Raw genomic sequence first — 57,671 nt, forward strand, 5'->3', positions numbered from 1 at the left:
CGACATCTTAAAAAAGGCTACGGCCTTCTTTGCCCGCGAGCTGAAGTAAGGTATCGACTGGTTCGGCAGCTGCAACAGAAGGCTTACTCAGTGGCACATGTCTGTCGGTTACTGAACATCAGTCGCTCGGGCTTCTATGAGTCGAAAAAGCGTGCTGATGCGCCCGTCCGGCAGAGTTGTCCTGTCGTTGTGCAACTCAAGGCGTCTTTTGCCGAGAGTGGTGGTTGCTACGGCAGCCGCCCCTTGCGCGACGCTTTGCGCGGCAAAGGCCTGTCTGTCGGGTTGTATAAAATCCGCCGTTTGATGCGTGCCAATGGGCTACGTTCGGCCTGGAAGCGCAAGTTTGTACACACGACCGATAGCAATCATGACCTGCCGATTGCAGAGAATGTGCTGAGCCGAGAATTTGATCCAGCGGCGCCAAACAAGGCTTGGGTAGCCGACATCACCTACATCCGCACCCGCAGTGGCTGGCTGTATCTGGCCGTGGTGTTGGACTTGTTTTCACGCAAGATCGTGGGCTGGTCGATGGCTCCGAACATGCCGGCAGAGCTGGTGTGCACTGCGATGCAACTGGCCATCGCGCAGCGTCAACCGCCACCAGGCTTGATTGCCCACTCGGATCGGGGTAGCCAATACGCGAGTGCAACTTACAGAGAGTTACTGGCCAGAAACGACATGCAGCAGAGCATGAGCCGTAAAGGTAATTGCTGGGACAATGCGGTGATGGAGCGCTTCTTCCTGAGTTTGAAAATGGAGCGGGTATGGCGACGTGACTACGCGAACCATGCTGAAGCCATCCGCGACATCACTGAGTACATCGTTGGGTTTTACAACAACGAACGGCTGCACTCGAAACTGGGATATCTGCCACCGACCGTTTATGAGCGGGCGATGGCGTCAAAACCACCTATCGAGGTGCCCGGAATTAGTTGACCACTGCACTCAAGTTTCAAAAGCACGAAGATCGGCTCCCTTTCCCCCTCGCCCCCCTGGGGGAGAGGGCTGGGGTGAGGGGGTTAGATGTTCGCCATGCCACAAAACAGGAGCCGAATAAAAAACCCTCTACTTCTTCAGATCGAACCGATCCAGGTTCATCACCTTCGCCCAGGCCTTCACAAAGTCCTGCACGAACTGCTCTTTGGCATCTGCACTCGCATACACCTCAGCCACCGCACGCAATATCGCGTTCGATCCAAACACCAGGTCCACTCGGGTTGCGGTCCATTTCACATTGCCGTTCTTGCGGTCACGTCCCTCAAACTCGTCCGCGCTCTGTGAAGTCGGTTTCCACTCCACACTCATGTCCAACAGATTTTTGAAAAAGTCATTGGTCAACGTGCCGGGACGATCAGTGAATACACCGTGTTTCGTTTGGCCGACGTTGGTGTCCAAGACCCGTAGACCGCCAATCAACACTGTCAACTCCGGTGCCGACAGCGTCAGCAGTTGCGCTTTGTCGATCAATAACGCTTCGGCCGGCACGCGGAATTTGCTGCGGGCGAAGTTGCGGAAACCGTCTGTGTGCGGCTCGAGGAAGCCGAATGACTCAACGTCGGTTTGCTCCTGAGTCGCATCTGCGCGTCCTGGCGAGAAGGGCACCGTCAGCGTATGCCCGGCATTCTTCGCGGCCTGCTCAACCCCGGCGTTACCCGCCAGTACGATCAGATCCGCCAGCGAGATTTGCTTGCCGGACTGCCCACCATTGAATTCGCTCTGAATGCCTTCAAGCGTGCCCAGCACTTTGGCCAGTTGCTCCGGCTGATTGGCTTGCCAGAACTTCTGTGGCGCCAGACGCAGGCGTCCGCCATTGGCGCCGCCGCGTTTGTCCGAACCGCGGAAAGTCGAGGCTGCGGCCCAGGCAGTGGAAACGAGCTCTGAAACGGACAACCCCGATGCCAGCACTTTGCTTTTCAGATCGGCGACTTCAGCGTCGCTCACCAGCGCATGAGTAACTTCAGGAATCGGGTCCTGCCACAGCAGTTCTTCGTTCGGCAGTTCCGGGCCGAGATAGCGTGCAAGCGGCCCCATGTCACGGTGGATCAGTTTGTACCAGGCGCGGGCGAAGGCGTCCGCCAATTGATCGGGATTGGCCAGAAAACGTCGTGAAATCTGCTCGTAAGCCGGGTCGAAACGCAGCGCCAGATCAGACGTGAGCATCGTCGGATTGAGGCGTTTGTTCGGGTCGTGAGCATGCGGAATGGTGCCGGCGCCGGCGCCGTTCTTGGGTGTCCACTGATGGGCACCGGCTGGGCTTTTGGTCAGTTCCCACTCGAAGCCGAACAGGTTTTCCAGGTAGTTGTTGCTCCACTGGGTGGGGGTGGTGGTCCAGGTGACTTCCAGGCCACTGGTGATGGTGTCAGCACCCTTGCCGGTGCCGAAACTGTTTTTCCAGCCCAAACCTTGTTGTTCGAGGTCTGCCGCTTCCGGTTCCGGGCCGACGTTATCCGCAGGGCCGGCGCCGTGGGTTTTGCCGAAGGCGTGACCGCCAGCGATCAGCGCCACGGTTTCCTCGTCGTTCATCGCCATGCGGCCGAAGGTTTCGCGAATGTCCTTGGCCGAGGCGACTGGATCGGGATTGCCCTCCGGACCTTCAGGGTTCACGTAGATCAGGCCCATTTGCACAGCCGCGAGCGGGTTTTCCAGATTGCGTTCGCCCTGATTGGTGCGGCTTTGTTCATTGCCGTGCAGATCCGGTTCGGCAACCAACGTGCCGTCACCGGGTTCCTGCATCAGCTGTTGTTCTTTGCCGTAGCGGGTATCGCCGCCAAGCCATTTGTTTTCCGAACCCCAATACACATCTTCATCCGGCTCCCAGACGTCAGCACGCCCCCCGGAGAATCCAAAGGTCTTGAAGCCCATGGATTCCAGCGCGACGTTGCCGGTGAGCACGATCAGGTCAGCCCAGGAAATGTTGCGCCCGTACTTTTGCTTGATTGGCCACAGCAGGCGCCGGGCCTTGTCGAGGCTGACGTTGTCCGGCCAGCTGTTGAGCGGGGCGAAACGTTGCTGGCCGGAACCGGCACCGCCGCGACCGTCAGCGGTGCGGTAGGTCCCGGCGCTGTGCCAGGCCATGCGAACGAACAGTGGGCCGTAGTGGCCGAAGTCGGCGGGCCACCAGTCCTGTGAGTCAGTCATCAGCGCCGTCAGATCGCGTTTCAACGCTTGGAAATCCAGACTCTGAAACGCCTTGGCGTAGTCGAAGTCCTTGCCCAGCGGGTCGGACTGCGGCGCGTGCTGACTGAGGATTTTCAGATTCAGTTGATTCGGCCACCAATCACGATTGGTCGTGCCACCGCCGGCAGCGTGATTGAACGGGCACTTCGATTCGTTTGCCATGTTCGGGTCCTTATCAGGTCTTTGCGGCCGGCTCGTGCCGACTTCGGACTTGTAAGGCTAGACCCGACTTGGCCAGTCAGCTAATAGGCCGACTATTGGTGGCTGATAGGCAAAGTCTTTTATCCAATCAGAGTCAACTCGATTGCGCGGCATCATCCGCCGGTACGTCATCGAGCATATCTTCCTGCCCCGGCAACTCGGTGATCACGCTGAAATCGGTCACCTCGACCGCGCCCAACCCATAACCCAGCAAGTGGAACGAGAACGCCTTGCGCGGCAGGGGATTGTCGAAGCTGAAGTCCATTTGCAGCGGTTGATCGGCCGTGGCGACCATTTCTGTTGGCAATCCGAGTTGCACGTCCTGCTCGAATTCCTTGGCCTTGAGCTGGATATAGGCTGCCTGCTGCGGATCCATCGAGCGCACGGTCAGGCGCACGCGGGTGTGCGAGCCTTTGGGCATTTCCAGATATTGCGCGCCGATCAGGTTATCGGCCCAGTCATCCTTGATCTGCGCTTGCAGCGGGATGACGTTGTCGCTGCCGAACTGATAACGATGGTTGAGCGAGGTGCGCAGCAGCGACAGATCCAGGACGTTGGCACGGGCGGCGATTTGCCGGGCGCTGTGACTGCTGGCGTTGCCTTTGAATTTGGCACTCTCGGCGATAAATCCGCTGCTGGCGTAAGAACGGCAGCGGCGCGGCATGTCGCACTCGGTGAGGATACCGTTGCCATCGTGGTAGCGCAGTTTGCCGTTGGTGAACGACATGATTTCGCGGCCGGTGTCGTAATCCCGAAACAGCGAGCGACCGCTGAGAGCGGACGGCACCGGGAAATCAAAGTAATCGAGGATCGACGCACTAAGGTCGACGTGGCCATACACGCCGGAATTCAAGCGCGGCAACTGCGCCTGCTCAGGCGCGAGGGTCAGGTTGAAACCCCACGAGGAAGCGAGACGCACGCCGTCGATGCCGTGGGATTCATCCGAGGTAATCACCACCAGCGTGTCTTTCAGCACGCCCTTACGCTCCAGCCCTTGCAGAAACTGCTCCAGCGCATCGTCCAGATAACCGACGGCGGCTTGCTTGGGCGTGTCGTAGCGTTGCAGATACTCATCCGGCGCGGAGTAGGGCTGATGGGTGCCGACGGTCAGCAGGGTGAGCATCCACGGCTGCCTGGTTTTCTTCAACTGGCCGACGTACTTCAACGCGCCTTCGAAAAACGCCTTGTCATCCTTGCCCCACGGGAACTCCAGATAATTGGCGTTGGTGAACCATTCCAGACCATGGGTCGCATCGAAACCGATGTGCGGCATGATCTTGTCCTTGGCCATGAAACGCAGACCCGCGCCTTGCAGGTAGTGAGTGGCGAAACCGTGCTGGCGCAATTGCGCGGGCAGGCAGGCCTGATTGCGTTCCTGCTGGGTGAGCATTTCCACGCCTTTGGGCGTGCCATTGTCGAGTTTGTCGTAATCGCCGCAAAGCATGGCGTACAGACCGCGAATCGTCTGATGGGTGTGCAGCACGTAATCCGGGGTGTTCATGCCACGCTCGGCCCAGCGGCTGAGATTGGGCATCAGGTCTTCCTGATAATGACTGCCGATGGCTTCGCGGTTGGCACCAATGTAGGCACCGGGAATGCCTTCCAGGGCGATGATCAACACGTTGCGCGCCTGACCTCGCCCCGCCAGCAGGCTCTGGCCGTTGAGGTCGACATCGGTCAGCCCGGCCATCGGCGGTGTAACTACGACGGCGTCGCCGTCCAGCCATTCCTCGGCCTGCATCTGCACATCGGCCACTTGAGTGGCGAGTAGTTGGTGCGGGAGGTTGTACAAACGCCACGGGTCGGCATCGCTCGGGGAGATGTTTTGTGCGCCCCAGTGCGCGGTGAACAGCAGCAACGGGGCTGCCCACAGCGAGCGCGGCAGGGCTCGGGCCGGTGTGGCGCGACTGGTCCACTGAGTCACCAGCCATGCGATCAGCGCCAACAGCAACGCCACGGCCAGCGCAGGATGGGCAAAACCACCACCGGTGGAGTTCTCCACGAACTGCGGGTCGATCAGATAATGCAGATCCGTCGGGTTGGGCAGGCGTCCCACCGCGCTGACCAGTTCCGCAGTTGCCACTGCCAGCAGCCCCCAGAACACCAATACCGGCAGTGCCAGCCACCACGGACGGCGATGTAGCAGCACGACCAGCAGGCTACCAATCGCAAGGTCCGACAGATAGCCGAACGGCGTCGACCAGCCGAGTGCCGCGCGCAGGCACACGGGCACGATCAGCACCAAAGTGATCAGGGAGACAAGGCGTGCATCCAGCTGCCGCAACCGGTGAAAAAGAGCGCTCACAAAAAAGACCTTCCAGTCATCAAGCCGTCATAAAAAGTGGGCGCGATGATAACAAGGGTAGGAGCGCTGATCGTGTTTTTAAACGCCAAATTGATCTGGCCGCGGAGCACCGCGCGGCCACTGCGCATCGCGTGAGACCTTGACCGGCGCTCACGTCAGCCTTGGTGGCTGTTGATTCAGAGGAGGGGGAATTATTGTTTCAGGCTATATCGGTGCTGTACGCCTTCAATCTGTTTATCAATCACCTGAACCCTCGCCATCTTCAAAAATAGCCTCGATCGGCATCTCGAACGCGCGGGCAATCTGAAAGGCCAGCGGCAAGCTCGGGTCGTACCGCTGGTTTTCGATCGCATTGACGGTCTGGCGCGAGACGTTGAGGCGTTCGGCCAGATCGACCTGCGACCATTTGCGTTCGGCGCGCAGTTCCTTGAGACGGTTTTTCATTGGTAGCGGCGCCGGGCGATGCGCAGGCCGATCATCCACATCGCGCCCATCACTGGCCATACCCACAACCACGGGATGTGCGGAGCGCCGACGGTTTCCAGAAAACCGTAGGTGAAGGTGAGCAGCGCCGAAGCGGCGAAGGCGAAGCCGAGAGCTTCGAACTGGATACGCAGGTACATTTCGTCGAGACGGCGTATGTCACGCACCACGGTCCAGCAGAACAGCCCGATCGGGATCATGGGGATCAGGACGATGACGGCACGCAGATAGAGGTTGGCATCGCCCAGGTAAACCAGTGCGGACTGCGACGTCAGCAGTACCACCACGTAAAGCACCATGGCGGCAGTCATTTCGAGGCTGATTCGGTTCATTGCTCACTCCCTGTGTAAAAGACCCTTTACATGCTCGCTGAATATTTCAGCGATGTAAAGCGCGCTTTCCATCGAATCCTTTTTACGTATCGCGATGGTCGATAATCTCGTGCGCCAAAAGCAAAACGGGGCGACATGATCAAGATCATATCGCCCCGTTTTTACTGCTTGGAACGCGCGATCAATGCATCTTGCTGTGATCGTGAGCGTCCATGGTCAGCGCCTTGACCTGCGCTTCAACCTTGACCGTTTCCTTCTCGCCTTTGGCGTTCTCGACGGTCAGGGTCAGCGGCACTGTCTCGCCTTCTTTCAACTGAGCGGTCAGGCCCATCAGCATCACGTGGTAGCCGTTCGGATCGAAGTTGACGGTTTTGCCGGCCGGCAGCTCCACCGACTTCACCGGGCCCATGCTCATCACGTCGTTTTTCATGCTCATTTCGTGAATCTGCACATCTTTGGCCGCAGGCGAGGCGACGCTGAGCAGTTTGCTGTCGCTGTCGGCGGTGACGGTCATGAACGCGCCGCTGGCCGACTGGTTCGGCACGGTCGCACGCACCCAGGCGTTGTCGACGCGGGTCTGCGCCGCAGCGCTGAATGCCAGGCCCAACAGGGACAAGCCCAGTACGGCACGTTTGATATTGGTGAAAACAGGGTTCATCAGCAGACCTCCATGACGGTAAGCAAATCTTCGGTGCACTCTTGTGCAGTCAGCGATTGGGACAGGCCCACACGCAGTCCGCCACGGGTGTCGTAGACGTAACTGGTGGCGGTGTGGGAGATGGTGTAGGTATCGCCGGCCGGGACTTTTTCGAAGAACACATCGAACTCCTTGGCCGTGGCTTTGGTTTCTTCAAGGGTGCCGTACAGCGCGACGAAGCTTGGGTCGAAGGCTTTGACGTAGGCGTCGAGAATTTCTGGCGTGTCGCGTTCCGGGTCGAGGGAGATGAACACCACTTGCAGGATGTCGCCGTCCTTGCCCATCAGCTTCTTGATTTTTGCCGCGCGGGCCAGCGTGGTCGGGCAGACTGCCGGGCACTGGGTGAAGCCGAAGAAGATCATCGGCATCAGGCCGCGAAAGCTCGACAGCGACACGGTGTTGCCTTCGGTGTCTTTGAGCTTGAAGGTGCGCCCCATGATCTTGTCGCTCAGATCCTTGCCGTATTTGTACGACAGTTGGCCACGGGTGTCGCAGCCGGCGAGCAGGCCCAGACCGAGCACGCCCATTCCCGCAAGCACCTTGCGGCGAGTCAACAAAGCCGTCATTTCATACCGCCTTTTGTAGCCCGCCAGTCGCTGAGACAGGCGGGCGGTTAACCGTAAAAGCGGCGCATGATAGCAAACTGAACCGGCGGGTCGGTTTTCGATCGTCCGTCAATGTCGGATCCGGCGACAAAAGGTGTAAGAAAAAGTGACCTGCGGTTACTGAGTGATGGGCTCAAACGTGCTCCAGCCCCCGCCGAGCGCGGTGTACAGGTTTACCTCGGCGACCAGTTGCGCCAGTCGATCAGTGATCAAGCCTTGCTGCGAACTGAACAGCGAACGCTGGGCATCGAGGAACACCAGGCTGCTGTCGACTCCGCTCTGATAGCGGTGTTGCGCCATGTTGTAGTAATCCTGCGTGGCCTGCACCAGATCGCGCTGGGCTTGCAGTTGCTGCTGATAAGTCTGGCGCGCCGCCAACCCGTCGGCCACTTCCTGAAACGAGGTCTGGATCGATTTCTCGTATTGCGCCACGTTGATGTCTTTCTGCAGTTTCGAGTAATCCAGACTCGCGCGCAGGCTGCCGGCGTTGAAAACCGGCAGGTTGATCTGCGGTTGAAACAACCACGCGCCCGAGCCACCCTTGAACAGTCCGGACAGATCACTGCTGGAGGTGCCGGCATTCGCGGTCAGGCTGACACTGGGGAAAAACGCCGCACGCGCCGCGCCGATGTTGGCGTTGGCCGCGCGCAGTTGGTATTCGGCCTGAACAATATCCGGCCGGCGTTGCAGCAGATCCGACGGTAGCCCGGCCGGCAGTTGCGCCAGCAGATCGCTCGACAGCGGACGCGCCGGCAGCGTGTCGGGCACTGGCGCACCGACCAGCAGCGTCAGGCTGTTCAGGTCTTGCGCCACTTGCCGCTGATAGCGCGCAAGGCTGGCGCGGGTGCTATCGACGCTGGTCTGCGCCTGAATCTGTTCCAGCGCCGAGGACTTGCCGGCCTCGCGATTGCGCGTGGTCAGGCGCAGGCTTTGCTCATCGGCGGTTAGCGTCTCGTGGGCCAGAGCGAGCAGTTCCTGATCGGCGCGCCAGGTCAGGTAGGCGTTGGCTACGTTGGCTACCAGACTCAATTGCGCACTGCGCCGTGCTTCTTCGGTCGCCAACCAGCTCAGCAGCGCCTGCTGGCTGAGGCTGCGCACCCGACCGAAGAAGTCCAGTTCATAGGCGCTGACCCCGAGATTGACGCCGTAGGTGGAAGTGATTACGGCTTTGCTGTTAGCCACAGGCATGCGTCGGCGCAATTCAGAGGCAGTGGCCGAAACCGCTGGAAACAGATCGGCCCGTTGAATCCGGTACTGCGCCTGAAACGCCTCGACGTTGAGTGCCGCCACCCGCAGATCGCGATTGTTCACCAGCGCACTTTCAATCAACTGCTGCAACGCCGGGTCGTTGAATAATCTGCGCCAATCCTGATCAGCGCTGGAAACCTGCGATGCAGCCGGGTAAGCCGGGCCTTGCGGATATTGCGTAGCACTCGGCGACGCCGGGCGCTGGTAATCGGGAATCAACGAACAGCCGCCCAGCAGCAACGCCACGGACAGCAGGGAAAATCGCAACCTGAACATCAAACAGCCTCATGCACACAAGAAAACCACCACCAAAACCGCATCAGGCCCCGGCCATCCATTTCGCCAGACCGTGTCGACCACTGACGCCGAGCTTGGCCGCCGCACGTTTCAGATAGGTCTCGATCGAGCTGTTTTTGACCCGCAGCTTTTCCGCCATTTGCGGCACGGTGCCGCCGGTCAGCAGGCCCAGACACACCTCTTTCTCACGCACCGACAAGCTGATTTCGGCCATGGCCAGGCGCTCATCGAAGACGTGTTGCAACGGTGTCTGTTCCTGATCTGCAGTTGGCAGGCGTGGCTGCCTGGCACTGGTCTGACGGCTGAGTTGCGCGTGGCGCTCGATCAGTGGCAACAGGGTGTCGGACAGGCTCTTGAGAAACGACAGTTCCGGCAGCGAGAAGACCCGATGGGTGTGCGGACGGTAAAACGCGATGACGCAGCGGCGATTCGAGGTGCGCGACACCAGATTGCACTGATGCACGCTGTGGTGCGGGGATTGCTGTCGCAACGAGGCTTTCAATTGGATCAACAGCGAGTCATTCATCTCGATCATCTTCTGCAGCAACGGATGATCGTCAGGTCGCTGCAAGGGATCCGGCGCAGGAAAGGTATCAGGCAATCCGGCACTGCCAAGGGGCTTGACCTCGACCACGCTGGCCTGGCGTTCATCCAGCGTCCACTCACTGAGATCGACGCGATTGACCGGCACCAGCGTGTCGACCAACTGGAACATGTTGTTGGCGAAATGATCGCCACCGGTGCTGGCAATCAACTCACCCAGTTGCCAGTAAAAATGCGGGTTTTCCGTGTTGCGAATACTGCCGGTCAGATTCATATCCTTGTCATCCTTGAATGAGAGCCATCGCTGAATCGTCTGCCGTGCACGCCCTGCCAAAAACCGTTTCTCCTTGAAAGCGATCTGCAGCGGGATTTAAGCCTATACATTTGTCCTACGTCTGTAGGGGAAAACAGGGACACAAAATGCCACCATTTCCGAAAAGCTGCTGCGACGCTTTCGACGCAAAAAGTCCCCACGGCGCGTTCGTCATGACCGAATGGTCACGGCTGCGCCCGATAATCTGCGACACGAGCACAGTGGTGCGGTAACCGGCGGGTCCGGGGTGTGGCGATTTTCCTACAGCTTTTTCAGCCTTTCCTTTCCGAACTTTTAGACGGATCGCCAAACGCCAATGCTCTAAACGGCGTACTGCCGCTCAGAGTTGTCCGGGTTTCAGGTGTCATGCCGGTTTCGGGGCCGATGCTTGAATATCAGGCATAACGCCATGAGACGGATCTTATGAACCATTTTGCTGCCGACGCAGTGGACGCTCTGTCCGCCACTTGCGAGACCTTCCCGCTGACCACTGCGCAACGCGACATCTGGCTGGATCAACTGAGTCAGGGCGATTCGCCGCTGTACAACATCGGCGGCTATGTAGAGCTAAATGGCGTAATCGATCCGGTGTTGATGCAAGCGACCGTGGAGTGCCTGGTCGCGGCCAACGATGCGTTGCGCACAGTTTTGCTACCGGGCGCCGGCGCGGATGGATTGCCGCTGCAAACCTTCGTCGCATCGCTGCCGGCGCCGCTGGCTTTGGTTGATTTTTCTGCGCACCCGGATCCGCAGTCAGCCGCTCAGGCGCTGGTAGAAGGACAGATGCAAGAGTCCTTTGCGCTGGATGGCCAGCCGTTGTTCCGCTTTGGTCTGATCCGCCTCGACCAGCGGCGTTACTGGTTCACTGCGCAGGCGCACCATCTGATCATCGATGGCTGGGGTTTTGGGCTGCTGTTCAAATACGCTGGCGAGATTTACAGCGCGCTCAGCGCAAGACAGCAGCCGCAGCTGTCGGCTCCGTCGTTTGCCGGATTTATCGACGAGGATGGCCAATATCACGACTCCCCGCGTTACTTGAACGCAAAGACGTACTGGCTGGAAAAGTACCGCAACGTCCCCGAACCGCTGCTGACCGCGCGTTACCGGGAACAGATCGCACCGCCAACGCCGGCCCACGTCGTGGCCTTCCCGGCAGCGCTGCATGAGCGTATGAAAGACGTCGCGCGCACGCTCGGTGGCTCGGCATTTCATGTATTGCTGGCCGCACTGCATGTGTATTTCAGCCGCACCGCGCAGCGGGATGAGTGGGTGGTCGGCGTGCCGATCCTCAATCGCTCCGGCGCGCGCTTCAAAGCCACACTTGGGTTGTTCACCCAGGTCAGCGCGGTGTCGATGCACTTCGGTCGCGCGCTGTCGTTTGCCGACCTGATCAAGGCCATCGGCGCCGAACTGAAGCAGGATTTCCGTCATCAGCGCTTCCCCCTGAGCGAGATGAACCGTGCGTTGGGCCTGCTGGCTGAGGGGCGTTCGCAGTTGTTCGAAGTGTCTGTGTCTTACGAACAGGATGACCACGAGTTTCGCTATGCAGAAGCACAGGGACACGTGGTCAAGGTTTCCAATCGGCATGAAGCCACGCCGCTGGCCATTCACCTGCGCAGCAACCGATTCAACGACAAGGCCTGGCTGCATCTGCTGTATGGGTCGGCGTATTTCGACGCCGCCGAGGTTGCGGCGCTGGCGGAATGTCTGCTGCTGATACTGCAGCAGGGCCTGGAAAACCTTGATCTGACGGTTGACGAGTTCAGCCTGACTACCCCGGCAGAATCTGCCCAGTTGCAGCAGTGGAACGACACCCGCGCCGACTACCCGCAGGGCCTGACCATTCATCAACGCTTTGCCGCACGCGCAGCCGAACAGCCGGATGCCGTGGCGGCGGTTTGCCAGGGACAGCAGCTGACTTACGCCGAACTGAATCACGAGGCCAACTCACTGGCGCACCTGTTGATCGGGCTGGGCGTGCAGCCGGATGATCGAGTCGCGATTGTCGCCCGCCGAGGGCTGGACACGCTGGTCGGGCTGTTGGCGATTCTCAAGGCTGGCGCGGCGTATGTGCCGATTGATCCCGCGCATCCGGCCGAGCGCTTGAGCTATCTGCTCGGCGACAGCGCGCCGGTTGCGCTGCTGACCCAAAGCGATCTGCGCGAGCGCTTGCCGGAGTACCAAGTGCCGATCATCGAGCTTGACCGGCGTCTGTGGCCGGTCAACTCGGTCAATCCGCAGGTAGCGGATCTGACCAGCGAACATCTCGCTTACGTGATCTATACCTCCGGCTCCACTGGCCAACCGAAAGGCGTGATGGTTGAACATCACACGCTGTCGAACCTGGTGGATTGGCACCGCGAAGCCTTCGACCTTGATGCTGACAGCCACACCTCAAGCCTCGCCGGATTCGGTTTCGACGCCATGGCCTGGGAAGTCTGGCCGGCGCTGTGTGCCGGGGCGACCCTGCATCTGGCACCGGCCAATGACGGCAGCGAAGACATTGATGCGCTGCTGGAATGGTGGCGCGCGCAACCGCTGGACGTGAGTTTCCTGCCGACGCCGATTGCCGAGTACGCCTTCAGTCGGCATATCGAACACCCGACCTTGCGCGCACTGCTGATCGGCGGCGATCGTTTGCGCCAGTTCAACCGCGCGCAGACCTTTGAGGTGATCAACAACTACGGCCCGACCGAGGCCACGGTGGTTGCCAGCTCTGGCCGGATCGAACCCGGCACGCCGTTGCACATCGGCAAGCCGGTGAGCAATGCCACGCTTTACGTGCTGGATGAGCAGCAGCAAGCGCTGCCGATTGGCGTTGCCGGTGAGCTGTATGTCGGTGGTGCCGGGGTTGCCCGTGGTTACCTCAATCGACCGGAGTTGACGGCCGAACGCTTCCTCGACGATCCATTCAGCAGCGCGCCGAACGCGCGGATGTATCGCAGCGGCGATCTGGTGCGCTGGCGTGCCGACGGCAATCTTGAATATCTGGGACGCAATGACGACCAAGTGAAAATCCGTGGCGTGCGCGTCGAACTCGGTGAAATCGAAACCGCGCTGGCCAGTCATGAATCAGTGCGCGAAGCCGTGGTGCTGGTGCGCGACGGGCAGTTGCAGGCGTGGTTCACCGAGCATCAACCGCTGGACATCACCCTGTTGCACGAACATCTGAAAAACCGGTTGCCCAGCGCATTGCTGCCGTCAGCCTACGTGCGCATCCCGGCGCTGCCGCTGACCGCCAACGGCAAACTCGATCGCCAGGCTTTGCCTGCTCCGGGGCCGGACGCGCTGATCCGCAGGGTGTACGAAGCACCGCAGGGCGACGTGGAAATCCTCCTGGCGCAACTCTGGGGCGAAGTGCTGCAAGTCGAGCGAGTAGGGCGCCACGACCATTTCTTCGAACTGGGCGGGCATTCGTTGCTGGCGGTCAATCTGATCGAACGCATGCGCCAGAATGGCATGAGCAGCGACGTGCGCGTGCTGTTCGGTCAGCCAACACTCGCGGCATTGGCCGCTGCGGTGGGTAGCGGTCGCGAAGTCGAAGTGCCGGCCAATCGCATCCCGCTCGGTTGCACGCGTATCACCCCGGACATGCTGGCGCTGGTGCAACTGGACCAGCCAACCATCGATATGGTTCTGGCCACGGTGCCGGGTGGCGCGACCAATGTGCAGGACATCTATCCGCTGGCGCCGTTGCAGGAAGGCATTCTTTACCACCACATCACCGCCGAACAGGGCGATCCGTATCTGCTGCAATCGCATCTGGCCTTCGACAATCTCGCGCGGGTGGAAGCCTATGCGGCTGCACTGCGTGAAGTCATGGAGCGCCACGATATCTTGCGCACTGCGGTGGTCTGGGAGGGGTTGAGTACACCGCTGCAAGTGGTTTGGCGCGAGGCGCAACTGCCGGTGCAAGAGATCGTGCTCGATCCGGCCGAGGGCGATGTGCTGGAGCAACTGCATCAGCGCTTCGATGCGCGCAGCTATCGCCTCGATATCAGCCAGGCGCCGCTGATTCGACTGTTTTATGCGCGCGATCCGGCCCGTGGGCGCATTGTCGCGATCTTGCTGTTTCATCACTTGGCGATGGATCACATCGCACTCGAAGCGATGCGCGAAGAAATGCGCCTGAGCCTGATGGGCCATACCGATCCGCTGCCGGCGGCGGTGCCGTATCGCAACTATGTGGCGCAGACTCGGCTGGGTGTGAGCGAGGCCGAACACGAGGCGTTTTTCCGCGAAATGCTCGGCGATATCGATGAGCCGACGCTGCCTTTTGGGTTGCAGGATGTGCAGGGTGACGGTCGCGGCATCGACGAAGCAGTTCAAGCATTACCCGCCGATATTGATCGACGTCTGCGCCTGCAAGCGCGGCAGTCGGGCGTCAGTGTGGCGAGCCTGATTCATCTGGCGTGGGCGCAAGTATTGGCAGCGACCTCCGGGCAGCAACACGTGGTGTTCGGCACGGTGTTGATGGGCCGAATGCAGGGCGGCGAGGGCGCGAATCGTGCGCTCGGCGTGTTCATCAATACCTTGCCGTTACGCGTCGATGTCGATCAAGGCGTGCGCGCAGCAGTGCAGGCGACCCATGCGCGGCTGACCGCGCTGCTCGGGCATGAACATGCGTCGCTGGCACTGGCCCAGCGTTGCAGTGGCGTGGCCTCGCCGTCGCCGCTGTTCAGTGCGTTGCTCAACTACCGGCACACCGACGCCGAGCAATCCGCGCGTCAGGCTTGGGAAGGCATCGAAACCCTGGCCAACGAAGAGCGCACCAATTACCCGGTGACCCTGAGCGTGGATGATCTGGGCAGCGGCATGCAATTGACCACCCGCACGCTCAACAGCATCGGTGCACAACGGATTTGCGCTTACGTGCAAACCGCGCTGCAGTCGCTGGTCGACGCGTTGGAACACGCCCCGCAACAACCCTTGAACCGCTTGTCGATCCTGCCGGCGGCCGAGCTTGAACAGCTGTTGATCGAGTTCAACAGCACCGACGTCGATTGCCCGCTTGATCAGCCGCTGCAAACCCTGTTCGAGCAACAAGTGCAGCGCAAACCGCATGCCATCGCGGTGCAGGCCGGCGCGAAGACGCTGACTTACGGCGAACTCAACGAGCAGGCCAACCGACTCGCCCATCACCTGCGCGAGCACGGCGTGCAACCGGATTCGCGGGTGGCGATCTGTGTCGAGCGCAGTCTCGATCTGGTGGTCGGTTTGCTGGCGATTCTCAAGGCTGGCGGCGCGTATGTGCCGCTAGATCCGGAGTACCCGCTGGAGCGCCTGCATTACATGCTCAAGGACAGCGCGCCGGTGGCGGTGCTGGTGCAGGCCGCCACCCGCGAACTGCTGGGTGAGCCTGGCCTGCCGCTGATCGATTTCGATCAATGCGCATGGCAGCAAAAATCGCCGGGCAATCTGCATGTGCCGGGCCTGAGCGCGGCGAATCTGGCCTACATCATCTACACCTCCGGCTCCACCGGCACCCCGAAGGGCGTGATGATCGAGCACCGCAGCGCCTGCAACATGCTGCACTGGGGCTCCCAGCTCAGCCCGCCGACTGAACATGGTGCGCTGCTACAGAAAGCGCCGTTCAGTTTTGACAGTTCGGTGTGGGAGATTTTCTGGCCGCTGTGTTCCGGCCTGCGCCTGGTGCTGGCGCGCCCTGACGGCAACCGTGATTCGGCCTATGTCACGCAGGTGATTCGCGAGCAGCAAATCACGGTGGTCAAGTTCGTCCCGGCGCTGTTGCAGCAGTTCATCGAACAGGAGGACGTCAGCCAGTGCACCAGCCTGACCGACGTGCTGAACGGCGGCGGCGAACTGACTGCCGCGCTGGCGCGCCAAGTAAGGCAGCGGTTGCCTTGGGTACGCTTGCACAACGTTTACGGCCCGACTGAAACCACCGTCGACAGCACTGGCTGGACGCTGGAACCGCACGGTCCGCTGCCGGATACGCTGATACCGATTGGCAAGGCGTTGAGCAACACCCGCCTGTACGTGCTGGATGCGCATGATCAGCCAGTACCGCTGGGCGTCAGCGGCCAGTTGTACATCGGCGGCGTCGGCGTGGCGCGCGGTTATCACGGATTGCCACAGATGCAGGCCGAGCGTTTTATCGACAGTCCGTTCGTGGCCGGTGATCGGCTGTATCGCACTGGCGATCTGGTGCGCTATCGCCCTGACGGCAATCTGGAGTTCCTCGGGCGCAACGACTTCCAGGTCAAGCTGCGCGGCTTGCGTCTGGAGCCGGGCGAAATCGAAGCGCGGTTGATCGCTCATCCGGCCGTGCGCGAGGCGGTGGTGCTGGTGCGCGACGAGCGCCTGGTGGCGTATTTCACCGTGCGCGACGGACTCCCGGCGCCGGACATCGCAGCGTTGCGCGCACATGTACTTGAACGTTTGCCGGAGTACATGGTGCCGGGCGCATTCGTCAGACTCGACGCGTTGCCGCTGACGCCCAACGACAAGGTTGATCGCAAGGCCTTGCCGGCTCCGGGGCCGGAAGCGCTGCTCAGCCGTGCTTATGCGGCGCCTGAAGGTGCGGTCGAAACCGCGCTGGCGCAGATCTGGGCGCTGGTGTTGGGCATCGAGCAGGTCGGTCGTCACGACAACTTCTTCGAACTGGGCGGGCATTCATTGCTGGCGGTGAGTCTGGTGGCGCGCATGCGTCAGGCCGGGTTGCATGTCGATGCACGCACGCTGTTCAGCCAGCCGACGCTCGCGGCACTGGGCGCGCAGACCACGGCGCAGGCGAAGCAGGTGGAGATCCCGCAAACCACCATCCCGACCCTCAACCGCAAACGCCGACTTTAGATTCGATGCCGGTCAGACACTGAACCCTGTGGCGAGGGGTTGCTCCGTCTGCGGGGATTCTTGTCCCCGCTTCCCATGTCAGCCCCGCAAGCCTTGATGTTTTAGCTTTTCCGAGCTGCGCCCAGTCGGCAGGGACTCGCCGCTGCGCGCTCCTTTTTCTCGAATTTACAGCAGGTTATCTCATGCATTTCAGCGAACTGATGGCTGTTATTTCCACCCATGCGATCCGCCTTCAACAGGAAGATGAAGACCTGGTCATTCTGGGTGCCGACGACGCACTGGATGATGCGTTGTGGGACAGCCTCGCCGAGCACAAGGCGCAGTTGCTGGAACTGGTCGCACGCCATGGCGGAGGCTGGTCGAGCCCGGCACTGCGCATCACCCCGGACATGCTGCCGCTGGTGGATCTCGATCAGGACACCCTTGACCGTATCGTCGACACCGTGCCGGGTGGCGCGGCCAATGTGCAGGACATCTACCCGCTGGCGCCGTTGCAGGAGGGCATGCTCTATCACCATCTGTCGGCGGCTGATGGCGATCCCTACGTGTCGCAGGCGCGGTTCAGTTTCGCCAGTCGCCAACATCTGGAGGCGTTCGCCGATGCACTGCGCTGGGTGATCGAGCGTCACGATATTCTGCGTACCTCGTTCATTTGGGAGCGCCTCGATCAACCGTTGCAAGTGGTCTGGCGCCAGGCGCCGCTGGTTTGCGAGGAAGTGCGCCTCGACGCCAGCGCTGACCTGTTAACGCAGTTGCTGAAACGGCATGACCCGCGCCACTTCCGCCTCGACTTGCAGCAAGCGCCTCTGCTGCGCGTAGTGTTCGCCGAGGACCCGGCCAATGGTCGCGTCGTGGCGTTGATGCTGTTTCACCACATGATCATGGATCACATCGCCCTCGACGTAGTGCGCAGTGAAATCCAAGCGTGTTTACTTGAGCAGACCGCCGCTGTTCCGGCTGCCGTGCCGTATCGCAATCACTTGGCGGCGGCGCGTATGCGTGGCGAAGAACAGGCGCACGAAGCGTTCTTCCGCGAGATGCTTGCCGACATCGACGAGCCAACGTTGCCCGGCGGTTTGCAGGATGTGCAGGGCGACGGTCAGCACATCGAAGAAGCCGTGCTGATGCTCGACAGCGATTTGAGCCGGCAACTGCGCGGGCAAGCGCGGCAACTCGGTGTCAGCGTGGCGAGCCTGATGCATCTCGCATTGGCGCGGGTGCTCGGTCAATTGTCCGGGCGCACGGCGGTGGTGTTTGGCACCGTGTTGCTTGGGCGGATGGACGCGGGCGAGGGCGGTGAACGCGCGTTGGGCATGTTCATCAACACCTTGCCGCTGCGCGTGGATGTCGGCGTCGAAGGTGTGCGCGACGGCGTGCTGGCGACCCACCGCCGCCTGACGGCATTGCTCGCTCATGAACAGGCATCACTGGCGCTGGCCCAGCGTTGCAGCGCGGTGGCGGTGCCGACGCCGTTGTTCAGCGCGATGCTCAATTACCGCCACAGCACGCTCGAAGAAGTCGCCGAGGTGGTTGACCTGGTACCGGGGATTCAAGTGCTGGGTGCCCGCGAGCGCACCAATTATCCACTGACCGTAAATATCGACGACCTCGGCCAAGACTTGCGCATCACCGCGCTGGTGGACGCAACCCTCGGCGCCGAGCGCATTGCGTACTATCTGCACACCGCGCTGGAAAGCCTGGCGCAGGCGCTTGAAAACTCGCCGCAAGCCCCGCTGCACAGCCTGAATATTCTGCCGAGCGCCGAGCGCGAATTTTTGCTGCACGGCCTCAATTCCCCACAGGCGCAGTTCGCCGAAGCGCCGCTGATCCACCAGCAATTCGAAGCCCACGCGCAATTGCAGCCCGATGCCACAGCGCTGATTTTTCAAGAGCACACCCTGAGCTACGGCGAACTCAATCGCCGCGCCAATCAGGTCGCCCAGCGCTTATTGGCGCTGGGCATCAGGCCTGATGATCGCGTGGCGATCTGCGTCGAACGCGGCCCGCAAATGCTCATCGGCCTGCTCGGCGTGCTCAAGGCTGGCGCCGGTTACGTACCGATTGACCCGGCGTATCCGCTGGAGCGCATCGCTTTCACGCTGCAGGACAGTGCGCCGGTTGCGCTGTTGATGCAGGCCGACACGCAGGATCGCGTGGCCGATCTCACTGTGCCGAAAATCGATCTCGATGACCCGACGCTGCAAGCCGAACTGGACTGCAATCCGCAGGTTCCAGAGTTGACTACGGCGCATCTCGCTTACGTGATCTACACCTCCGGCTCGACCGGTCTGCCCAAAGGCGTGATGGTCGAACACCGCAACGTCGCGCGACTGTTCTCGGCGACCGATGACTGGTTCAACTTCAACCGGCAGGACGTGTGGGCGCTGTTCCATTCCTTTGCTTTCGACTTCTCTGTATGGGAAATCTGGGGCGCGCTGAGCTTCGGCGGGCAGTTGCTGATCGTGCCGCAGAAAGTCAGCCGCTCGCCGGACGAGTGCTATGCGTTGCTCTGTCAGGCCGGCGTCACGGTGCTCAACCAGACGCCGAGTGCCTTCCGCCAGTTGGTCGCGGCCCAGGGCCGCAGCCCATTGCAGCATTCCCTGCGCGAAGTGATCTTCGGCGGCGAAGCGCTGGAACCGGGCCTGCTTAAACCCTGGTACGCGCGGGTTGGCAATGCCGGTACGCGGCTGGTCAACATGTACGGCATCACTGAAACCACGGTGCACGTGACCTATCGCCCGTTGGCGGCGGCGGATGCACAACTGGTTGGCGTCAGCCCGATTGGCGTGCGCATTCCTGACCTGCAACTGTACGTGCTGGATGAGCAGCGCGAGCCGTTGCCGGTCGGCGTAGTCGGGGAGTTGTATGTTGGTGGTGCCGGGGTGGCGCGCGGTTATCTCAATCGTGAAGCCCTTACTGCCGAACGCTTCATCAAAGACCCATTCACCGCTCGCGCCGAGGCACGTTTGTACAAGACCGGCGACCTCGCACGCTGGGCGGCGGACGGCAGCCTCGACTATCTGGGGCGTAACGACGATCAGGTGAAAATCCGCGGTTTCCGCATCGAGCTGGGCGAGATCGAAGCGCGCCTGTCGGCCTGCACAGGCGTGCGCGAAGCGGTGGTGATCGCCCGCGAAGACAGCCCCGGCGATCAGCGACTGGTCGCGTATTGGCTGGCGGAGGACGGCGCCGATCCAAGCGTCGCGCAACTGCGTGAACAACTGCTGGTGTCGCTGGCCGACTACATGCTGCCAAGCGCCTTCGTGCGCCTCGAAGCCTTTCCGCTGACCGCCAACGGCAAACTCGATCGCAAGGCCTTGCCGCAACCGGATGGTGACGCCTATGCCCGCCGTGGTTTCGAGGCGCCGCTGGGCGATGTCGAACAGCGCATCGCCGCGATCTGGCAGACCTTGCTGCAACTGGAACAGGTCGGCCGTCATGACAACTTCTTCGAACTCGGCGGCCATTCGCTGCTGGCGGTCAAGCTGATCGAACGCATGCGTCAGCAGGAAATGCACTGCGACGTGCGCGTGTTGTTCGGCCAGCCGAGCGTTGCGGCGCTGGCGGCGACACTGGGTGGCGAGCAAACGGTCAAAGTGCCGGCCAATCGCATCGAACCGGGCTGCACGCGCATCACCCCGGACATGTTGCCGTTGGCCACTCTGGATCAGGACGGCATTGACCGCATCGTCGCGAGCATCCCCGACGGCATCGCCAATGTGCAGGACATCTATGCGCTGGCACCGTTGCAGGCCGGTATTCTCTATCACCACTTGGCGACCGCCGACGGCGATCCGTACGTGTTGCAGGCGCAGTTCGCTTTCGATGGATTGTCACAGATCAAGGCGTTGGTTCGCGCGCTGAACAGCGTGATCACGCGTCACGACATCCTGCGCACCAGCGTGCACTGGGAAGTTCTGGAGGAACCGGTGCAGGTGGTCTGGCGCGAGGCGCGGCTGGCGCTGGAGCGGGTCGACGCCGATCCGCAGGACGATGACGTATTGCAGCAAATGCAACATCGTTTCGACCCGCGCCACTATCGCCTCAATCTCAACCGCGCGCCGCTGATGCGCTTCGCCTACACCGAAGACCCGCTGCAACAGCGCTGGGTCGGCATTCTGCTGCTGCACCACATCGTCCTCGACCATACCGCGCTGGAAGTGCTGGTGGCAGAGATCAGCGATGCGCTGCGCGAAAACACCAGCGAGCTGCCGGCGCCAGTGCAATACCGCAATTACGTGGCGCAGGCGCGGCTCGGCGATAACGCTGAGGCCCACGAAGCATTCTTCCGCGACATGCTCGGCGACATCGACGAGCCGACCGTGGCCTTCGGTTTGCAGGATGTGCATGGCGACGGCAGCACGATCATTGACAGTGAACTTGCGCTGGATGCAGAGCTGGGCCAGCGCCTGCGCCAACAGGCGCGCCGACTGGGGATCAGCGTCGCTAGCTTGGTGCATCAGGCCTGGGGTCAGGTGCTGGCGCAGGTTGCAGGGCGCGACGACGTAGTGTTCGGCACCGTGCTGCTCGGACGCATGCAGGGCGGCGCCGGGGCCGAGCGCTCGCTGGGGATGTTCATCAACACCTTGCCGCTGCGCGTCAGCGGCGGGGCGCTGGGCGTGGAGCAGGGCGTGCGCGCCACCCATGAACGGCTGGCGCAATTGCTCGCGCACGAACAGGCTTCACTCGCGTTGGCCCAGCGTTGCAGCGGCGTGGCCGGTTCGTTGCCACTGTTCAGCACTTTGCTCAACTATCGCCACAGCGCAGCTGAACCGGCGACGCTGGCGTGGGACGGCATTCACATTCTCAGCTCGCGCGAGCGCAGCAATTATCCGTTGGTGGTCAGCGTTGATGACTTGGGGGAGGGCTTCCGGCTCTCGGTGCAGGCAGTGCCCGAAGTGGATGGCGCGCGGGTGTGTGATTACCTGCAAACGGCGTTGCACAATCTGGTCTTGGCGCTGGAGCAAAGTCCCGCCACGCCGCTGCATGACGTTTCGATTGTGTCGCCGAACGAGCGCCAGAAGGTGCTGGTCGGTTTCAATGTTACTGGCCGTGAATATCCCCCCGCGCAGACTGTGCAGCGCTTATTTGAAGCGCAGGTCGCGGCGCGTCCGGACGCGGCGGCGGCGGTGCAGGGCGCGCAGCAGCTGACTTATCTTCAACTGAATCAGCAGGCCAATCGTCTGGCCCGGCATCTGCTCGACCTTGGCGTCAAACCGGATGACCGCATCGCCCTTTGCGTAAAGCGTGGCCCGCAGATGCTGGTCGGGATGCTGGCGATTCTCAAGGCTGGCGCCGGTTATGTGCCGGTTGATCCCGCGCATCCACGCGAGCGAATCGCGTATTTGTTACGTGACAGCAAACCAGTCGCCGTGTTGGCACAAGCTTCAACGATGGATCTGCCGGGCGCAGTGCCGGTGATTGATCTCGACAGCAGCGAATGGCTGCACTTGTCAGACGCCAATCCACAACTGTCAGGCCTGACCCCAACGCATCTGGCCTACGTGATCTACACCTCCGGTTCGACCGGCGAGCCGAAAGGCGTGATGGTCGAGCACGCGACCCTGGAAAACCTCGTGCACTGGCACACGGAAGCATTCGACCTGCACGCCGGTAGCCAAACTGCGAGCCTTGCCGGCTTCGGTTTTGATGCGATGGCGTGGGAAGTCTGGCCGGCACTGTGCGTTGGCGCGACCCTGCACCTGCCGCCCGAGTCGATCAGCAACGAACACCTCGACGAACTGCTCGACTGGTGGCGCGCCCAGCCATTGCAAGTCAGCTTCCTGCCAACCCCGATTGCTGAATACGCCTTCAGTCGAAACGTAAGCCATCCGACCCTGCGCACGCTGCTGATCGGTGGCGACAAACTCCGGCAGTTCCCGCGCGACCAGACTTTCGAGGTGATCAACAACTACGGCCCGACCGAGACCACCGTGGTCGCAACATCCGGGCGCATCCAATCCGGCGAGGTTTTGCACATCGGCCGGCCTATCGCCAATGCCAAGGCCTACCTGCTCGACAAGCAGCAGCGCCCGGTGCCGGTTGGTGTTGAAGGCGAGTTGTACGTTGGCGGCGCAGGTGTCGCCCGTGGCTACTTCAATCGCCCGGAGCTGACTGCCGAACGCTTCCTGCGCGATCCGTTCAGCAACCAGCCAAACGCGCGCATGTATCGCACCGGCGACCTTGCACGCTGGCTCGCCGACGGCACCATCGAGTATCTGGGACGCAACGACGATCAGGTCAAACTGCGCGGCGTGCGCATCGAACTCGGCGAAATTGAAGCTGCGCTGGCCAGTTACCCAGCGGTTCAAGATGCCGTGACGCTGGTGCGTGACGGGCAATTGCTGGCGTGGTTTACCGAGCGTTCGCCGGTCGATATCGAGGCGCTGCGCAGTCACCTGCAAGCGCGGTTGCCGCAAGCGCTGGTGCCAGCAGCTTATATGCGACTGGATGCGTTGCCCCTGACCGCAAACGGCAAACTCGACCGCAAGGCGCTGCCGCAACCGGATCACAACGCCTGGCTCAAGCGTGAATTCGAAGCGCCGCAAGGCCCGGTCGAGATTGCCCTGGCGCAGATATGGGCCAGTGTGCTCAAAGTCGAACAGGTCGGGCGCCACGATCATTTCTTCGAGCTCGGGGGGCATTCTTTACTGGCGGTCAGCCTGATCGAGCGCATGCGTCAGGCCGGTCTCAGCACTGATGTGCGCGCTCTGTTCAACCAACCAACTCTGGCCGCACTGGCCGCAGCAGTGGGCAGCGGCCGCGAGGTCGAAGTCCCGGCTAACCGAATTCTGGCCAATTGCACGCACATCACCCCGGACATGCTCAGCCTGACCGAACTCGATCAGGCGAGCATCGAGCGCATCGTCGCCAGCGTGCCCGGCGGCGCGGCCAATGTGCAGGACATTTATCCGCTGGCGCCGTTGCAGGAAGGCATTCTCTATCACCATTTGAGCGCCGAGCAGGGCGATCCGTACCTGCTGCAATCGCGGCTGGCCTTCGATAGCGTTGAGCGTCTGCGCACGTTCACCGCCAACTTGCAGCACGTCGTCGCGCGTCACGACATTCTGCGCACCAGCGTGGTCTGGGAAGGGCTGCCGAGCCCGCAACAAGTGGTCTGGCGCCACGCCGAACTTGTGGTGCAGCAGGTTGCGCTGGACCCGGCCGACGGCGACATTCTCGGCCAGTTGCACGCGCGTTTCGACGCCCGGCATTACCGCTTCGACCTGAGTCGCGCGCCGTTGCTGCGCATGGTTTATGCCGAAGACCCGGCACAACAACGGGTGGTAGCCATCGTGCTGTTCCATCACCTGATCCTCGACCACACCGCGATGGACGTGGTGGGCGAAGAAATGCGCGCGTTCATGTTTGATCAGGCGCACACGCTGCCCGCGCCGATTCCGTACCGTAACTATGTGGCTCAAGCGCGACTCGGTGCCGGCGAGCAGGAGCACGAAGCATTCTTCCGCGAGATGCTTGGCGATATCGACGAGCCGACCCTGCCGTTTGGTCTGCACGACGTGCAGGGCGATGGCCGCGCCATCGAGGAAGCGCTGCAACCGGTGGACGCGCAACTCAACCGGCGTCTGCGCGATCAGGCCCGACAGCTCGGCGTGAGTGCCGCGAGCCTGATGCACTTGGCCTGGGCGCAGGTGTTGGGCGTGGTTTCCAGCCGCCGCGATGTGGTGTTCGGCACCGTGCTGATGGGCCGCATGCAGGGCGGCGATGGCGCCGACCGTGCGCTGGGGGTGTTCATCAACACCTTGCCGCTGAGGGTCGATGTCGGTGAAGGCGTGCGCGCGGCAGTGAAAACCACCCACTCGCGGCTGACTGCTTTGCTCGGGCATGAGCATGCGTCCTTGGCGCTGGCACAACGTTGCAGCGGCGTGGCCAATGGCGCGCCGCTGTTCAGCGCGTTGCTCAACTACCGCCACACCGTGGCCGAGCATCAGCCGCGCGACGGTCAGGGCATCTGGGCCGGGGTGCGCCTGCTCGGTGGTGAAGAACGCAGCAACTATCCGCTGACCCTGAGCGTGGATGATCTGGGCGAAGCCTTCGCGCTGAACGTGCTGGCCGTGGCCGAGATCGGCGCGCAACGCATTTGCAGCTACATGCACAAGGCTTTGGAGCATTTGGTGCTGGCGCTGGAGCAGTCGCCGCAACTGCCGCTGAATCGCTTGCCGATCCTGCCCGCCGCCGAGCAGGAACGCCTGCTCAGCGGTTTTAATCAGCACGCTGTGGCGTATCCGCGGGGGGCGCTGATTCATGCATTGGTTGAGGCTCAGGCTGAGCACAATCCCGACGCCGTTGCGGTGATGCAGGGTGCGCAGCAGCTGACTTATCGCCAACTCAATCAGCAGGCCAATCGGCTGGCCCATCATCTGATCGGACTGGGCGTTCAAGCGGATGACCGCATCGCGCTGTGTGTAGAGCGCAGCCCGCAAATGCTGGTGGCGTTGCTGGCGATTCTCAAGGCTGGTGCTGGTTATGTGCCGGTCGACCCGGCGTATCCGCAGGAACGAATCGCCTATCTGTTGCAGGACAGCGATCCGGTGGCGGTACTGGTGCAGGCTTCGACGCGTCATCTATCGGGTTCGGTGCCGGTGATCGATCTGGACAGCGACGACTGGAATTCACTGCCGGACAGTAATCCGCAGTTGCCGAACTTGACCCCGGCGAATCTCGCCTACGTGATCTACACCTCCGGCTCCACCGGCCAGCCCAAAGGTGTAATAGTCGAGCACGCGACCCTGGAAAACCTCGTGCAATGGCACGCCGAAACCTTCGACCTGCACGCTGGCAGCCACACCGCCAGCGTCGCCGGATTTGGTTTCGATGCGATGGCGTGGGAGGTCTGGCCGGCGCTGTGCGTTGGCGCGACCCTGCATCTGCCGCCGCAATCGGTGGGCAACGAACACCTCGATGAACTGCTCGACTGGTGGCGCGCGCAGCCGTTGCAGGTGAGTTTCCTGCCGACCCCGGTCGCCGAATATGCGTTTAGCCGTCATGTCGGCCATCCGACGCTGCGCACGCTGCTGATCGGTGGCGACAAACTGCGCCAGTTCGCACAGGCGCAGACGTTTGCGGTGATCAACAACTACGGCCCGACCGAGGCCACGGTGGTTGCCACCTCGGGCCCGGTCGAAGTCGGGCGTCCGCTGCACATTGGCCGGCCGATTGGCAACGCGCTGATTTACTTGCTCGACGAACAACAACGGCCAGTGCCTGTCGGCGTGGCCGGCGAGTTGTACGTGGCGGGCGCCGGGGTTGCTCGTGGTTATCTGAACCGGCCTGAGCTGACTGCCGAGCGTTTCCTCGACGACCCATTCAGCGATGAACCGCAGAAGCGCATGTACCGCACCGGCGACCTCGCACGCTGGCTGGCCGACGGCAATATCGAATACCTGGGGCGCAACGACGACCAGGTCAAATTACGCGGCGTGCGCGTCGAACTCGGCGAAATCGAGGCCGCGCTGAGCAGCCATCCCGCCGTGCAGGACGCCGTGGCGCTGGTGCGCGACGGCCAATTGCTGGCGTGGTTCACCGAGCGCTCGCCGGTCGATATCGAGGCGCTGCGCAGTCATCTGCAACTGCATCTGCCGCAAGCGTTGATCCCCGCAGCCTATGTCCGACTGCACGCCTTACCGCTGACCGCCAACGGCAAACTCGACCGCAAGGCCTTGCCGGAACCGGACCAATCCGCGTGGCTCAGCCGCGAATATGCAGCACCAGAAGGTGCAATTGAAATCGCCCTGGCGCAGATCTGGGCCGATGTACTCAAGGTCGAACAGGTTGGCCGCCACGACAACTTCTTCGAGTTGGGCGGGCATTCACTGCTGGCGGTGAGCCTGATCGAACGTATGCGTCAGATCGGCCTCAGCGCTGATGTGCGGGCGCTGTTCAGTCAGCCGACCCTGGCGGCGCTGGCCACAGCGGTCGGCAGCGGACGCGAAGTCGAGGTGCCGGCCAATCTGATTCCGGCCGATTGCACGCGCATCACGCCGGAGCTGTTGCCGCTGGTGCAACTGGATCAGGCGAGCATCCAGCGCATCGTCGCGACGGTGCCGGGTGGCGCGGCCAATGTGCAGGATATTTATCCGCTGGCGCCGTTGCAGGAAGGGATTCTGTATCACCACTTGAGCGCCGCGCAGGGGGATCCGTATCTGCTGCAATCGCGTCTGGCGTTCGACAGCCTCGAACGGGTGCAAGCGTTCGCCGCCGCGCTGAGCCAGGTCATGGCGCGTCACGACATTTTGCGCACGGGCGTGGTCTGGGAAGGTTTGGCGGCTCCCGTGCAAGTGGTGTGGCGCCACGCGGAGCTGCCGATAGAGGAAGTTGTACTCGACCCGGCGCAGGGTGCAGTTGCCGAGCAATTGCATGAACGTTTCGACGCACGGAGCTTCAGACTGAACATCAGCCAGGCGCCGCTGCTGCGTCTGGTGTACGCCCGCGATCCGGCCAACGACCGCGTGGTGGCGATGTTGCTGTTCCATCACATCGCCATGGACCACACGGCGCTGGAGGTTGTGCGCCAGGAAATGCAGGCGATTCTGCTCGGGCACGCCGCGCCAGCGAGTGCGGCGGTGCCGTACCGCAACTACGTGGCGCAGACGCGGCTGGGCATCAGCGAGCAGGAGCACGAAGGGTTTTTCCGCGCGATGCTCGGCGACATCGACGAACCGACCTTGCCGTTCGGTCTGCAAGACGTGCGCGGTGACGGTCACGATATTGAGGAAGTGCGTCAGCCGCTGCCCGCAGCGTTGGCCCAGCGTCTGCGCAGTCAGGCGCGGCAACTGGGCGTCGGCGTAGCCAGCCTGTTTCATCTGGCGTTCGCGCAAGTGCTGGGGGCGACGTCCGGTCGGGATTCGGTGGTGTTCGGCACCGTGCTGCTGGGCCGGATGCAGGGCGGCAGCGGCGCGGATCGCGGCTTGGGCATGTTCATCAATACCTTGCCGCTGCGGGTTGATCTGGCTGATATCAGTGTGGGCGCCGGGGTCAAGGCGACCCATCAGCGGCTCACCGAATTGCTTGGGCATGAACACGCTTCGCTGGCATTGGCGCAACGTTGCAGCGCGATTGCCGCGCCGTCGCCGCTGTTCAGCGCGATGCTCAATTACCGGCATGGCGCCAGCGAAGAAGTGCAACAAGCCGCGCGTCTGGCCTGGCAAGGCATTGAAACGCTGGGCGGCGAAGAGCGCACCAACTATCCGCTGAGCCTTAACGTTGATGACTTGGGCAGCGATTTCATCCTGACGGCGATGATCCCGGCGCAGATTGGCGCGGCGCGCATCTGCGGGTTCATGCAGCGCACGTTGACTGCGTTGGTCGAAGCGCTGGAGCACGCGCCGCAACAAGCGTTGAAGCGCTTGCCGGTGTTGCCGGACGCCGAACGCCAGCGCTTGCTGGTCGACTTCAATGCCACCGAGGTTGATTACGACCTCAACCAGAGCATCCACGGGCTGTTCGAGGCACAGGTGTTGCGCACGCCGCAGGCTGTCGCGGTGCAGAGCGGCGACTCGCGACTGACCTATACCGAGCTGAATCAGCAGGCCAACCAATTGGCGCAGCACTTGCGCGAATTGGGTGTGCAGCCGGATTCGCGGGTGGCGATCTGTGTCGAGCGTAGTCTGGAAATGGTCGTCGGCCTGCTGGCGATTCTCAAGGCTGGCGGTGGTTATGTGCCGCTCGATCCGGCGTATCCGGCAGAACGTCTGGCCTACATGCTCGCAGACAGCGCGCCGCTGGTGGTGCTGGTGCAGGGTTCGACGCGGAATTTGTTGGGCGAAGTGGCAGCGGCAGTGGTCGATCTCGATCACAACACCTGGCAATCGCTACCCTGCGCCAATCCTCAAATCCCGACGCTGACCGAGCAGCACACGGCGTACGTGATCTACACCTCCGGCTCCACCGGTCAACCGAAGGGCGTGATCAACGAACACGCGGCAGTGGTCAACCGCTTGCTGTGGATGCAGGACGCCTATCGCCTGACGGCTGAAGACTCAGTGCTGCAGAAGACTCCGTTCAGTTTCGACGTGTCGGTCTGGGAGTTCTTCTGGCCATTGATGACCGGCGCGCGGCTAGTGATGGCGCGCCCCGGTGGGCACAAGGATCCGCTGTACCTCAGCGAAGTGATCGAGCGCGAACACATCAGCACGCTGCACTTTGTGCCGTCGATGCTCGACGTGTTCCTCGCCCATGGCGATAGCGCTCGTTGCGCCAGTCTGCGTCAGGTTATGTGCAGCGGCGAGGCGTTGCCGGGCAGTCTGGTACGGCGCTTCAAACAGCAATTGCCATCCAGCGCCTTGCACAATCTGTACGGTCCGACCGAAGCAGCGGTGGATGTGACTGCGTGGAATTGCGCCGGGCTTGTGGAGCAGACTCCGGATAACACGCCGATCGGCAAACCGATCGCCAACACGCGCATGTACATCCTCGACGCTCAGCAGCAACCGGCGCCGCTGGGTGTGGTCGGCGAGCTGTACATCGGCGGCGTGCAGGTCGCGCGTGGCTATCTCAACCGGCCGCAACTCAGCGCCGAACGCTTCCTCGACGATCCGTTCAGCGATCAACCCAACGCACGCATGTACCGCACCGGCGACGTCGCGCGCTATCGGGCGGACGGCAACATCGAGTACCTGGGACGCAATGACGATCAGGTGAAGATCCGTGGTCTGCGCATCGAACTCGGGGAAATTCAGGCATGCCTGACCGCGATTGCCGGTGTGCAGGAGGCTGCGGTGTTGGCCCGCGAAGACGTGCCGGGGGACAAGCGTCTGGTCGGCTATTACACCGGGACACAGCTTTCCAGCGATCACTTGCGCACGGATCTGCTTGCGCATTTGCCGGATTACATGGTGCCGGCGCTGTTCGTGCATCTCGAAGCCTGGCCGCTCAGCCCCAACGGCAAACTCGATCGCAAAGCCTTGCCGGCACCGGATCAAACCTCGCTCATCACCCGCGAATACGAAGCGCCGATTGGCGAAGTGGAGATCACCCTCGCACGGCTGTGGGCCGAGTTGCTCAACGTCGAGCGGGTAGGGCGCCACGACCATTTCTTTGAATTGGGCGGGCACTCATTGCTGGCGGTCAGTCTGATCGGCCGCTTGCGTCAGGAAGGCATGGAAGCCGACGTCAGGGCGTTGTTCGAACAACCGACCCTGGCCGGCTACGCCGCAATTACCGAAAGAATGGAGATCGTCCTGTGAGCGTGTTCGAACTGTTGGCAACCCTCAAAGCCAAAGACATTCAGTTGGCAGTCACCGACGATCAGTTGCGCGTGCAGGGCAACAAGCAGGCCTTGAGCGATCCGACGCTAGTGGCGCTGCTGCGCGAGCACAAACCCGCGCTGATCGAGCTGATCAAGGCTGGCGAATATTCGGCGAGCAAGAGCGGGCAGGTCACGGTGCCGGACAACGGCATTGTTCCCGGTACCAGCCGAATCACTCCGGCGATGCTGACGCTGGTCGAACTCGACCAGCCGACCGTCGACCGTCTCGTCAGCAATGTGCCCGGCGGCGCCGCCAATGTGCAGGACATTTACCCGCTGGCGCCGTTGCAGGAAGGCATTCTCTATCACCATGTCAGTGGCGGGGAAGGCGATCCGTACATCATGCAGTCGCAATTCGCCTTTGCCAGCATTGAGCGCTTGCAGGCATTTGCGCAGGCGCTGCAAAGCGTGATCGACCGCCACGACATTTTGCGCACGGGCGTGGTCTGGGAAGGCCTTGATCAGCCATTGCAAGTGGTCTGGCGTCAGGCCGATTTGCCGTTGGAAGAGGTTGTGTCGCAGGCCGAAGGAGATGTTCTGGCGCAGTTGCATGAGCGTTTCGACGCGCGGCATTTCCGCATGGATGTCAGCCGTGCGCCACTGATGCGCCTGGCTTATGCCGTGGATCAAGCAGGACAGAGGGTGGTCGCGACGTTGTTGTTTCACCATATGGCGCTGGATCACTCGGCGCTCGACGTGGTGCGCCATGAAATGCGCGCCTGCCTGCTCGGACAGAGCGCCGCGCTGGGCCGTCCGGTGCCGTTTCGCAATTATGTGGCGCAGGCGCGACTGGGCGTCAGCGAAGCCGAGCACGAGGTGTTTTTTCGCGAGATGCTCGGCGACATTCATGAGCCGACGCTGCCGTTCGGTTTGCAGGATGTGCAGGGCGACGGTCAGGGCATCGCCGAACTCAGCGTGCCGATCGATGCGCAATTGGGCCAGCGCCTGCGCAGTCAGGCGCGGCAACTCGGGGTCAGCGCGGCAAGCCTGTTTCACCTCGGCTGGGCGCAGGTGCTGGCGACCATCACTGGCAAACAATCGGTGGTATTCGGCACGGTGCTGATGGGTCGCATGCAAGGCGCCGAGGCGACGGATCGGGCCTTGGGGATTTTCATCAATACCCTGCCGTTGCGCGTCGATATCGATGCGCAAAATGTGCGCGCCGCCGTCCACGCGACCCACGCGCGGCTGACCACGGTGATGCGCCACGAACACGCGCCGTTGGCGCTGGCCCAGCGGTGCAGCAACGTGGTGTCGCCGACGCCGCTGTTCAGTTCCTTGCTCAACTACCGCCACAGCCACACTGCCGCGACGGCCAGCGCTGAAACCCTGTCGGCGTGGGAAGGCATCAGCACCCTGCATTCGGAAGAACGCACTAATTATCCGTTGACCCTGAGCGTCGATGATTTGGGCGAGGCCTTCAGCCTGACGCTGCTGGCCACTACGCAAATCGATCCGCAACGGGTGTGCGCTTACATGCACTGCGCGCTGGAAAGTCTGGTGCTCGCGCTGGAGCAGGCGCCGGATACGCCGATCAATCAGCTATCGATTCTGCCGGCGACCGAGCGTGAGCAAGTGCTGGTCGGCTTCAATGCCACAGCGGCCGACTACCCGCGTGACATGACCATTGCGCAGCGCTTCGAGGCTCAGGTTTCGGAGCGGCCAGAAGCTGTGGCGGCGGTATTCCTCGGTGAACAACTGACCTACGCCGAACTCAATCTGCACGCCAACGCATTGGCCCATCACCTGATCGATCTGGGTGTGCGGCCCGACGACCGTGTGGCCATCGTCGCCCGCCGGGGGCTGGATACGCTGGTCGGGCTGGTGGCGATTCTCAAGGCCGGCGCCGGTTATGTGCCGGTCGATCCGGCGCACCCGGCCGAGCGTTTGCACTATCTGCTGAGCGACAGCGCACCGGTCGCGGTATTGATCCAGAATGACCTGCGCGAGCGCTTGCCCGCGCTCGACGTGCCGCTGATCGATCTCGACCGCTGCACCTGGCCGCTGAATTCGGCGCTCGATCCGCAAGTGCCGGGACTGACCGCCGAACACCTTGCCTACGTGATCTACACCTCGGGTTCGACCGGGCTGCCCAAGGGGGTGATGGTCGAACATCAGACCTTGTCCAACCTCGTAGACTGGCATTGCAACGCGTTCGATCTGCGCGCCGGTCGCCACACTTCAAGCCTTGCCGGATTCGGTTTCGACGCCATGGCCTGGGAAGTCTGGCCGGCATTGTGTGCGGGCGCGACCTTGCACCTGGCGCCAACGCAGGACGGCGGCGAAGACATCGACGCGCTGCTGCAATGGTGGCGCGCGCAGCCGCTGGACGTGAGTTTCCTGCCAACGCCGGTCGCCGAATACGCCTTCAACCAGAACCTCGAACACCCGACTCTGCGCACGCTGCTGATCGGCGGTGATCGCCTGCGCCAATTCACCCGCAACCAGCATTTCGACGTGATCAACAACTACGGCCCGACCGAGGCCACGGTGGTCGCAACCTCCGGCAAGATCGAAGCCGGACAGACCTTGCACATCGGCCAGCCGGTGAGCAACGCCACGGTGTACCTGCTCGATGACCAGCAGCGACCGGTGCCAATTGGGGTTCCCGGCGAGTTGTATGTCGGTGGCGCCGGCGTGGCCCGTGGTTATCTGAATCGTCCCGAACTGACTGCCGAACGCTTCCTCGATGACCCGTTCAACAGCGGCCGCATGTACCGCACCGGCGACCTCGCACGCTGGTGCGCCGACGGCACGCTTGAGTACATCGGTCGTAACGACGATCAGGTGAAAATCCGGGGCGTTCGCATCGAGCTGGGCGAAATCGAAACCCGCCTCAACCAGCTCCCGGGGATTCAGGAAGCGGTGTTGCTGGCTCGTGAAGATCAGCCGGGCCAGGTGCGGCTGGTGGCGTATTTCACCGAACAGGCACAGGTTGAACCGCTGGCAGTGGGCGAGTTGCGCGCGCATTTACTGACCCAATTACCTGAGTACATGGTGCCGGTGGCGTTCGTCAGGCTTGACGCTCTGCCGCTGACCGCCAACGGCAAAGTCGACCGCAAGGCGTTGCCGAAACCCGAACACAGCGCGCTGTTCACCCGCGAATATGCGGCGCCGCACGGGGAGCTGGAAATCGCTTTGGCGCAGATCTGGGCTGACGTGCTGCAAGTCGAGCGGGTCGGACGCCAGGATCACTTTTTCGAACTCGGCGGGCACTCGCTGCTGGCAATGCGCATGGTGTCGCAAGTGCGCCAACGCCTGGGCGTCGAGTTGGCCTTGAGCGACTTGTTCGCCAATGCCGAACTGGCTGCGGTGGCCGAGGTGCTGACTCAGGCGGCGCGCAGCACCCAGCCGGAAATCCTGCCGGTGCCGCGTGACGGCGCGCTGCCGCTCTCATTCGCCCAGCAGCGGTTGTGGTTTCTGGCGCAGATGGAAGGTGCCAACACCGCTTACAACATCCCCATCGCCCTGCGTTTGCGCGGTCGCCTCGATGACGATGCGCTGCAACGCGCGCTGGCGCGGATCGTCGCCCGGCATGAAACCCTGCGCAGCCGTTTCGTCCAGTTCAACGATGCAGCGCAGGTGCTGATCGCGCCAGTCGACAGCGGTTTGCTGCTGCGAGTCGAGGATTTGCGTGAGCACCCGCAGGCTGACGAGGTGTTGCAGGCGCTGATCGAAGGCGAAGCGTCCGGCCCGTTCGATTTGCAGGACGATCCGCTGATTCGCGGGCGCCTGGTGCGGCTCGCCGATGATCATCATGTGCTGCTGCTGACGGTGCACCACATCATCGCCGACGGCTGGTCGATGAGCGTGCTCACGCGCGAATTGATGACGTTGTATCAGGCATTCAGCCACGGCGAGGCGGATCCGCTGCCGCCGCTGGCGCTGCAATACACCGATTACGCGGTGTGGCAGCGGCGCTGGCTGAGCGGCGAGGTGCTGCAACGGCAGAGCGAGTACTGGCAGCAAACGCTGGCCGGTGCGCCGGCATTGTTGCTGCTGCCGACCGATCGCCCGCGTCCGGCGCAGCAGGAATTCGCTGGCAGCACCGTTGAGGTGCTGCTCGATGAGCGCCTCACCGCTGGACTTAAAGCGCTGTGCCAGCGGCACGGCGTGACCCTGTACATGGCGCTGATCAGCGCTTGGGCAGTGTTGCTCAGTCGCCTGTCCGGCCAGTCCGACGTGGTGATCGGTTCGCCGGTAGCCAACCGCAGCCGCGCGGAAATCGAAGGCCTGATCGGCATGTTCGTCAACACCCTCGCGCTGCGCATCGACACTTCGGGCGAGCTCAGCGTTGAAGCGCTGTTGGCGCGGGTCAAGGCGCTCACGCTGGAGGCGCAGGCGCATCAGGATCTACCGTTCGAACAAGTGGTGGAAATCACCAGACCGCCGCGCAGTCTGGCGCACAGTCCGTTGTTCCAGACCATGTTCAGTTGGGACAGCGGCAACGGTTCCGGCCTGACCCTGGGGGATTTGACCCTGGAAGGCGTGGCCGAGCCGAGTCACTTTGCCAAGTTCGATCTGTCGCTGACGCTGGGTGAGGTGCAGGGCGAGATTCGCGGTGTGCTGGAGTACGCCACGGCGCTGTTCGATGAAGCGACGGTTGTGCGGTTCGTCGGTTACTTCCAGCGCCTGGTGCAGGCGATGGTCGATAACGATCAAGCGTTGCTGGAACAGGTGGATCTATTGGCGGAGGACGAACGCCAGCGCTTGCTGTTCGACTTCAATGCCAGCGCTGTCGAGCTTGACCTTGAGCAGACTGTTCACGGGTTGTTCGAGTCGCAGGTATTGCGCACGCCAGACGCTGTGGCGCTGGTTTCGGGCGAGCGTCATGTGACATACGCCGAGTTGAATCAGCAGGCCAATCGCCTGGCGCAGCACTTGATTGAGCAGGGCGTAGGGCCGGATTCGCGGGTGGCGATTTGCGTCGAGCGCTCGCTGGATCTGGTGGCTGGTCTGTTGGCCATTCTCAAGGCCGGCGGCGCTTATGTGCCGCTGGATCCGGTGTATCCGCCGGAACGTCTGGCCTACATGCTGGAGGACAGCGCACCGGTCGCGGTGTTGGTACATGGCGCGACGCGCTCCTTGCTCGGCGCGAGCGCGACAAACCTGATCGATCTCGATCGCTGCACCTGGCAAAACCAGTCCGGGCGCAATCCGCAAGTGCCCGGCCTGACTGCGGCAAACCTCGCTTACGTGATCTACACCTCGGGTTCCACCGGCACCCCGAAAGGCGTGATGGTCGAGCACCGCAGTGTGGCCAATCTGCTGCACTGGAGTGCCCAGTTGTGCCCAACCGTGGCCGACGCGGCGCTGTTGCAGAAAACTCCGTTCAGTTTCGATGCCTCGGTCTGGGAGCTGTTCTGGCCACTGACGGCCGGTTTGCGTCTGGTGCTGGCCAGCCCGGATGCGCATCGCGATCCGGCTGAGCTGGCGCGGGTAATCGTCGAGCAACGGATCACTGTCATTCAATTCGTCCCGGCGCTGTTGCAGCAGTTTCTTGAGCTGGAAGATGTTGGCCAGTGTCGCAGCCTTACCGAGATTGTTTGCGGTGGCGGCGAGCTGAGCGCGGCGCTGGTGCGCAGTGTGCGCGAGCGTCTGCCGCAGGTGCGCCTGCACAACGTGTATGGCCCGACTGAAGCGACGGTAGACAGCAGCGTGTGGACGCTGGAACCGAATTCGCCTCTGGCGGACAGCGCGCCGCCGATTGGCAAACCGCTGTGCAACACCCGCGTGTACATCCTTGATGCGTGGCAGCAACCGGTGCCTTTGGGCGTGGTTGGGGAGTTGTATATCGGCGGCGAACAGGTCGCGCGGGGTTATCTGAATCGTCCGGAGCTGACTGCCGAACGCTTTCTCCAGGATCCGTTCAGCGCTGATGCACGGATTTACCGCACAGGTGACCTCGGCCGCTATTTGGCGGACGGTAATATCCAATACCTTGGCCGCAATGACGATCAAGTAAAAATCCGTGGCTTGCGCATCGAACTCGGGGAAATTCAGGCGCGTCTGAGCCAGATCGAAGGCGTACAGGATTGCGTGGTAATGGCCCGTGAAGACGTGCCCGGCGACCAGCGTCTGGTGGCCTATTACGTCGGCACACCGCTGGATACCGAAGTGCTGCGCGCTGATCTGCTCAGGCATCTGCCGGATTACATGCTGCCGGCGCTGTTCGTGCATCTGGATGCATTGCCGCTGAGTCCGAACGGCAAAATCGAGCGCAAGGCATTGCCCGCACCCGATCAGTCGGCGCTCAGCACCCGTGAATATGCGGCGCCGATTGGCGAGGTGGAAATCGCCATTGCCGGCCTCTGGGAAGAGCTGCTGAAAGTCGAGCGAGTAGGGCGCCACGACCACTTTTTTGAACTGGGCGGGCATTCCCTGTTGGCGGTCAATCTGGTGGCGCGCATGCGGCGTGCCGGGTTATCAGCGGATATTCGCGTGCTGTTCGGCCAGCCGACCCTGGCTGCGCTGGCGGCGGCCGTTGGTGGGGCGCAGGAAGTCGACGTGCCGGCCAATCTTATTCCTGAAGGCTGCACGCAGATCACGCCTGAGCTGTTGCCACTGGTTGCGCTGGATCAGCCAGCCATCGAACGCATTGTCGCCAGCATTCCGGGTGGCGCGGCTAACGTGCAGGATATTTATCCGTTGGCGCCGTTGCAGGCGGGGATTCTGTTCCATCACCTGTCGGCAACCGAGGGCGATTCGTACGTGTTGCAGGCGCAATTCGCGTTTGCCGATGAGCAGCGTTTGCACGCTTTCACGCAAGCGTTGCAAGGCGTGATCGACCGCCATGATGTGCTGCGCACGTCGCTGTTCTGGGAGGGATTGGAGGAACCGGTGCAAGTGGTCTGGCGCCACGCGGCGCTGGAATGTGAGGCACAAACGATTGACGCAGCGGGCGGGGACGCAATGGCCCAACTGCGCAGCCGTTTCGACGCTGCGCACTATCGCATGCCCGTTACCCAAGCACCCTTGATGCGCGTGGTGCATGCGCCGGATCCGGCCAATCAGCGTGTGGTGGCGTTGCTGCTGTTCCATCATCTGGTCATGGATCACGTGGCGCTGGAGGTGTTGCGTCACGAGATGCAGGCCGTGCTGCTGGGTCAGGCGCAGCGTCTGGCTGAGCCAGTGCCGTACCGCAATTATGTGGCGCGCACGCGCTCGGGGCTGAGCGAGCAGGATCACCAAAGCTTCTTCCGCGAGATGCTCGGTGGTGTTGATGAACCGACTTTGCCTTACGGCCACAACCCGGCGCAGGAGGGCTTGGCGCAACAGGCGCATCTGGCGCTGGAAAATCCGCTGAGCCGGCGCATACGCGCGCAGTCCCGGCGACTGGGAGTCAGCGCCGCCAGCCTGATGCACTTGGCTTGGGCGCAAGTGCTGGGACAACTCTCCGGGTGCCACGACGTGGTGTTCGGCACCGTGTTGCTCGGGCGTTTACAGGGCGGCGAAGGTGCGGAGCGCGCAATGGGCGTATTCATCAACACCTTGCCGCTGCGCATCGATCTGGGCGCACACAGTGCCAAAGGCGCGGCGCTGGACACCCATCAACGCTTGAGTCAGTTGCTGCAACATGAACACGCGCAATTGGCGCTGGTGCAACATTGCAGCGCGATGGCGCCGGGCACGCCGTTGTTCAGCTGTTTGCTCAATTACCGCCACAGCTCGCCGATGGGCGCGGTATCCGACGAGGTGCAAACGGCGTGGCGCGGCATGCAATTGCTGCAGGCCGAGGAGTACAGCAACTATCGCCTGACCCTGAGCGTTGATGACCTCGGCGAAGGTTTCAGCCTGACGACGTTGGCCGGTGCCGGGATCGACGCCGGGCGGGTTTGCGCTTATATGCATCAGGCCTTGGCCGAGTTGCTGGAGGCGCTGGAACATTCGCCGCAGTCGGGGCTGGATCGGTTGTCGATTGTCCCTGCCGCCGAACTTGAGCAAGTGCTGGTCGGCTTCAATGCTACGGCGGCTGAGTATCCACGCGGGCTGACGATTGCGCAGCGCTTCGAGGCTCAGGCAACTGCACGGCCAGAGGCGCTTGCGGCAGTTTTCGCTGGGGCACAGCTGACGTATGCCGAACTGAATCGCGAGGCCAACGCACTGGCCCATCACCTGATCAATCTCGGTGTGCGGCCTGACGACCGAGTAGCCATCGTCGCCCGGCGCGGGCTGGAGACGCTGGTCGGGCTGCTGGCGATTCTCAAGGCCGGCGCCGGTTATGTGCCGGTCGATCCGGCGCATCCCGCCGAGCGCCTGCACTACCTGTTGAGCGACAGCGCACCGGTCGCGGTGCTCACGCAAACCGATTTGCTTGAACGACTGCCGGCGCTGGAGGTGCCGGTGATTGAGCTCGACACTCGCAGCTGGCCCAACGCTGCAACGCACAACCCAACAGTGCCCGGTCTGACCGCCGAACACCTGGCCTACGTGATCTACACCTCGGGTTCGACCGGCCTGCCCAAAGGCGTGATGGTCGAACACGAGACGCTGTCCAACCTGATCGACTGGCATTGTGCAGCGTTCGACCTGGGCGCCGGCCGCCACACTTCCAGCCTCGCCGGATTTGGCTTCGACGCCACGGCCTGGGAAATCTGGCCAGCACTGTGCTCCGGCGCGACCCTGCACCTGGCGCCGACTCACGATGGCAACGAGGATATCGACGCGCTGCTCGAATGGTGGCGCGGGCAACCGCTGGATGTGAGCTTCCTGCCGACTCCGGTGGCCGAATACGCCTTCAGCCAGAATCTTGACCATCCGACCTTGCGCACGCTGCTGATCGGCGGTGATCGTCTGCGCCAGTTAAGCCGCAACCAGCGCTTTGCCGTGATCAACAACTACGGCCCGACCGAGGCCACGGTGGTCGCCACCTCCGGCAAGCTCGCAGCCGGGCAGACTTTGCACATTGGCCAACCGGTGACTAATGCCACGGTGTACCTGCTCGATGCGCAACAGCGGCCGGTGCCAATTGGCGTAGCGGGGGAGTTGTATGTCGGTGGCGCCGGGGTGGCGCGCGGGTATCTGAATCGTCCCGAGCTGACTGCTGAACGTTTCCTCGATGATCCATTCAACAGCGGGCGCATGTACCGCACCGGCGACCTCGCTCGCTGGCGCGCCGACGGCACTCTCGAGTATCTCGGGCGCAATGACGACCAGGTGAAAATCCGTGGTGTGCGCATCGAACTCGGTGAAATCGAAACCCGCCTCAGCCAGCTCCCCGGCATCAAGGAAGCGCTGTTGCTGGCTCGCGAGGACCAACCCGGGCAGCCGCGACTGGTGGCGTATTTCACCGAACAACCGCAGATCGAGCCACTGACAGCCAGTGACTTGCGCAGGCAATTATTGGCGCAATTGCCCGAGTACATGGTGCCGGCGGCGTTCGTCAAACTCGATAACTTCCCCCTGACCGCCAACGGCAAAGTCGACCGCAAGGCCCTGCCGCTGCCGGATCGCGCGGCGCTGTTTAGCCGCGAATATGCCGCGCCGCTGGGCGAGGTGGAAACCACGGTGGCGCAGATCTGGGCCGAGGTGTTGCAGGTCGAACAGGTCGGCCGTCACGACCACTTCTTCGAGCTCGGCGGCCACTCGCTGCTGGCCATGCGCATGGTCTCGCAAGTGCGGCAGCAGTTGGGCGTGGAGCTGCCTTTGAGTGAATTGTTCGCCAACCCCGAATTGGCAGCCGTGGCCGAAGTACTGACCCGCGCGGGACGCTCGACCTTGCCGGACATTCTCCCGGCGGCGCGCGATGAAGCGCTGCCGTTGTCTTTCGCACAGCAACGCCTGTGGTTCCTCGCGCAAATGGAGGGCGGCAACGCGGCCTACAACATTCCTCTGGGCCTGCGCCTGCGCGGGCGGCTCGACCAGTCCGCGCTGCAACAGGCATTGGCGCGGATCGTCGCCCGCCACGAAGCCTTGCGCAGTCGCTTCACGACAATCAACGATCAAGCGCAGGTGCAGATTGCGCCGGTCGACAGCGTATTCCAGCTGCAAGTCGACGATCTGCGTGGCGAGCCGAACACCCGCGAGCGCATGAAAAAGCTGATCGAGGACGAGGCCTCGGCGCCGTTCGATTTACACAATGACTGGCTGATTCGCGGTCGCCTGGTGCGGCTGGTCGATGATCACCATGTGTTGCTGCTGACCGTGCATCACATCGTCGCCGACGGCTGGTCGATGGGCGTGCTGACCCGCGAACTGATGGCGCTGTACACCGCGTTCAGTCGTGGCGAGCCAGACCCGCTACCGCCCCTGGCGCTGCAATACACCGACTACGCCGTGTGGCAGCGGCGCTGGCTGAGCGGCGAAGTGCTGCAACAGCAGAGCGAGTATTGGCAGCAAACGCTGGCCGGTGCGCCGACCTTGTTGACGTTACCGACTGACCGTCCGCGTCCGGCGCAGCAGGATTACAGCGGCGGCGGGGTGGAAATCTGGCTGGACGCCGAACTGACTACCGGCCTCAAAGCGTTGTCGCAGCGCCATGGCGTGACCCTGTACATGACGCTGCTCAGCGCTTGGGCGATGTTGATGAGTCGCTTGTCGGGGCAATCCGATGTGGTGATCGGCTCGCCCGTGGCCAACCGCAGCCGCGCCGAGATCGAAGGGCTGATCGGCATGTTCGTCAACACGCTGGCATTGCATATCGACACTTCGGGCGAGTTGAGCGTTGCAGCGCTGCTGGCGCGGGTCAAGGCGCGTTCGCTGGAAGCGCAGGCGCATCAGGATCTGCCGTTCGAGCAAGTGGTGGACATCGCCAGACCGGCGCGCAGTCTGGCGCACAGCCCGTTGTTCCAGACCACCCTGAGCTGGAACAGCGCCAGCGGCGCCGAACTGACCCTCGCCGATCTGACACTGGAAGCGCTGGGTGGCCAGGCACACGTCGCCAAGTTCGACCTGACCCTGACGCTGGGCGAGGCACGCGACAGAATTGGCGGCTGGCTGGAGTACGCCACGGCGCTGTTCGACGAGACGACGATCAAACGCTATGTCGGCTACTTCCAGCGGCTGCTGCGGGCGATGGTCAGCAATGATCTGACGCTGCTGGAGCAGGTGCCGATCCTCGAAGCACAGGAGCGGCAACGCCTGCTGGTGGATTTCAACGCCACGGCGCGCGACTACCCGCAGGCGTTGACCGTACACCTGCTGTTCGAATCGCAAGTGCTGGTCAATCCACAGGCCATCGCAGCCGTGCATGGCGCGCAAAACCTGAGCTATTTCGAGTTGAACGCCAAGGCCAATCGGCTGGCGCATCAGTTGATCGGACAGGGCGTACAGCCGGGCGCGCATGTGGCACTTTTGCTGCCGCGTTCGCTGGATCTGCTGGTCGCGCAACTCGCAATCAGCAAGTGCGCGGCGGCGTATGTGCCGCTGGACATCAATGCCCCGAGCGAACGTCAGGCGTTCATGGTGCGCGACTGTGGGGCGGCGGCGTTGCTGACCTTGAGCAACATGGCGGTCGATTACCCGGTCAAGCGCATTGATGTCGATACATTGGTGCTCGACGGCCAGCCGGATTACAACCCGGATCTGCCGCAGTCCAGCGAATCGCTGGCGTACATCATGTACACCTCCGGTTCCACCGGCACGCCGAAGGGCGTGATGGTGCCGCACCGGGCGATCGGCCGCTTGGTGATCAACAACGGTTATGCCGATTTCAATTCGCAGGATCGCGTGGTGTTTGCCTCCAATCCGGCATTCGACGCCAGCACCATGGATGTGTGGGGCGCGTTGCTCAATGGCGCTCAGGTGCTGGTGATCGATCATGCGACTCTGCTCGATCCGCTGGCGTTCGGTCGCGAGTTAGCCTCAAAAGGGGCGACGATCCTGTTCGTCACCACGGCGCTGTTCAACCAGTACGTGCAACTGATTCCCGAGGCGCTGAAGGGCTTGCGCATTCTGCTGTGCGGTGGCGAGCGCGCTGATCCGGCGGCGTTCCGCACGCTGCTGGCCGAGGCGCCGGAGCTGCGCATCGTGCATTGCTACGGGCCGACTGAAACCACCACTTATGCCACGACTTTCGAAGTGCGCGCCGTGGCAGATGACGCCGACAACGTGCCCATTGGCGGGCCGATCTCCAACACGCAGGTGTATGTGCTCGACGCGCAGCAGCAACCAGTGCCACTCGGCGTAACTGGCGAGTTGTACATCGGCGGGCAGGGCGTGGCGCTGGGATATTTGAATCGGGCGGATCTGACGGCCGAGAAATTCCTGAAAGATCCGTTCAGTGACAAGCCCGGCGCGCTGTTGTACCGCACTGGCGACCTGGCTCGCTGGAATGCGGCGGGGCAACTGGAGTGCATCGGGCGTAACGATGACCAGGTGAAGATTCGCGGTTTCCGCATTGAACTGGGGGAAATCGAAAATCGTCTGCTGAGCTGCAATGGGGTCAAGGAAGCCGTGGTGCTGGCGCGTCAGGACGGCCAGGAACCGCTGCGTCTGGTGGCTTATTTCACCCTGAGCGATGCAACCGTGCAAAGCGCCGATCTACGCGCTCAGTTACAAGCGCGGCTGCCGGAATACATGGTGCCGGCAGCCTGGGTGCGCCTCGACGTTTTGCCGCTGACCAACAATGGCAAAGTCGACCGTAAAGCTTTGCCGATCCCGGCGCAGGACGCGTTGCTCAGCCGTTTCTACGAGGCCCCGGCCACTGCGCTGGAACAAACCCTCGCGCGGTTGTGGGCCGAGGTGCTGCAGGTCGAGCAGGTCGGTCGCCACGACAACTTCTTCGAACTCGGTGGGCATTCGCTACTGGCGATGCGCATGGTTTCGCAGGTGCGGCAGCAGCTCGGGGTGGAGCTGACGCTGAATGATCTGTTCGCCAACGCTGAACTGGCGGCCGTGGCCGAGGTATTGAGCGGGGCCGCACGCTCCACGCTGCCGGACATCCTGCCAGCGTCGCGCGATGAAGTGCTGCCGCTGTCGTTCGCGCAGCAACGGCTGTGGTTCCTCGCGCAAATGCAGGGCGGCAATACCGCTTACAACATTCCGATTGGCCTGCGCTTGCGCGGTCAGCTCGATGAGGTGGCGCTGCAACAGGCGTTGTCGCGCATCGTCGCCCGCCATGAAACCCTGCGCAGCCGTTTCACTTCATTCAACGATCAGGCGCAAGTGCTGATAGCTCCGCTCGACAGCGGTTTGCTGCTGCGCCTCGAGGATCTGCGCGGGCACCCGCACGCCGAGCAAACCCTGCAATCGCTGATCGAAACCGAAGCCTGCGCGCCCTTCAATTTGCAGGACGGCCCTTTGTTCCGAGGACGTTTGGTGCGCCTGGCCGAAGATCACCATGTGCTGCTGCTGACCGTGCATCACATCATCGCCGACGGCTGGTCGATGGGCGTGCTGACCCGCGAACTGATGGCGTTGTATCAGGCGTTCAGCAGAGGTGAGGAAGATCCGCTGCCGCCGCTGGCCCTGCAATACACCGACTACGCCGTGTGGCAACGGCGCTGGCTGACTGGCGACGTGTTGCAGCGTCAGAGCGATTACTGGCAACAGACCTTGGCCGGTGCGCCGAGCGTGTTGACCTTGCCCCTCGACCGGCCGCGCCCGGCGCAGCATGACTACAGCGGTGCCGGTGTCGAAATTTTCCTCGACCAGCCACTGAGCGCTGCACTCAAAGCACTGTCGCAGCGTCACGGCGCAACCTTGTACATGACCCTGCTCAGTGCCTGGGCGATGCTGCTCAGTCGCCTGGCCGGGCAGTCCGAAGTGGTGATCGGTTCGCCAGTGGCCAACCGCAGCCGGGCCGAAATCGAAGGCCTGATCGGGATGTTCGTCAACACCCTGGCCCTGCGCATCGACACTTCGGGCGAACCGAGCGTCGAGGCGCTGCTGGCGCAGGTCAAGGCGCGCACGCTGGAGGCGCAGAGTCATCAGGATCTGCCGTTCGAGCAAGTGGTGGAAATCGCCCGGCCGGTGCGCAGTCTGGCGCACAGTCCGCTGTTCCAGACCCTGTTCAGTTGGGACAGCAGCGTCGGGCCGACGCTGGCGTTGGACGACCTGACGCTGGAAGGCGTGGCGGCGCAAAGTCATTCGGTGAAATTCGATCTGTCGCTGAGTCTCGGTGAGGCGCAGGACGGCATTCGCGGCGCGCTGAACTACGCCACGGCGTTGTTCGACGAGTCGACGATTCAGCGTTTTGTCGGTTACTTCCAGCAGTTGCTGCGGGCGATGGCCGCCAGTGATCAAACGATCCTCGAGCAGGTGGACTTGTTGGGGCAGGACGAGCGGCGGCTGCTGCTTGAAGATTTCAACGCCACGGCCGTCGATTGCGCGATTGATCAGCCGATCCAGATGCTGTTCGAAGCGCAGGTGCGGCTCCAGCCGGACGCGGTTGCGTTACAGGCGGGCGAGCAATGCCTGACTTACCGTGAACTCAACGAACAGGCCAACCGACTCGCTCATCATCTGCGCGAACAAGGCGTGCAACCGGACTCGCGGGTGGCGATCTGCGTCGAACGCGGTCTGGAACTGGTGATCGGCCTGCTGGGGATTCTCAAGGCGGGCGGCGCGTATGTGCCGCTGGACCCGGATTATCCGCTGGAACGCCTGCATTACATGCTGCAGGACAGCGCGCCGGTCGCGGTGCTGGTGCATGCGCCGACGCGGGATCTGTTTGCAGACAACGCTCTGCCGCTGATCGATTTCGACCGCTGTACCTGGCTTGATCAATCGGAAGCCAACCCGCACGTATCGGGCCTCAGTGCCTCGAACCTGGCCTACATGATCTACACCTCCGGCTCCACCGGCACGCCGAAGGGCGTGATGCTCGAACATCGTGGCCTGTGCAATCTGGTGCATTGGGGCTCGCAGATCTGCCCGCCGACGCCGGATGCGGCGCTGCTGCAAAAAGCCCCGTTCAGTTTCGACGGTTCGGTGTGGGAATTCTTCTGGCCGCTGACGGCCGGTGTACGGCTGGTGCTGGCGCGTCCCGGCGGCCATCGCGAGCCAGCGTATCTGGCGCAGGTGATTCGCGAGCAGCAAATCAGCGTGGTCAAATTCGTGCCGGCGCTGCTGCAACAATTCCTCGAGCTGGAAGGCGTCAGTCAGTGCAGCAGCCTCAGCGACGTGTTCTGCGGTGGCGGCGAACTTACCGCAGCCTTGGCCCGCAGCGTGCGCCAACGCCTGCCGTGGGTGCGTTTGCATAATGTCTACGGCCCGACCGAAGCCACGGTCGACAGCACCGCGTGGACGCTGGAGCCAAAAATGCCGGTGCCGGAGAGCGAGCTGCCGATTGGCAGCGCCATCTGCAACACCCGGCTGTATGTTCTAGATGCGCATGATCGACCGGTGCCGCTCGGCGTCAGCGGCCAGTTGCACATTGGCGGGGTTGGCGTGGCACGCGGTTATCTCGGCTTGCCGCAGATGCAGGCTGAGCGCTTTATTGACAGCCCGTTCGTGGCCGGTGACCGGCTGTATCGCACCGGGGATCTGGTGCGTTATCGCGCCGATGGCAATCTCGAATTTCTCGGGCGCAATGACTTCCAGGTCAAGCTGCGTGGCTTGCGTTTGGAGCTGGGCGAAATCGAAGCGCGGCTGATCGAGCATCCTGCGGTGCGTGAAGCGGTGGTGCTGGTGCGTGACGAGCGGCTGGTGGCGTATTTCAGCATACGCGACGGCGATTCCGCGCCGGGTATTGAAGCGCTGCGCGCGCATGTGCTGGAGCGTTTGCCGGATTACATGACGCCGGGCGCGTTTGTGCTGCTCGACACGCTGCCGCTGTCGCCGAACGGCAAGGTTGATCGCAAAGCCTTGCCGGCGCCGGATCACGCTTCGGTCGTCTGCCGCGAATACGAGGCGCCGCAAGGCGCAGTCGAAAGCGCATTGGCGCAGATCTGGGCCGAGGTGTTGCGTGTCGAGCAGGTCGGTCGCCACGACAATTTCTTCGAACTTGGCGGGCATTCGTTGCTGGCGATCCGCTTGGTCAATCTGATGCAACGTGCGGGGCTGCAAGTGACGCTGGCCGAGCTGTTCCAGCACCCGAGCATCGAGTCTGTCGCAACATTGCTCAGCCGGGGCGACGCAGTTGTCGAGCAGCCGGAAGGCTTGGTCATCGTGCGCGCGGCAGCGACAGGTACGCCGCTGTTTCTGGTGCATGAGTTCAGCGGCAGGGACGTGTATTTCCCGGCGCTGGGCATGCACATCGCTGGCGAGTTCCCGATTTATGGTTTGCCCGGCGTGCCGCTCGGTCAACCGCAACTGCGCACGCTGGAATGCATGGCCACGCGCATGGTCGGGATCATGCGTTCGGTGCAGCCGCAGGGGCCGTATCGTCTGGCAGGGTGGTCGTTCGGCGGGTTGTTGGCGTATGAAATTGCCCAGCAATTGCTTGGGCTGGATCAAGCGGTGGCCTTCGTCGGCATGATCGACACGTATGCGCCGCGCCCGGCCAGTCAAAACAAGGCGCAATGGAGCGGCGCCCATCTGCACGAGCGTCTGTTGCTGCAACATTGCCAGGCGCGTGCGTCATTGTCGGGAGCCTATCAGCAAGCGGCGGTGGCCCGGCTCGAAGCTCAAATGCCGCACATGGACTTCGCAGAGTTGTTCACACATTGCTGCGAGCATCAGTTGCCGGATCCAGAATTGGCTGCGCTTGCGCCCGCCGATGCGTGGCACTACTTCGAACGTGAAGCCGCGCACGGTCAGGCGTTGGCGCATTACCGGGTCAGCCCGGCGAGTCAGCCGATCCATCTGCTGCGCGCCCAGTCGCTGATGCCCGGACAGCTGGAAACCAGCCCCACGCGCTATTGGGGCGAGAAGATCTCGGCGGATTTGCTGCGTTGTATCGATGTGCCGGGCGACCACAAAAGCATGATGCAAGCGCCGCATATCCAGACGCTGGCGGACACCCTCAGCCGCGCACTGGAGGCGGCGAGCGTGCCGGCGCCCGTGACCTATCAACCGCTGCTGACGATCCAGACCGGACAAGCCGCGCAGGCGCCGATCTTCTGCATACCGGGGGCGGGCGACAGCGTGACCGGATTCATCCAGCTGACCGAGGCACTCGGGCCGGAGTGGCCGATCCACGGTCTGCAACCGCGTGGTCTGGATGGCGTCAGCGTGCCGCACACCCGGGTCGAGGCGGCTGCGGCGTTTTATCTGCACGCCATCGAACAGGTTTACCCCGAAGGCGCCGTGCACTTGATCGGTCATTCGTTCGGCGGCTGGGTCGCGCATGCCATGGCCGCGCAGTTGCAAGCGGCAGGGCGTGCGGTAGCTTCGTTGACCCTGATCGACACTGAGGCGCCGGATGACAACGAGGTGACGGGCAAACCGCACACCACCACGGCGGCGCTGCAGTGCTTGATCGAAACGCTGCAATTGTCTTCCGGCAAATCCCTGGAAATCGATCCGCAGGCCTTCGCCGATGCCGACGACAGCACGCAAATGCGCCTGCTGCACGAAGGCATGGTGCGTGCTGGCGTGTTGTCGCCACGCGCGGTCGCAGATGCGATGCATGGTCCGGTGCGCACCTTCGCTACGGCATTGCGCACGCTGTATCAGCCGACCCTGAGTTACAGCGGGCCGGTGCGGCTGGCGCTGGTCGATGACCCGAAACTCGATGCCGAGGGCAATCAGAGTGAGCAAGCGGCGCTGGTCGATGGCTGGCAACGGCAGGTCAGCGATCTGGCGGTGTGGTACGGGCCGGGCAACCACTTCACGATTCTCAAGGCACCGAATGTGTTCAGCCTCGCGGCGTGGTGGCACGACGGGCTGACGCACAAGGCCGGTGAAGTGCTGTCCTGATTTTCTGCAGCCCGGTCGCTGGCCGGGCTCACCCTTAACGGATTTTGTGGGCATTTATGGAAAAGTCGAAGTTGCGCAGAGTCGCTATGGGATTGGCGTTGTTGGCGGTGGGTGGGCTGGTGTTTTATGCGGTACAGGCCCCGGCTGAAGCGCCGCAATACCTGACCGCTACGGTCGAACGCAGTGACATTGAAAACGCGGTGCTGGCTACCGGGTTGCTCGAAGGCATCAAGCAGGTGGATGTCGGCGCGCAGGTCTCCGGGCAATTGAAGTCGCTCAAGGTCAAGGTCGGCGACAAGGTGAAAAAGGGCCAGTGGCTGGCGGAGATCGATCCACTGGTGCTGCAAAACACGCTGCGTCAGGCCCAGGTCGATGAGGAAAACCTGCAAGCGCAACGTCGTGCGACCCAGGCGCAGCTGAAGCAGACCAAAGCGATTTACCAGCGTTATCAGGATTTGCAGGAGGACGCGTCGATCTCGCGTCAGGATTTCGAAACCGCGCAATCCAACTACGAAGTGCAGCAGGCCAATCTGCTGTCGCTGGATGCGCAGATCAAAAGCGCGCACATCCAGATCGACACGGCCAAGGTCAACCTCGCGTACACCCGAATCATTGCCCCGATTGATGGGGACGTGGTCGGCATCGTTACCCAGGAAGGGCAAACGGTGATCGCCAGCCAGTTGGCGCCGGTGCTGTTGAAACTGGCGGATCTGGACACCATGACCGTCAAGGCCCAAGTGTCAGAAGCCGATGTGATCCATATCGAGCCGGGGCAGGAGGTGTATTTCACCATTCTCGGCGAGGACAAACGCTATTACGGCAAGCTGCGCGGCACCGAACCGGCGCCACAGAACTTCCTTGAAACCGCGCCGGCCGGCACGCCCAAGCAAAACACCGCAGTGTTCTACAACGCGTTGTTCGAGGTGCCAAACCCCGATCACCGCTTGCGCATCTCGATGACGGCGCAGGTGCGTGTGGTGCTCGACACCGCCAAATCCACCCTGACGATTCCGGTGGCTGCGCTCGGCCCGCGCAATGCCGACGGCAGTTTTCCGGTGCGTGTACTCGATGCCAAGGGTCAGGCGCAGTCGCGCAATGTGCAGACCGGCATCAACAACAACGTCAAGGTGCAGATCAACGCCGGGCTGGCCGAGGGCGACCGGGTGGTGATCGGTGATCCGGTGTCGAATGTGGCGGGGTCATGAACATGAGCGAACCGCTGCTGCAACTGACCGGCATCACCCGTAGTTTCACTGCCGGAGACCGAGAGTTTCTTGCGCTGAAGGACATCAACCTGACGATCCATGCCGGGGAAATGCTGGCGATCATCGGCGCTTCCGGCTCCGGCAAATCAACGCTGATGAACATCCTCGGCTGCCTTGATTACGCCACTGCCGGCAGCTACAAGATCAACGGCCAGGAAACCCGCGATCTGGACGATCAGGCCCTCGCTGAGCTGCGCCGCGATTACTTCGGTTTCATCTTCCAGCGCTATCACTTGCTGCCGCACTTGAGCGCGATGCACAACGTCGAGATGCCGGCGATCTACGCCGGCACGCCGCAACTGCAACGCCACGCCCGCGCCCGTGAGTTATTGGCGCGGCTGGGGCTGCAAGGGCATCTGACGCATCGCCCGAGTCAGCTCTCTGGCGGCCAGCAACAACGGGTGAGTATCGCTCGTGCCTTGATGAACGGCGGCGAAGTGATTCTCGCCGACGAACCGACCGGCGCGCTCGACACCGCCAGCGGCAGAGAGGTAATGCGTATTCTGCTGGAGCTGCACGCGGCCGGGCACACGGTGATTCTGGTGACCCACGACCCGAAAGTCGCAGCGAATGCCGAGCGCATCATCGAGGTCAGTGACGGTGAAATTCTCAGCGACCGGCGCAACGAGCGTGACACCGCGCAGTTGCCGACCGAGTCGGTGCCAGCCAAGGCCAGCGCGGCGCGGCGCTTGGTAGCCAGCCTTGGGCTGTTCAAAGAAGCCTTCGCCATGGCCTGGGTCGCGCTGATTTCGCACCGCATGCGCACCTTGCTGACCATGCTCGGCATTGTCATCGGCATCACCTCGGTGGTGTCAATCTCGGCCATCGGCGAAGGCGCCAAGCGCTATGTGCTCAAGGACATTCAGGCGATTGGCAGCAACACCATCGACATCTATCCCGGCGCGAGTTTTGGCGACAGTCGCTCGGCGTCTATCGAAACCCTCACGCCTGCGGACGTCACGGCGCTGAATCAACTGTATTACGTCGACAGCGCCACACCCGTAGTCGGGCGCAATCAGCTGCTGCGTTATCGCAACATTGACGTCGATGCGCAGGTCAACGGCGTCAGCCATCTGTATTTCCAGGTGCGCGGGATCAAGATGCAGGCGGGCATTCCATTCAGCGAAAACGATGCACGGCGTCAGGCGCAAGTGGCGGTAATCGATCACAACACCGCCGGGCGCTTGTTCGGCGCGGGGGTCGATCCGCTGGGGCAGGTGATCCTGATCGGCAATCTGCCGTGCACGGTGATTGGCGTGGCGGCGGAAAACAAAAACCTCTTCGCCTCGGGCAAATCGCTGAACGTCTGGCTGCCTTACGAAACCGCTGCCGGGCGATTATTGGGCCAGCGTTATCTGGACAGCATCAGCGTGCGCATCAAGGACGGCCAGCCGAGCAAAGTGGTCGAAGACAACGTGATCAAACTGATGCTGCAACGCCACGGCACCAAGGATTTCTACACCAACAACCTCGACAGCGTGATGCAGACCGTGCAGAAAACCAGCCGCTCGCTGGCGCTCTTGCTGTCGCTGATCGCGGTGATTTCGCTGGTGGTCGGTGGCATCGGGGTGATGAACATCATGCTGGTGTCGGTGACCGAGCGCACCCGTGAGATCGGCATTCGCATGGCGGTCGGCGCGCGGCAGTCGGATATCCGTCAGCAGTTTCTGGTGGAAGCGGTGATGGTCTGCCTGCTCGGCGGTGCGATTGGGATTTCGCTGTCCTACGCCATCGGCCATCTGTTTTCGGTGTTCATCAAGGAATGGGAAATGGTGTTCTCGCTGGCCTCGGTGCTCACGGCAGTGGCCTGTTCGACCCTGATCGGCATCGTGTTCGGCTTCGTCCCGGCGCGCAACGCCTCGCGGCTGGATCCTATCGAGGCGTTGGCCCGCGATTAAACTGGTCAGGCGGCGCTGGATGTGTCCTGCGGCGAATACATCCAGCGCATCAGCGAGTGGCGGCCGCTGATGCCGAGTTTGATCGCGGCACGCTTCAGGTAGCTCTCCACGGTGTTGACCTTGAGTTGCAACTGCTCGGCCAGTTCCGGCGCGGTGCGCCCTGCAAGCAGGCCGACGCAGACTTCCAGTTCGCGGTTCGACAGGCTCAGGCCCAGTTGATCCATGCGCTCGCAAAAACGCAGGCGCAAGGTTTGCAGACCTTGCGCGGCCGCATCCGGAGATTGCTCGGCGGGCACTGCACAGATTGCAGGTTGCAGGGCGTTGATGTGCTTTTCCACCATCGGCAGCAGCACTGGCGAGATGTCCTGCAAGAGGCTGCGCTCGTGCGCCGAGAAGCGTTTGGACGCGCCGTTGCGGTACACCGAAATCACGTAGCGGTAATCGTCCGTGCGGCGGGTCAGGTGCAGCTGCGAGGCATCGGTGACTGGCAAGCTTTCACGGTCGGACCTATCTGATGAGGGCGGTGCGCTGCTCAGTTCCGAGTACACCGTTTCGGCCAGCAGGGCGGCTTCCTTGGCGCTTTCCAGTTCACTGCGAAGGAGCGCGTGCCCGACCGGTTCTACGCGCATCTGGCGAATGTGCGTGGCGTCCACGGCCAGTTGGGTGAGGATCAGATCGTGCAGCATGCGCGGGAAATGCCGGCTGCCGGTGCTGGCAATGACCTTGCCGATGTGCGGGAACAAATGTGAATTCATGTGTTTCATCCATGAGTTGCAATGGGCTGATTGCATCCCGGACGCGCCGACCTTGAGCTCCGTGGCCGACGAAATTCGTCAGGAATTGGATCCTATGCTAGTACAACGCGTAACCAAGCGTTTAATAAAGGCGCTATTAGCTCATAACCGGCCAGTCCGTTGGCCGATATCAATGCAGTCCAGAAAAAAATCGAACCGAGGTAAATCCGCGCCGGTCTGTCTCCTAACGGTCACTCGAAATCAGTTGATCGACAGGGCAGGCAGGAGCATACACATGATTGGCGTCGTCATTCCCGCACACAATGAAGAAGCGTTGCTCCGGCATTGCCTTGAGTCGGTGCTTACAGCTGCGGCGCATCCGCTGTTGGATGAGCCGGTGGAAATCCTCGTGGTGCTCGACAGTTGCTCTGACGGTTCGGCGCGGATCGCGGAGCAAATGGGCATCAAAACCTTGACCACACGCGGACGCAACGTGGGCGAGGCGCGCTGGACCGGTGCTGAGTCGCTGATTGGCGCAGGCGCGCGCTGGCTGGCGTTCACCGACGCCGACACTCTGGTATCGCCGCAGTGGCTGGTGCGGCAACTGGATTGTCGCGCCGATGCGGTGTGCGGAACGGTCAGTGTTGATAGCTGGGACACGCATTCACCGCGAGTTCAGGCCAGATACGAAAGCCTTTACCAGCCGGTCGAAGGCCATCGCCACATCCACGGTGCCAACCTCGGCGTGTGCTCGATTGCCTACCAGCGCGCCGGCGGCTTTAAACATTTGCAGGCGCATGAGGACGTGCATCTGGTGCGTGATCTGGAACGGGCGGGTGCGCGGATCGTCTGGACTGCGAGCAACAGCGTGGTGACCAGTGCACGCAAGGAGAGTCGCTGCCGCCAAGGATTTGCCGATTATCTGCTGTCTCTTGAAACCGCCTGAATCACCATTGAATGCGAGAACCCTATGATCGATCAGCGCAAGCGAGAATCACTGGCGGCATGGCGCAAACTGGCAACCCAATCGCAGTTGCGCATGGATCCGGAAGAACAGTACGACGAATTGCTTAAAGCGGCGGACGACATGGAAGAACAAGGTCTGATCAACAGCGCTGAATGGCGACAGTTGGTGCGCGATGCGGGGAATGTTTTCACCAGCGGTGGTTAGGATGATTTACGCAATACAACAAGGCCCGGCAAATGCCGTGTCTTGTTCATTTCGTCGATCAAGCGGCGATGTTGCCGGCCGCCATTTCTTTCTTGTAACTGGCTTTCATGGCTTCCATCTGCGCGCCCAGCTCATCAAGTCTGGCCTTGCCCAAGAGCTTCTTCGCCTTGGGAAACATTTCTGTCTCCTCTTCTTCGATGTGGTGCTCCAGCAGCTCTTTGACCACTTTCACCCGGCCGGCAAATTCCGGCGTGCCCGGATCGGTGATTTTCAGATCGGGCAGCACCAGTGAGTCGACAGTGCGGTGCTCTTCTTTGGCCTCGTAATACATGATGTCCTCTTCCTTGCTGCCTGCTTCCTTGAAGGCCGGGTAGAGAATCTCTTCTTCCAGTCGGGTGTGAATGGAAATTTCCATTTCCAGTTTGGCCAGCAATTCGACGCGTTTTTTCAGCGCGCGATCGGTGGATTCGCTGAGTTGGCTGAGGATGTCTTTGACTTTTACGTGGTCGGCTTTGAGAAGGTCGATGGCATTCATGGTGGGTTGCCTCTGCGGTTCACGGGTAGACACAGTCCGCTGTCTCGCGGTGCTGCGGATTCCCTGGAGCTGTCGCATTTGCCGTGCCAGTTTTGATCGCTGACCGCATTGCAACAGGATCAAGGACTTGCGCCGCTCAAGGCACAACGCCTTCGTGCAGCCTGCATGAAGCGCGTGTGGCGGGCATTGCAGATCACGGCTCGGGACCATGGCTGTAGCACTCGCCTAGCGCTGGCGCCGCGAGCGCGTTGCCAGCAGATAAGTGCCGAGCAACAGTGCCGCGCCGGTCAACAGCATCCGCGCTGAGGGGCGCGGCATCGCCGGAGCAGGGGGTAGCTGCTCGTAGTCGAGCGGCGGCGAAAGCGTGTCGGCAAGCATGCTGTCCTGGGCCTCGTAGGGCATTTGATTCAGCGGCAGACGGGCGCCGTCCGCCAGCGTCAGCGTCAGATCTTCGATCACCCCGGCCACGCGTCCGGGAAACACCGGTTCGCCGCTGGGGTCGAGTTCGTCATAGAGAAATCGGTTGCCCTCCAGCCAGCCGACAGCCGTGAGCAGTTCCGGGCTGAGGTAATACTTTCCGTCGAGAAAAAATCCTGGAAAGTGCCGCGCGCGTTCGATGCTTTCAACGGTGTAACGCTCACCGGATTTCATACCTGTCGATGGGGCGATCATGGTGCAAGTCCTCCGTGGTGGTCTGCGATAGAGAACACGCGATCACAGCAGGTTCCATCGAAATGCATGACCGGTATGGAGGTTTAGACGCGGGAAATTTGTAGAGGCAATGGGAGAGAGGAAACTCGGCGAAAGTTTGAATTGAATGGCGGATACCAGACGACGGACACGAGAAATCATGCATTTCACGGTAAGTCCACCGCCCGTCGCAGCCAGGCCTGAATTTTGAAATTAACCCGATGGCGTGCCCTTCACATGACTGTGGGGCCGCATTCGATCATTCATCGGATGAGCAGCGACCCTCGTTTTGCCTGAGGAGAATTGTCATGTTTCTACATAACAAACGTCTGCAATACACCGTCCGTGTGGCGCAACCGAATCCGGGTCTGGCGAACCTGTTGCTCGAACAATTTGGCGGAGCGCAGGGCGAGCTGGCCGCGGCGTCCCGCTATTTCACTCAAGCCTTGGCCGAAGATGATCCCGGCCGCAAGGACTTGCTGATGGACATCGCCACCGAGGAACTCAGTCACCTGGAGATCGTCGGCTCGATTATCGTCATGCTCAACAAAGGCGCCAAGGGGCGCATGGCCGAAGGGGTTGAAGAAGAGGGCGAGTTGTATCGCGCGATCAATGGCGCCGGTAATGACTCGCACATCACCAGCCTGCTGTATGGCGCGGGTGCGCCCCTGACCAACTCGGCGGGCGTGCCCTGGTCGGCGGCGTACGTCGACACCATCGGTGAGCCGACTGCCGATTTCCGCTCGAACATCGCCGCTGAGGCGCGGGCGAAGATCGTTTACGAGCGTCTGATGAACGTGACGGATGATCCTGGGGTAAAAGAAGCACTGGGATTTTTGATGACGCGGGAAATCGCTCATCAGTTGTCGTTCGAAAAAGCCCTGCATGCAATCCAGCCGAATTTTCCGCAGGGCAAGGTTCCGGGGATGCCGGAGTTCACTAATGTCTACTACAACATGTCCCAAGGCGAAGGCAGCATGCGCGGACCATGGAACGAGGGTGAGGATTGGGATTTTGTCGAGGATCCGGCGCCGGCGGTGGACGGCGGTGACGGTACGGCCAGCGTGCAGCTCAGCGCAGAAGATGAAGACCTGTTGCTGAACATGAAGGTCCGGACAATGTCCGATCCTGAAAGCAACCCGATCACCGGTGCCGATCTGGGTGCCGGTGTGCAGGGCGAACCGCGCGACTGATGAAATTACCGCACGCCCTCGCGGCGTGCGGTGATCGTCAATGGGAAAGAGGAGATTTTCATGCCGCAACCTTCACCTTCGCTGGGATCGCCCGTGCGCTCATGGCTGCGTCAGGTTTCACGCTCGGGATGGGGCGGCATTTTTTTCTGGCTGGTGCTGGCCGGCGTGGCCGTTTTGCTGTTGCTCAGCGGTTACGGCGCGTTCGTCGGCGCCAACAAGGACAATCTGCACTACGCCGTTCTCGGCGGCATGTCGGGCTTCGCTGCAACCGCTCTCGGCGCGGTGATGGCGATTGCCTTGCGCGACATTGCCGCGCGCACCCAGGACATCATGCTCGGATTCGCCGCGGGCATGATGCTCGCCGCCAGTTCGTTCTCGCTGATTCTGCCGGGCATCGAAGCGGCGCAGGCACTGTTTGGTAACCCGTTGCTGGCCGCCAGTGTGGTGGTGGCGGGGTTGGCGCTGGGCGTGGCGTTGATGGTCGGGCTGGATCGCTTCATCCCGCATGAACATGTCGAAAGCGGACGCCGCGGGCCGCAAGCGCAGCGCATCAACCGGGTCTGGCTGTTCGTGCTGGCGATCACCTTGCATAACTTGCCGGAAGGCATGGCGATTGGCGTGAGCTTCGCCAACGGTGACATGCAGGTCGGTTTGCCACTGACCACGGCGATCGCCATTCAGGATATTCCCGAGGGGCTTGCGGTGGCGCTGGCCTTGCGGGTAACCGGCATTTCGGCGCTGCGGGCGGCGTTGATTGCGGTCGGTTCCGGGCTGATGGAGCCGTTGGGCGCGATTGTCGGGCTGGGCGTCTCCAGCAGTTTTGCCTTGGGCTACCCGATCGCTTTGGGGCTGGCGGCCGGTGCGATGATTTTTGTGGTGTCGCACGAGGTGATTCCCGAAACCCACCGCAACGGCCACGAGACGCCGGCCACACTGGGCCTGATGCTGGGTTTTGGCGTGATGATGTTTCTCGACACGGCGCTGGGCTAGGACCGCACTGCCTGCGGTGGGTCGCTGCGCGAAGCCGCCAGCAGCGCCGCGAAGGCGTGTTTGTCCACCGGGCGGCTCATGAAATAGCCCTGCACTTCGTTGCATTGATCCTTGCCGAGAATGTCCAGTTGTTCCTCGGTTTCCACGCCTTCGGCCGTCACGGTCAGACCCATGGCCTTGCCCAGGCCGATGATCGCTTGCACCACTGCGCGATCATTGTCGCCGCTGCTGATCGAGGCAATGAAACGCTTGTCGATCTTGATCCCGTCGAACGGGTAAGCGCGCAGATAGCCCAGCGACGAGTAGCCGGTGCCGAAGTCATCCATGTTCAGGCGCACGCCGAGTTCCTTGAGCGCAGTCATGGTGGTCAGCGCGCCGTCAGTGTCGTTGAGCATGACGTTTTCGGTGATTTCCAGCTCCAGCCGACTGGCCGGAAAACGCGTTTCGACCAACACTTCACGCACATCCTCGACCACATCGCTTAGCGCAAACTGCGCCGGCGAGAGATTGACTGAAAGAAACACGTCACTCGGCCAATCGAGTGCCGTTTGACAGGCTTCACGCAGCACCCAGCGACCGAGCGGCACGATCAGATCGGTTTGCTCGGCCAGCGGAATGAACAGGTCCGGCCCGAGCAGGCCTTGGGTCGGATGCATCCAGCGCACCAGTGCTTCGACCGAAACGATCTGCTTGCCATCGACCTTGTAGCGCGGTTGGTAGTGCAGAACGAATTCGCGGTTCTTGATCGCCAGGCGCAAGTCGTCCTCCAATTGCCGGCGACTCTGAATCTGATCGCTCATGTGCGCTTCGAAATAGCACCAGGTGTTCTTGCCGTCGGACTTGGCCTTGTACAGCGCAATGTCGGCGCAACGGATCAACTCGCCGGGCACATAACCCTGGCGTCGGCTGAGGGCGATGCCGACGCTGGCACCGATGTGCAGCGGGTGATTTTCGTAGTTGATCGGCTGATGCAGGCTGCCGATCAGCCGCGTGCAGAACTTGTCGATTTCCTGATGAGTGTCCATGCCGTTGAGTACCACCACGAACTCATCGCCGCCCAAACGGGCGACCAGGTCCAGCTCGCGGGTGCACTCGCGCAGACGGCTGGCGACTTCCTGCAACACCGCATCACCGGCCGGGTGACCCAGCGAATCGTTGATCGGTTTGAA

The 57,671-nt window shown here is 62.0% G+C and carries 22 protein-coding genes (1 of these 22 running past the window's edge); 10 read left to right on the forward strand and 12 right to left on the reverse strand.

The genetic code is table 11. The annotated features are described in order from the left end of the window. Positions 1-936 (forward strand): IS3 family transposase (locus tag ACP7EE_RS11075; RefSeq protein WP_426234523.1); only part of this gene is annotated, 936 nt, incomplete at its 5' end. Between the two features lie 129 nt (positions 937-1,065). Here ACP7EE_RS11075 and katG read toward each other — a convergent pair. The 8 genes from katG to ACP7EE_RS11115 form a co-directional block, all read right to left on the reverse strand. Next, complete coding sequence (katG, locus tag ACP7EE_RS11080; RefSeq protein ID WP_426234524.1) at positions 1,066-3,339, reverse strand: catalase/peroxidase HPI; 2,274 nt, start codon at positions 3,337-3,339, stop codon at positions 1,066-1,068. A 133-nt stretch (positions 3,340-3,472) separates the two neighbouring features. Beyond that, positions 3,473-5,683, reverse strand: coding sequence for an LTA synthase family protein (locus tag ACP7EE_RS11085; RefSeq protein WP_426234525.1), 2,211 nt, complete (start codon positions 5,681-5,683; stop codon positions 3,473-3,475). Positions 5,684-5,920: 237 nt separating this feature from the next. Beyond that, positions 5,921-6,127 (reverse strand): helix-turn-helix transcriptional regulator, encoded by a 207-nt coding sequence (locus ACP7EE_RS11090; protein WP_426234526.1) that lies wholly within the window; start codon positions 6,125-6,127, stop codon positions 5,921-5,923. Continuing rightward, on the reverse strand, positions 6,124-6,498 hold the full coding sequence (locus tag ACP7EE_RS11095) for a hypothetical protein (RefSeq protein WP_426234527.1): 375 nt from the start codon (positions 6,496-6,498) through the stop codon (positions 6,124-6,126). Before ACP7EE_RS11095 ends, ACP7EE_RS11090 begins: the two co-directional genes overlap by 4 nt. A 181-nt stretch (positions 6,499-6,679) precedes the next feature. Next, positions 6,680-7,156: a copper chaperone PCu(A)C gene (locus ACP7EE_RS11100; RefSeq protein WP_426234528.1), complete on the reverse strand. Its 477-nt coding sequence runs from the start codon at positions 7,154-7,156 to the stop codon at positions 6,680-6,682. Continuing rightward, positions 7,156-7,761: an SCO family protein gene (locus tag ACP7EE_RS11105; protein WP_426201479.1), complete on the reverse strand. Its 606-nt coding sequence runs from the start codon at positions 7,759-7,761 to the stop codon at positions 7,156-7,158. The genes ACP7EE_RS11100 and ACP7EE_RS11105 overlap by 1 nt, the downstream gene beginning before the upstream one ends. A 156-nt stretch (positions 7,762-7,917) precedes the next feature. Then, a complete protein-coding gene (locus ACP7EE_RS11110; RefSeq protein WP_426234529.1) occupies positions 7,918-9,324 on the reverse strand; it encodes an efflux transporter outer membrane subunit in 1,407 nt (468 codons plus the stop codon). Between the two features lie 43 nt (positions 9,325-9,367). Beyond that, positions 9,368-10,162, reverse strand: a complete 795-nt coding sequence (locus ACP7EE_RS11115) for a helix-turn-helix transcriptional regulator (protein ID WP_426234530.1) — start codon at positions 10,160-10,162, stop codon at positions 9,368-9,370. A 462-nt stretch (positions 10,163-10,624) separates the two neighbouring features. Between ACP7EE_RS11115 and ACP7EE_RS11120 the strand changes: the two genes are divergently transcribed. The 5 genes from ACP7EE_RS11120 to ACP7EE_RS11140 all read left to right on the forward strand — a co-directional run bounded on the left by ACP7EE_RS11120 (position 10,625) and on the right by ACP7EE_RS11140 (position 51,189). After that, positions 10,625-17,017, forward strand: coding sequence for an amino acid adenylation domain-containing protein (locus tag ACP7EE_RS11120; protein WP_426234531.1), 6,393 nt, complete (start codon positions 10,625-10,627; stop codon positions 17,015-17,017). A gap of 182 nt (positions 17,018-17,199) precedes the next feature. After that, positions 17,200-30,222: an amino acid adenylation domain-containing protein gene (locus ACP7EE_RS11125; RefSeq protein ID WP_426234532.1), complete on the forward strand. Its 13,023-nt coding sequence runs from the start codon at positions 17,200-17,202 to the stop codon at positions 30,220-30,222. Further along, positions 30,219-48,026: a non-ribosomal peptide synthase/polyketide synthase gene (locus tag ACP7EE_RS11130; protein WP_426234533.1), complete on the forward strand. Its 17,808-nt coding sequence runs from the start codon at positions 30,219-30,221 to the stop codon at positions 48,024-48,026. The genes ACP7EE_RS11125 and ACP7EE_RS11130 overlap by 4 nt, the downstream gene beginning before the upstream one ends. A 56-nt stretch (positions 48,027-48,082) precedes the next feature. Next, positions 48,083-49,231, forward strand: a complete 1,149-nt coding sequence (gene macA, locus ACP7EE_RS11135) for a macrolide transporter subunit MacA (protein ID WP_426234534.1) — start codon at positions 48,083-48,085, stop codon at positions 49,229-49,231. Positions 49,232-49,233: 2 nt separating this feature from the next. Beyond that, on the forward strand, positions 49,234-51,189 hold the full coding sequence (locus ACP7EE_RS11140; RefSeq protein ID WP_426234535.1) for a MacB family efflux pump subunit: 1,956 nt from the start codon (positions 49,234-49,236) through the stop codon (positions 51,187-51,189). A gap of 5 nt (positions 51,190-51,194) precedes the next feature. On the opposite strand, the gene ACP7EE_RS11145 is transcribed toward ACP7EE_RS11140, so the two are convergent. Continuing rightward, positions 51,195-51,944 carry a helix-turn-helix transcriptional regulator gene (locus tag ACP7EE_RS11145; RefSeq protein WP_426234536.1) on the reverse strand — a complete coding sequence of 250 codons (750 nt, stop codon included), beginning with the start codon at positions 51,942-51,944 and terminating at the stop codon, positions 51,195-51,197. A gap of 274 nt (positions 51,945-52,218) precedes the next feature. Here ACP7EE_RS11145 and ACP7EE_RS11150 point away from each other — a divergent pair, with 274 nt between their 5' ends. Further along, on the forward strand, positions 52,219-52,869 hold the full coding sequence (locus ACP7EE_RS11150) for a glycosyltransferase (protein ID WP_426234537.1): 651 nt from the start codon (positions 52,219-52,221) through the stop codon (positions 52,867-52,869). A gap of 24 nt (positions 52,870-52,893) precedes the next feature. Continuing rightward, positions 52,894-53,094 carry a hypothetical protein gene (locus ACP7EE_RS11155; protein WP_420648844.1) on the forward strand — a complete coding sequence of 67 codons (201 nt, stop codon included), beginning with the start codon at positions 52,894-52,896 and terminating at the stop codon, positions 53,092-53,094. A 58-nt stretch (positions 53,095-53,152) separates the two neighbouring features. On the opposite strand, the gene ACP7EE_RS11160 is transcribed toward ACP7EE_RS11155, so the two are convergent. Next, positions 53,153-53,629 (reverse strand): hemerythrin domain-containing protein, encoded by a 477-nt coding sequence (locus tag ACP7EE_RS11160; protein ID WP_426234538.1) that lies wholly within the window; start codon positions 53,627-53,629, stop codon positions 53,153-53,155. Positions 53,630-53,854: 225 nt separating this feature from the next. Then, on the reverse strand, positions 53,855-54,301 hold the full coding sequence (locus ACP7EE_RS11165) for a short chain dehydrogenase (protein ID WP_426201460.1): 447 nt from the start codon (positions 54,299-54,301) through the stop codon (positions 53,855-53,857). A gap of 326 nt (positions 54,302-54,627) precedes the next feature. Between ACP7EE_RS11165 and ACP7EE_RS11170 the strand changes: the two genes are divergently transcribed. Then, the gene (locus ACP7EE_RS11170) at positions 54,628-55,512 is read left to right on the forward strand and encodes a manganese catalase family protein (RefSeq protein WP_426234539.1); all 885 of its coding nucleotides are present in this window, start codon (positions 54,628-54,630) and stop codon (positions 55,510-55,512) included. 60 nt (positions 55,513-55,572) lie between these two features. Further along, positions 55,573-56,502 (forward strand): ZIP family metal transporter, encoded by a 930-nt coding sequence (locus ACP7EE_RS11175; RefSeq protein WP_420648840.1) that lies wholly within the window; start codon positions 55,573-55,575, stop codon positions 56,500-56,502. On the opposite strand, the gene ACP7EE_RS11180 is transcribed toward ACP7EE_RS11175, so the two are convergent. Continuing rightward, a protein-coding gene (locus tag ACP7EE_RS11180; RefSeq protein ID WP_426234540.1) for a bifunctional diguanylate cyclase/phosphodiesterase crosses the window boundary here: on the reverse strand, positions 56,499-57,671 show its 3' portion. 1,410 nt of this gene lie beyond the right edge of the window; only the last 1,173 of its 2,583 coding nucleotides appear in the window; the start codon falls outside the window, past its right edge; its stop codon occupies positions 56,499-56,501. The two genes, ACP7EE_RS11175 and ACP7EE_RS11180, sit on opposite strands and share 4 nt — an antisense overlap.

This window comes from Pseudomonas sp. TWP3-2, from assembly GCF_049897765.1.
In the GTDB taxonomy this organism is placed as follows: domain Bacteria; phylum Pseudomonadota; class Gammaproteobacteria; order Pseudomonadales; family Pseudomonadaceae; genus Aquipseudomonas.

Bases quoted from the DNA above. Each gene is read 5' to 3' on its own strand.
- ACP7EE_RS11110 (WP_426234529.1), bottom strand. From the start codon at position 9,324: ATGTTCAGGTTGCGATTTTCCCTGCTGTCCGTGGCGTTGCTGCTGGGC.
- katG (WP_426234524.1), bottom strand. From the start codon at position 3,339: ATGGCAAACGAATCGAAGTGCCCGTTCAATCACGCTGCCGGCGGTGGC.
- ACP7EE_RS11170 (WP_426234539.1), top strand. From the start codon at position 54,628: ATGTTTCTACATAACAAACGTCTGCAATACACCGTCCGTGTGGCGCAA.
- ACP7EE_RS11120 (WP_426234531.1), top strand. From the start codon at position 10,625: ATGAACCATTTTGCTGCCGACGCAGTGGACGCTCTGTCCGCCACTTGC.
- ACP7EE_RS11175 (WP_420648840.1), top strand. From the start codon at position 55,573: ATGCCGCAACCTTCACCTTCGCTGGGATCGCCCGTGCGCTCATGGCTG.
- ACP7EE_RS11150 (WP_426234537.1), top strand. From the start codon at position 52,219: ATGATTGGCGTCGTCATTCCCGCACACAATGAAGAAGCGTTGCTCCGG.
- ACP7EE_RS11145 (WP_426234536.1), bottom strand. From the start codon at position 51,944: ATGAATTCACATTTGTTCCCGCACATCGGCAAGGTCATTGCCAGCACC.
- ACP7EE_RS11155 (WP_420648844.1), top strand. From the start codon at position 52,894: ATGATCGATCAGCGCAAGCGAGAATCACTGGCGGCATGGCGCAAACTG.
- ACP7EE_RS11125 (WP_426234532.1), top strand. From the start codon at position 17,200: ATGCATTTCAGCGAACTGATGGCTGTTATTTCCACCCATGCGATCCGC.
- ACP7EE_RS11105 (WP_426201479.1), bottom strand. From the start codon at position 7,761: ATGACGGCTTTGTTGACTCGCCGCAAGGTGCTTGCGGGAATGGGCGTG.
- ACP7EE_RS11095 (WP_426234527.1), bottom strand. From the start codon at position 6,498: ATGAACCGAATCAGCCTCGAAATGACTGCCGCCATGGTGCTTTACGTG.
- ACP7EE_RS11160 (WP_426234538.1), bottom strand. From the start codon at position 53,629: ATGAATGCCATCGACCTTCTCAAAGCCGACCACGTAAAAGTCAAAGAC.
- ACP7EE_RS11100 (WP_426234528.1), bottom strand. From the start codon at position 7,156: ATGAACCCTGTTTTCACCAATATCAAACGTGCCGTACTGGGCTTGTCC.
- ACP7EE_RS11140 (WP_426234535.1), top strand. From the start codon at position 49,234: ATGAGCGAACCGCTGCTGCAACTGACCGGCATCACCCGTAGTTTCACT.
- ACP7EE_RS11165 (WP_426201460.1), bottom strand. From the start codon at position 54,301: ATGATCGCCCCATCGACAGGTATGAAATCCGGTGAGCGTTACACCGTT.
- ACP7EE_RS11090 (WP_426234526.1), bottom strand. From the start codon at position 6,127: ATGAAAAACCGTCTCAAGGAACTGCGCGCCGAACGCAAATGGTCGCAG.
- macA (WP_426234534.1), top strand. From the start codon at position 48,083: ATGGAAAAGTCGAAGTTGCGCAGAGTCGCTATGGGATTGGCGTTGTTG.
- ACP7EE_RS11115 (WP_426234530.1), bottom strand. From the start codon at position 10,162: ATGAATCTGACCGGCAGTATTCGCAACACGGAAAACCCGCATTTTTAC.